The organism is Tateyamaria sp. syn59 (assembly GCF_007995245.1).
Lineage (GTDB): Bacteria > Pseudomonadota > Alphaproteobacteria > Rhodobacterales > Rhodobacteraceae > Tateyamaria.
On sequence record NZ_VCBA01000004.1, the window covers coordinates 171,052 to 228,722 of the forward strand.

At 63.8% G+C, this 57,671-nt stretch carries 51 protein-coding genes and 1 riboswitch (2 of these 52 only partly in view); of the genes, 39 read left to right on the plus strand and 12 right to left on the minus strand.

Features of this window, described 5'->3' with window-relative positions:
* The 5 genes from FD715_RS09435 to FD715_RS09455 all read right to left on the minus strand — a co-directional run.
* Positions 1–272, minus strand: the 5' portion of a protein-coding gene (locus FD715_RS09435; RefSeq protein ID WP_147108652.1) for a 5-carboxymethyl-2-hydroxymuconate Delta-isomerase. 121 nt of this gene lie to the left of the window's left edge; 272 of the gene's 393 nt are visible here — the first part of the coding sequence; it begins with the start codon at positions 270–272; its stop codon lies beyond the left edge, outside the window.
* Between the two features lie 22 nt (positions 273–294).
* Entirely contained in the window at positions 295–1,740 is a 1,446-nt protein-coding gene (locus FD715_RS09440) for a cobyric acid synthase (RefSeq protein ID WP_147108655.1), read from the minus strand.
* Positions 1,737–2,210: a metal-dependent hydrolase gene (locus FD715_RS09445; protein WP_147108658.1), complete on the minus strand. Its 474-nt coding sequence runs from the start codon at positions 2,208–2,210 to the stop codon at positions 1,737–1,739. The genes FD715_RS09440 and FD715_RS09445 overlap by 4 nt, the downstream gene beginning before the upstream one ends.
* A gap of 39 nt (positions 2,211–2,249) precedes the next feature.
* Positions 2,250–2,861, minus strand: coding sequence for a cob(I)yrinic acid a,c-diamide adenosyltransferase (gene cobO / locus FD715_RS09450; RefSeq protein ID WP_147108661.1), 612 nt, complete (start codon positions 2,859–2,861; stop codon positions 2,250–2,252).
* Between the two features lie 67 nt (positions 2,862–2,928).
* Entirely contained in the window at positions 2,929–3,537 is a 609-nt protein-coding gene (locus tag FD715_RS09455) for an HAD family hydrolase (protein ID WP_147108664.1), read from the minus strand.
* A gap of 81 nt (positions 3,538–3,618) precedes the next feature.
* A riboswitch (cobalamin riboswitch) is annotated at positions 3,619–3,830 on the plus strand.
* Between the two features lie 85 nt (positions 3,831–3,915).
* Here FD715_RS09455 and FD715_RS09460 point away from each other — a divergent pair.
* Genes FD715_RS09460 through cobJ form a run of 7 tightly spaced genes read left to right on the plus strand, consistent with a single transcriptional unit; the run spans position 3,916 to position 11,839 of the window.
* On the plus strand, positions 3,916–4,290 hold the full coding sequence (locus tag FD715_RS09460; RefSeq protein ID WP_147108667.1) for a DUF1636 domain-containing protein: 375 nt from the start codon (positions 3,916–3,918) through the stop codon (positions 4,288–4,290).
* A gap of 3 nt (positions 4,291–4,293) precedes the next feature.
* Positions 4,294–5,376, plus strand: coding sequence for a cobalamin biosynthesis protein CobW (cobW, locus tag FD715_RS09465; RefSeq protein WP_147108670.1), 1,083 nt, complete (start codon positions 4,294–4,296; stop codon positions 5,374–5,376).
* Between the two features lie 12 nt (positions 5,377–5,388).
* Positions 5,389–8,622, plus strand: coding sequence for a cobaltochelatase subunit CobN (gene cobN / locus FD715_RS09470; RefSeq protein ID WP_147108673.1), 3,234 nt, complete (start codon positions 5,389–5,391; stop codon positions 8,620–8,622).
* Entirely contained in the window at positions 8,619–9,713 is a 1,095-nt protein-coding gene (locus FD715_RS09475) for a cobalamin biosynthesis protein CobG (RefSeq protein WP_223274812.1), read from the plus strand. The genes cobN and FD715_RS09475 overlap by 4 nt, the downstream gene beginning before the upstream one ends.
* Before the next feature lies 1 nt (position 9,714).
* Positions 9,715–10,344, plus strand: coding sequence for a precorrin-8X methylmutase (locus FD715_RS09480; protein ID WP_147108676.1), 630 nt, complete (start codon positions 9,715–9,717; stop codon positions 10,342–10,344).
* Between the two features lie 5 nt (positions 10,345–10,349).
* Positions 10,350–11,090, plus strand: coding sequence for a precorrin-2 C(20)-methyltransferase (gene cobI, locus FD715_RS09485; RefSeq protein ID WP_147108681.1), 741 nt, complete (start codon positions 10,350–10,352; stop codon positions 11,088–11,090).
* Positions 11,087–11,839: a precorrin-3B C(17)-methyltransferase gene (gene cobJ, locus FD715_RS09490; RefSeq protein ID WP_147108684.1), complete on the plus strand. Its 753-nt coding sequence runs from the start codon at positions 11,087–11,089 to the stop codon at positions 11,837–11,839. Before cobI ends, cobJ begins: the two co-directional genes overlap by 4 nt.
* Here cobJ and FD715_RS09495 read toward each other — a convergent pair.
* A complete protein-coding gene (locus FD715_RS09495; protein ID WP_147108687.1) occupies positions 11,812–12,567 on the minus strand; it encodes a cobalt-precorrin-6A reductase in 756 nt (251 codons plus the stop codon). The two genes, cobJ and FD715_RS09495, sit on opposite strands and share 28 nt — an antisense overlap.
* Here FD715_RS09495 and cbiE point away from each other — a divergent pair.
* From cbiE to ureG, 19 genes are all read left to right on the plus strand, one after another.
* Positions 12,566–13,777 (plus strand): precorrin-6y C5,15-methyltransferase (decarboxylating) subunit CbiE, encoded by a 1,212-nt coding sequence (cbiE, locus tag FD715_RS09500; protein WP_147108690.1) that lies wholly within the window; start codon positions 12,566–12,568, stop codon positions 13,775–13,777. The two genes, FD715_RS09495 and cbiE, sit on opposite strands and share 2 nt — an antisense overlap.
* Complete coding sequence (locus FD715_RS09505; protein WP_147108693.1) at positions 13,774–14,130, plus strand: cobalamin biosynthesis protein; 357 nt, start codon at positions 13,774–13,776, stop codon at positions 14,128–14,130. Before cbiE ends, FD715_RS09505 begins: the two co-directional genes overlap by 4 nt.
* The gene (cobM, locus tag FD715_RS09510) at positions 14,127–14,921 is read left to right on the plus strand and encodes a precorrin-4 C(11)-methyltransferase (protein WP_147108696.1); all 795 of its coding nucleotides are present in this window, start codon (positions 14,127–14,129) and stop codon (positions 14,919–14,921) included. The genes FD715_RS09505 and cobM overlap by 4 nt, the downstream gene beginning before the upstream one ends.
* Positions 14,908–16,221: a cobyrinate a,c-diamide synthase gene (locus FD715_RS09515; protein ID WP_147108700.1), complete on the plus strand. Its 1,314-nt coding sequence runs from the start codon at positions 14,908–14,910 to the stop codon at positions 16,219–16,221. The genes cobM and FD715_RS09515 overlap by 14 nt, the downstream gene beginning before the upstream one ends.
* A complete protein-coding gene (gene cobA / locus FD715_RS09520; protein ID WP_147108703.1) occupies positions 16,218–16,937 on the plus strand; it encodes a uroporphyrinogen-III C-methyltransferase in 720 nt (239 codons plus the stop codon). Before FD715_RS09515 ends, cobA begins: the two co-directional genes overlap by 4 nt.
* A gap of 5 nt (positions 16,938–16,942) precedes the next feature.
* On the plus strand, positions 16,943–17,683 hold the full coding sequence (gene cobF / locus FD715_RS09525; protein WP_147108706.1) for a precorrin-6A synthase (deacetylating): 741 nt from the start codon (positions 16,943–16,945) through the stop codon (positions 17,681–17,683).
* A 97-nt stretch (positions 17,684–17,780) separates the two neighbouring features.
* On the plus strand, positions 17,781–18,611 hold the full coding sequence (locus tag FD715_RS09530; RefSeq protein WP_147108709.1) for an urease accessory protein UreD: 831 nt from the start codon (positions 17,781–17,783) through the stop codon (positions 18,609–18,611).
* A 3-nt stretch (positions 18,612–18,614) separates the two neighbouring features.
* Positions 18,615–18,917 carry an urease subunit gamma gene (locus FD715_RS09535; protein ID WP_076628231.1) on the plus strand — a complete coding sequence of 101 codons (303 nt, stop codon included), beginning with the start codon at positions 18,615–18,617 and terminating at the stop codon, positions 18,915–18,917.
* A 28-nt stretch (positions 18,918–18,945) separates the two neighbouring features.
* Positions 18,946–19,110: an LPXTG cell wall anchor domain-containing protein gene (locus tag FD715_RS09540; protein WP_147108712.1), complete on the plus strand. Its 165-nt coding sequence runs from the start codon at positions 18,946–18,948 to the stop codon at positions 19,108–19,110.
* Positions 19,107–19,412 carry an urease subunit beta gene (locus FD715_RS09545; protein WP_039684375.1) on the plus strand — a complete coding sequence of 102 codons (306 nt, stop codon included), beginning with the start codon at positions 19,107–19,109 and terminating at the stop codon, positions 19,410–19,412. The genes FD715_RS09540 and FD715_RS09545 overlap by 4 nt, the downstream gene beginning before the upstream one ends.
* A 30-nt stretch (positions 19,413–19,442) precedes the next feature.
* Complete coding sequence (locus tag FD715_RS09550) at positions 19,443–20,264, plus strand: cyclase family protein (RefSeq protein WP_147108714.1); 822 nt, start codon at positions 19,443–19,445, stop codon at positions 20,262–20,264.
* Positions 20,264–20,659: a carboxymuconolactone decarboxylase family protein gene (locus tag FD715_RS09555; protein WP_147108717.1), complete on the plus strand. Its 396-nt coding sequence runs from the start codon at positions 20,264–20,266 to the stop codon at positions 20,657–20,659. Before FD715_RS09550 ends, FD715_RS09555 begins: the two co-directional genes overlap by 1 nt.
* Entirely contained in the window at positions 20,643–20,993 is a 351-nt protein-coding gene (locus FD715_RS09560) for a lysozyme inhibitor LprI family protein (RefSeq protein WP_223274813.1), read from the plus strand. The genes FD715_RS09555 and FD715_RS09560 overlap by 17 nt, the downstream gene beginning before the upstream one ends.
* 122 nt (positions 20,994–21,115) lie before the next feature.
* Positions 21,116–22,876: an urease subunit alpha gene (ureC, locus tag FD715_RS09565; protein WP_147108723.1), complete on the plus strand. Its 1,761-nt coding sequence runs from the start codon at positions 21,116–21,118 to the stop codon at positions 22,874–22,876.
* 8 nt (positions 22,877–22,884) lie between these two features.
* Positions 22,885–23,481, plus strand: coding sequence for a hypothetical protein (locus tag FD715_RS09570; RefSeq protein ID WP_147108726.1), 597 nt, complete (start codon positions 22,885–22,887; stop codon positions 23,479–23,481).
* 177 nt (positions 23,482–23,658) lie between these two features.
* Positions 23,659–23,829: a hypothetical protein gene (locus FD715_RS22495; RefSeq protein WP_189799450.1), complete on the plus strand. Its 171-nt coding sequence runs from the start codon at positions 23,659–23,661 to the stop codon at positions 23,827–23,829.
* A gap of 16 nt (positions 23,830–23,845) precedes the next feature.
* Positions 23,846–24,301 carry an urease accessory protein UreE gene (gene ureE / locus FD715_RS09575; protein ID WP_147108730.1) on the plus strand — a complete coding sequence of 152 codons (456 nt, stop codon included), beginning with the start codon at positions 23,846–23,848 and terminating at the stop codon, positions 24,299–24,301.
* On the plus strand, positions 24,298–24,927 hold the full coding sequence (locus FD715_RS09580; RefSeq protein ID WP_147108733.1) for an urease accessory protein UreF: 630 nt from the start codon (positions 24,298–24,300) through the stop codon (positions 24,925–24,927). Before ureE ends, FD715_RS09580 begins: the two co-directional genes overlap by 4 nt.
* Positions 24,924–25,550, plus strand: coding sequence for an urease accessory protein UreG (gene ureG / locus FD715_RS09585; protein ID WP_147108735.1), 627 nt, complete (start codon positions 24,924–24,926; stop codon positions 25,548–25,550). The genes FD715_RS09580 and ureG overlap by 4 nt, the downstream gene beginning before the upstream one ends.
* Before the next feature lie 42 nt (positions 25,551–25,592).
* Here ureG and FD715_RS09590 read toward each other — a convergent pair whose 3' ends face one another.
* Both FD715_RS09590 and FD715_RS09595 read right to left on the minus strand, forming a co-directional pair.
* Positions 25,593–27,830: a xanthine dehydrogenase family protein molybdopterin-binding subunit gene (locus FD715_RS09590; RefSeq protein ID WP_147108738.1), complete on the minus strand. Its 2,238-nt coding sequence runs from the start codon at positions 27,828–27,830 to the stop codon at positions 25,593–25,595.
* A gap of 2 nt (positions 27,831–27,832) precedes the next feature.
* Complete coding sequence (locus FD715_RS09595; RefSeq protein ID WP_147108741.1) at positions 27,833–28,291, minus strand: (2Fe-2S)-binding protein; 459 nt, start codon at positions 28,289–28,291, stop codon at positions 27,833–27,835.
* A gap of 80 nt (positions 28,292–28,371) precedes the next feature.
* Here FD715_RS09595 and FD715_RS09600 point away from each other — a divergent pair, with 80 nt between their 5' ends.
* A complete protein-coding gene (locus FD715_RS09600; protein WP_147108744.1) occupies positions 28,372–28,683 on the plus strand; it encodes a hypothetical protein in 312 nt (103 codons plus the stop codon).
* Positions 28,684–28,765: 82 nt separating this feature from the next.
* A complete protein-coding gene (locus FD715_RS09605) occupies positions 28,766–28,972 on the plus strand; it encodes a hypothetical protein (RefSeq protein WP_147108748.1) in 207 nt (68 codons plus the stop codon).
* Between the two features lie 61 nt (positions 28,973–29,033).
* On the opposite strand, the gene FD715_RS09610 is transcribed toward FD715_RS09605, so the two are convergent.
* On the minus strand, positions 29,034–30,146 hold the full coding sequence (locus FD715_RS09610; protein WP_147109317.1) for an S-(hydroxymethyl)glutathione dehydrogenase/class III alcohol dehydrogenase: 1,113 nt from the start codon (positions 30,144–30,146) through the stop codon (positions 29,034–29,036).
* A gap of 454 nt (positions 30,147–30,600) precedes the next feature.
* Here FD715_RS09610 and FD715_RS09615 point away from each other — a divergent pair, with 454 nt between their 5' ends.
* From FD715_RS09615 to FD715_RS09625, 3 genes are read left to right on the plus strand one after another with little or no spacing between them, the layout of a single operon-like run.
* A complete protein-coding gene (locus FD715_RS09615; protein WP_147108751.1) occupies positions 30,601–32,904 on the plus strand; it encodes a FecR domain-containing protein in 2,304 nt (767 codons plus the stop codon).
* Positions 32,905–32,936: 32 nt separating this feature from the next.
* The gene (locus FD715_RS09620; protein WP_147108755.1) at positions 32,937–37,787 is read left to right on the plus strand and encodes a PKD domain-containing protein; all 4,851 of its coding nucleotides are present in this window, start codon (positions 32,937–32,939) and stop codon (positions 37,785–37,787) included.
* A 53-nt stretch (positions 37,788–37,840) separates the two neighbouring features.
* Positions 37,841–39,565 (plus strand): adenylate/guanylate cyclase domain-containing protein, encoded by a 1,725-nt coding sequence (locus FD715_RS09625; protein ID WP_147108758.1) that lies wholly within the window; start codon positions 37,841–37,843, stop codon positions 39,563–39,565.
* Between the two features lie 3 nt (positions 39,566–39,568).
* On the opposite strand, the gene FD715_RS09630 is transcribed toward FD715_RS09625, so the two are convergent.
* A complete protein-coding gene (locus tag FD715_RS09630) occupies positions 39,569–39,949 on the minus strand; it encodes a DUF3307 domain-containing protein (RefSeq protein WP_147108761.1) in 381 nt (126 codons plus the stop codon).
* A 237-nt stretch (positions 39,950–40,186) separates the two neighbouring features.
* On the opposite strand from FD715_RS09630, the gene FD715_RS09635 reads away from it, so the two are divergent.
* The 5 genes from FD715_RS09635 (at position 40,187) to FD715_RS09655 (ending at position 50,638) form a co-directional block, all read left to right on the plus strand.
* A complete protein-coding gene (locus tag FD715_RS09635; protein ID WP_147109320.1) occupies positions 40,187–43,111 on the plus strand; it encodes an ABC transporter transmembrane domain-containing protein in 2,925 nt (974 codons plus the stop codon).
* A 205-nt stretch (positions 43,112–43,316) separates the two neighbouring features.
* The gene (locus FD715_RS09640; protein WP_189799451.1) at positions 43,317–44,999 is read left to right on the plus strand and encodes an autotransporter assembly complex family protein; all 1,683 of its coding nucleotides are present in this window, start codon (positions 43,317–43,319) and stop codon (positions 44,997–44,999) included.
* Positions 45,000–45,025: 26 nt separating this feature from the next.
* Positions 45,026–48,931, plus strand: coding sequence for a translocation/assembly module TamB domain-containing protein (locus tag FD715_RS09645; protein ID WP_189799452.1), 3,906 nt, complete (start codon positions 45,026–45,028; stop codon positions 48,929–48,931).
* A gap of 61 nt (positions 48,932–48,992) precedes the next feature.
* Positions 48,993–49,628, plus strand: coding sequence for a GntR family transcriptional regulator (locus FD715_RS09650; protein ID WP_147108770.1), 636 nt, complete (start codon positions 48,993–48,995; stop codon positions 49,626–49,628).
* Complete coding sequence (locus FD715_RS09655) at positions 49,625–50,638, plus strand: AbrB family transcriptional regulator (protein ID WP_147108773.1); 1,014 nt, start codon at positions 49,625–49,627, stop codon at positions 50,636–50,638. Before FD715_RS09650 ends, FD715_RS09655 begins: the two co-directional genes overlap by 4 nt.
* On the opposite strand, the gene FD715_RS09660 is transcribed toward FD715_RS09655, so the two are convergent.
* Positions 50,635–51,261, minus strand: a complete 627-nt coding sequence (locus tag FD715_RS09660) for a TetR/AcrR family transcriptional regulator (RefSeq protein WP_223274814.1) — start codon at positions 51,259–51,261, stop codon at positions 50,635–50,637. The genes FD715_RS09655 and FD715_RS09660 overlap by 4 nt on opposite strands.
* Positions 51,262–51,342: 81 nt before the next feature.
* Here FD715_RS09660 and FD715_RS09665 point away from each other — a divergent pair, with 81 nt between their 5' ends.
* From FD715_RS09665 to FD715_RS09675, 3 genes are all read left to right on the plus strand, one after another.
* Positions 51,343–52,509, plus strand: a complete 1,167-nt coding sequence (locus FD715_RS09665) for an efflux RND transporter periplasmic adaptor subunit (protein WP_189799453.1) — start codon at positions 51,343–51,345, stop codon at positions 52,507–52,509.
* Positions 52,509–55,652 carry an efflux RND transporter permease subunit gene (locus FD715_RS09670; protein WP_147108781.1) on the plus strand — a complete coding sequence of 1,048 codons (3,144 nt, stop codon included), beginning with the start codon at positions 52,509–52,511 and terminating at the stop codon, positions 55,650–55,652. The genes FD715_RS09665 and FD715_RS09670 overlap by 1 nt, the downstream gene beginning before the upstream one ends.
* Positions 55,653–55,772: 120 nt before the next feature.
* Positions 55,773–57,350 carry an ABC transporter substrate-binding protein gene (locus tag FD715_RS09675; RefSeq protein ID WP_147108783.1) on the plus strand — a complete coding sequence of 526 codons (1,578 nt, stop codon included), beginning with the start codon at positions 55,773–55,775 and terminating at the stop codon, positions 57,348–57,350.
* Between the two features lie 269 nt (positions 57,351–57,619).
* On the opposite strand, the gene FD715_RS09680 is transcribed toward FD715_RS09675, so the two are convergent.
* A protein-coding gene (locus FD715_RS09680; RefSeq protein ID WP_189799454.1) for a substrate-binding domain-containing protein crosses the window boundary here: on the minus strand, positions 57,620–57,671 show its 3' portion. 986 nt of this gene lie beyond the right edge of the window; only the last 52 of its 1,038 coding nucleotides appear in the window; the start codon falls outside the window, past its right edge; the stop codon is at positions 57,620–57,622.

The window sequence follows — 57,671 nt, forward strand, 5'->3', positions numbered from 1 at the left end:
AACACTTTTGCCGCCTCGAAAATCGCCTCCGTGGCGTGCGTCTTTTGGGCCTCGCTCCGTCCCGCACCAAGTCGGATGGTAATGTCGACATAGCTGTGACGCGGATCCCCATCCGCAACCACGCTATGCGTGGCAGCATGTGCCCGAACCCGGATGCCAGCGTGCGGAAAGACCCACGTGGCAGCGGCCGCATCCTTGAGCGCCACGCACAACGCGTGCATGTCGATCATGTCATCAAGGTTGGCGGAGTAGTCGAGGATGATATGCGGCATGGGTCAAGACTGGTGCGCCGCCCTACCGCGCGCAAGACAAAAGCTTGTCCACGTCCAGATGAGTTTCAAGGTGATCCGCCAGTGCATCGAGCGTTGCCTCGACCGTTGCGGTGTAAGACGCATTGCCATGGCTCACCCCAAACCCTGCAAGCCACGCGCGCCGGAACCCGTCATCGCGAAACATGCCGTGCAGGTAGCTGCCTGCCACACGGCCATCGGCGCTGATCGCACCCTCATCCTGCCCCGCAACCTGTGCAAAAGGGCGCGCGCGGTCCGGGCCGTCACTGCGCCCGATATGGATTTCATAGCCCTGAAACCGCTGCCTGCTGAGCGCATGTACCGCCTCAACCGTGGTCAGGCGTTTGTCGTCGGACATGACCGTCTGCACATCCAGCAACCCAATTCCTTCGGTCGCGCCTGCCGGCCCCTCGATCCCATCCGGGTCATCCACAACCTGGCCCAGCATCTGAAACCCACCGCAGATGCCCAGAACATGACCGCCGCGCCGCACATGGGCGCGCACGTCCTCGTCCCAGCCCTGCGCCTTGAGAAATTGCAGATCGCCACGCGTGGACTTGCTGCCGGGAATGATCACCACATCCGTATCGGCCGGCAGCGGCTGACCCGCATGCAGCATGGTCAGGCGCACACCCGGTTCCTGCGCCAGCGGGTCCAGATCGTCGAAATTGGCGATGCGCGACAGCTTGAGGCAGACGATATGCAAGCCATCCGGGCGCGCGGGCGTGGCAATGTCCAGCGCGTCCTCGGCGGGTAGTTTCCACGCGTCAGTGAACCACGGCACGACGCCGAACCCACGCCAGCCGGTGTGCTCTTCGATCAGCGCATAGCCATCGTCGAACAAGCGCGGATCGCCGCGAAAACGGTTGATCAGAAAACCGCGGATCAGGGCCGCGTCGTCAGGATCAATCACCACCTGCGTGCCCACGATCTGCGCGATCACCCCGCCGCGGTCGATGTCACCGGCCAGCACCACGGGGCAGTCTGCTGCGCGGGCAAACCCCATATTTGCAATGTCACCGGGGCGCAGGTTCACCTCTGCCGGGCTGCCCGCCCCTTCGACCAGCACCAGGTCATGGCGCGCCTGCAGGCGGTGAAAACTGTCCAGCACCGGCGCCATCAGGGAAGGTTTCAGGGCTGCGTACTCCCGTGCCTTGACGGTTGTCAGCCGCTTGCCCTGCACCACCACCTGGCTGCCCACGTCAGTCTCTGGCTTCAGCAGCACAGGGTTCATGTCCGTATGCGGCTCCAGCCCGCTGGCCATCGCTTGCAAGGCCTGCGCCCGGCCAATCTCGCCCCCGTCAACGGTCACGGCAGCGTTGTTCGACATGTTTTGCGGCTTGAACGGCGCCACCGCCAGCCCCCGCCGGACCGCCGCCCGGCACAGGCCCGCCACCAGCATCGACTTGCCGACGTTCGACCCGGTGCCCTGGAGCATCAGCGCCGTCATTCCATAGGCTCCAGCTTGCGGCGCGCGACAAAGACGACACCGGTGACCGACCACAACGCAAGCTCGACAAAGATGGTCCAATGCAGAACTGAGGCGATGTACCAATTGTCCGTCGCGCCGGGCACAGCGACCAAAGGTCCGGCGAAGGAAAAAGAGCCCCAGCCCCAGGACACAGGCCCCGTGATCGTATCGAGCGCCATGTGCAAAAGCGCCCCGAGGCCTACGCCGATCAGCACCCGCGCCGTCAGTACGACGCCAAAGAACAGCATGACCGCCCACAGGGTCGGATCATGGGTCAGATAGTTGTGGCTATAGGACGCGGCACCATCCACCGCGAAAGACCACAGCACATCCAGATCCGGCGCGAGGGAGCCAACAATGATCGCCCAGAACATCACCGGATCACGGAAAAAGCCATTGTCGAGCGCAGACGCCAGCAGGTAACCCGCAGGTGCGTGACCAATGATCATGGGCGTCCCCTGGTAAGGCGCACGTGCCGTGCGCCCTTGCTAGAACTCGACACCTTTCTGTGCCTTCACACCCAGATCCTTGAACGGGTGCTTGACCAGCGTCATCTCGGTGACAAGGTCTGCCGCTTCGATCAGTTCCGGCTTCGCATTGCGCCCGGTCAGCACGACATGGCTCATCTCGGGCTTTTTGGTCATCAGGAAGTCGACCACTTCATTGATGTCCAGGTAGTCGTAGCGCAGTGCGATGTTGATTTCATCCAGCAGGACGAACTGGATTTCCGGGTCGAGGATCTGTTCCTTTGCGATCCGCCACCCATTCTCGGCCGCAGCAATGTCACGCTCACGGTCCTGCGTTTCCCAGGTAAACCCCTCTCCCGACACAAAAAACCTGCATTCATCACTGAATTTCTCGCGCAGGAATGTCTTTTCGCCCGTATCCCAGTTCCCCTTGATGAACTGCACGACAGCGCACGGCATCCCATGGGCAATGCAGCGCATGATCATCCCGAACCCGGACGAGGATTTGCCCTTGCCCGGCCCGGTATGGACGATGATCAGACCTTTCTCCTCGGTCTTGGTCTCCATCATCTTGTCGCGGGCCGCCTTGATCTTTTTCATCTTGGCGTTGTGGCGTTCGGTGATGTCGTCCATGGCGTCCTCCGGGGTTTCACTCTTGTTGGTGCCATCATTTTGCGGTGGGTGCCAGAGGTGTCGGCGCTTACATCACCCGATCCAGAAATGCGGTCAGCCCGGCGCGGCTTTGATCAGTGAAATGAAATGCCTCCCAACCCCTCGCCTGCGCCGCATCGACATTGCGCTTGGTGTCGTCGATGAGGATATGGGCCGCGCGTGGCGCAGCGCTCCACGCTTCAATGTGCTCGAAATACGCGGCGTCGGGCTTGGCATGCCCGATCCGGCCAGAGGCAAAGATGCGCTCGACCAATTTTCCAAAGCCCATCTGCTCTTCGATATAGCTCGCCCGCCGTGGCTCGTTGTTCGTTCCAATCACATGGCGCGCATCAGGTCGGTTTAGATGCGCCAACACCTCACCGTCCGGCAAAGCGTCCCTTGCAAACCAATAGGCCATGAATTCATCCGCATCGACCTCGTGCCCCTCAATCTGCAGCCACGCCGCCAACTCCGCCCGCAGGTCCACATGTCCGCGCATGATCCCCGCAAGCCGATCCGGATGGAACAGGTGACCCGCCAATGCGGCAAGCTCAATGCCCCAATCCTCCATCAGCGTATCAGCCCAGACAAACCGGCCATCCACGATGTTGGCGTTCAACACGCCATCAAAATCCCAGACAATGATCTTTAGTGACATGACGCGCTCCGTTTGCGACCAAGATAGAAGGGAAGCCGTCCCGTCACCATCCCGATCACGCTTGACTCTGTTTGCCCCGCCCCGCACTACAGTCGTGTTGGTGCCCGCGGTTCGCTGTGGGTGAAAAGGGAATGCCACGGGTCGCAAGGCCCAAACGCAGCCGCCCCCGCGACCGTGACCGGAAAGGGTGCTCCACGCCACTGGCTCATAAGGCCGGGAAGGCAGGGCAGCCGCAGAGGCGAACGCCTCGGGATCCGCAAGCCGGGAGACCTGCCAGCCAAAGAAGGACGAAACCGGACGGGGTGTGCCGGGTGTCGGGACACCACGGCCATTCGCCGCCCGCCATCTGCCATGCCGTCCCCGCGACTGGGAAATGAGATGGCCGAATTGCCCCCCGTAGAACTCTTGGTCTGCGTCAAATGCCGCCGCGAGCTGGACGTGCCTGAAGACGGCACACGCCCCGGCGAAGCGCTCTATGCCGAGCTAGCAAACCGCACCATGCCGGAGGGAGTGACGCTCAAAGCCGTGGAATGCCTGTCCAACTGCTCCTCCGGCTGCTCCGTCGCAGTGCGCGGCGGCGCAAACCGCTGGACCTACGTCTACGGCAATCTGATGGAAGACCGCGACGCCGACATGGTCGTCGAAGGGGTCTCCAAATACGCCGCCACCTCCGACGGCCTCGTCCCCTGGCGCGAGCGCCCCGAACATTTCCGCAAAAACTGCATCGCCCGCATCCCTCCACAGGAGTTCTGATCTATGGCCAACCTGAACAAGACCCCCGTCACCGTCATCACGGGCTTTCTCGGCTCGGGCAAGACAACCCTCGTGCGTCACCTGATGCAGAACCCGCAGGGCAAACGCCTCGCCATCGTGGTTAACGAGTTCGGCGACGTGGGCGTGGACGGCGACATCCTCAAAAGCTGCGCCATCCCCGACTGCCCGGCCGAAAACATCATGGAACTGGCCAACGGCTGCATCTGCTGCACCGTGGCCGACGACTTCATCCCGACGATCGAGGCGCTCATGGCCCTCGACCCGCAACCCGAGCACATCCTGATCGAAACCTCCGGCCTCGCCCTGCCCAAGCCCCTGCTCAAAGCCTTCGACTGGCCCGACATCCGCAGCCGCATCACCGTGGACGGCGTGATTGCCCTTGCCGATGCCGAAGCGGTTGCCGCAGGCCGCTTCGCCCCCGATGTTGCCGCTGTCGATGCCCAGCGCGAAGCGGATGACAGCCTCGACCATGAAACCCCGCTGTCGGAAGTGTTCGAAGACCAGATCAGCTGCGCCGACATCATCCTGCTGACCAAGCCCGACCTCGCCGGCCCTGATGGCGTCGCCAGAACCAAGGAAATCATCGCCGCCGAGGCCCCCCGCCCCTTGCCCGTCGTCGAAGTGGCCGAGGGCGTCGTGGACCCCCGCATCATACTGGGCCTTGAGGCGGCGGCCGAAGACGACATGGACGCCCGGCCCAGCCATCACGAACATTACCACGACCACGATGGTGACCACCACCATCACGACCATGACCACGACGACTTTGACAGCGTGATCATCGACATCCCCGAAGTGGACGACCCCGCGCAACTTGTCGCCCGGATCGAGACGATGGCGAAGACCCAGAACATTCTGCGCGTCAAAGGCTACGCCGCCGTCACCGGCAAACCCATGCGCCTGCTGGTCCAGGCCGTCGGTGCCCGCGTCCGCCACCAGTTCGACCGCCCTTGGGGCCCGAACGAACAGCGCCAAGGGCGTTTGGTCGTGATTGCCGAACATGACGACGTGAATGCGGCAGCGATCCGCGGCGCATTGACGGATGTTCCGGCAGCCGCCGAGTAGGAACCGCCCCCGATGCACATCGTCTTCCGCGAAAGCCATGGGCTTGAAGAGACCGAGACACCCACCGATCTGGGGCAGACGCCCGCGGATCTGGTGGTGCTGTCCTTCTCCGATAGCGACCTCGGGGCCTTCGCGGCGGCGTATCACAGGGCGGACGGTAAGCTGCCGACACTTCGGCTCGCCAACCTCGTGGGCCTCAAACACCCACTGTCCGTCGACACCTACATTGAACAAACGCTAGAGGGTGCCAAAGGCATCCTGATCCGCCTCATCGGCGGCGTGCCCTACTGGGCCTACGGCCTCCAACAAGTCGAAGCCCTGTGCCGTCAGAAAGGCATCGCCCTCGCCGTCCTGCCCGCCGACGGACGCCCTGACCCAAGGCTGGACGAGGTCTCAACCCTCCCCGTCTCCACCCTCCGCCGCCTTGCCCATCTCTGCGACACCGGCGGTGCTGTTGCGGCGCAAGCTGCCCTTGCCCAAATGGCGCTGGCCTCAGGCCTCTACGCTGGCCCCGTCAAAGGCGCCAAAGCCTTGCCAGCTGTTGGCGCATGGACCCCCGAAGACGGTGTATCTTGCCCCATAATCCAAGTCACCGACGACAAACCGCTCGTCGTCGTCACCTTCTACCGCGCCTACCTCGCTGCCGCCGACCTTTCACCCATCGAGGCCACATTCGCCGCCCTGCGCAAACGCGGCTTCCGCGTCCTCGGCCTCTTTGCCCCCTCGCTCAAGGCCCCAGAACCGGCGGCATGGATGGCCCGCCAGATCGCACACCTGAAGCCGAGCGCCATCGTCAACGCCACCGCATTCTCGGGCATCGGCGCCAACGGCTCCTCCCCGCTCGACGCAGGCGATGTGCCAGTCTTCCAGATAGCCCTTGCCACCTCAACCCGCGACGCATGGGCAGAAGCCGAACGCGGCCTCTCCCCCACTGACCTGGCCATGCACGTGGTCCTGCCGGAAGTGGACGGGCGGCTCTTCGGTGGTGTTGCCTCTTTCAAAGAACCGCAGGCCCGCGACGAGGCCCTGCAATTCGCGCGCTACGCCCACGCCGCAGACCTACAGCGCATCGAGGCCGTGGCTGACCGCGTCAAAGCTTGGACCGACCTCGCCGCCACCCCGGCGCGGGACCGCACCCTCGCGCTCGTGCTCAGCACATACCCCGGCAAAGACTGGAACATGGCGCACGCCGTTGGCCTCGACGCGCTGGCCTCAACCGAGGCCATCCTGTCCGACCTCAAGGACGCGGGCCACGACACCGATGCGACGCCCATCACGCAGGCGCTTGAAACCGAAACGATCCGATGGCCGCTGGCAGACTACCAAACCGCCCTCGCCCGCCTGCCTCAATCCCTGCAAGACGACCTCACCACTGCTTGGGGCAACCCCGAAACGGACACTGACGCGGGCCACTTCCACTTCAAGGCGACCCGCCGGGGCAACGTCCTGATCGCCCTGCAACCTGAAAGGGGAAACCCAAAGCAACGCGACGACGACTACCACGACCTCTCCCGCGTCCCGCGCCATGCCTATGCCGCCTTCTACCTCTGGCTCCAGACCCAAACGCAAGCGTTGGTCCACATCGGAGCGCATGGCACACTCGAATGGCTGCCCGGCAAATCCGTGGCGCTCTCGGACAAATGCTGGCCCGAGGCGCTCATAGGCACCCTGCCCGTCATCTACCCCTTCATCGTCAACGACCCCGGCGAGGCCGCCCAGGCGAAACGCCGCATCGGTGCCGTCACTCTCGGCCACCTGCCCCCACCAATGAAAAACAGTACCACGCCAGACCGCTTCGTCCGGCTTGAAACCCTGCTTGACGAATTCTCAAACGCCGACGGCCTCGACCCCAAACGCCGCGACCGGCTGCAAGAGGACATCCGAGCGGAGGCGCAGGCCATCGGTGTCGAAAACGATCTCGGCCTCGACCGTGCGGCGTGTTCGGCAGAGGCGATCACCCGCATCGACCGCTTCGTCTGCGACATCAAGGAAAGCCAGTTTGGCGACGGCCTGCACATCTGGGGCCAAGGCGCCGACACCGAACGCACCGCCCTGATCGACGCTCTGAATGGCAAGCGGATCCCCGGCGGCCCGTCCGGCTCGCCCCATCGCGGGCGGCGAGACGTGCTGCCCACGGGCCGCAACCTCTACACCACCGATCCGCGTTCCGTGCCAACCCGCACCGCCTATACACAAGGCGTGAAACTGGCCGAAGAACTCGTCCGCCGCCACTTGCAAGAGGAAGGCGACTGGCCACGCGGGTTGATCGTGGACCTCTGGGGCTCTGCCACCATGCGCACCGCAGGCGAGGAATTCGCCATGGCCCTTCACCTGCTCGGCGTCAAACCTGTCTGGGACCAAGGTTCCGAACGGGTCTCGGGCATCGAAGTGCTGCCCATCACCGGCCTCGACCGCCCCCGCATCGACGTCACTCTGCGCGTCTCTGGCCTCTTCCGCGACGTATTCCCGACACTCTCCGCCCTCTTCGGCCAAGCCGTCCGCGCCCTTGCTGCGCGCGACGAAGCCGCGGACTGGAACCCCTACGCAGGCAATGCTGCCACGGCCCGCGTCTATGGCCCCGCCCCCGGCAGCTTCGGCCTCGGCATGGGCGCAGACATCGAAACCTTCACGGAGGAGGCCCGTACCGCCGCAGGCCAAGCCTGGCTCGCCGCCTCCGCCTACGCCCTAGACGGGCCGAATACTGTCAAGGATGAGGCCGGAATCCGCGCCCGCGTCGCCGCCGCCGACAGCTTCGTCCACCTGCAGGACCTCCCCGAAACCGATGTTTTGCTGGCTTCCGACTACGCCGCCCACGAAGCAGGTTTTGCAGCCGCGCAAGCAGTGACAGGCGGCAAAGCCTCTCTCTACCACCTCGACACAACGCAGCCCGGCCGCCCCCGCGCCCGCACGCTGCCCGAAGAAATCGCGCGCGTCGTTCAGGCCCGCGCGACGCAGCCCAACTGGCTCGCAGGCATGATGCGCCACGGCTTCCGCGGCGGGGCCGAGATCGCCGCCACCCTCGACCATATGGCGTCCTTCGCCCACCTGGCTGGTGTCGTCGGCCCACACCTCTTCGACGCCTACCACGACGCAACCCTCGGCGATCCCGAAGTCGCGGCCTTCCTCCAAGACGCCAACCCCGGCGCCTATCAAGCCATGCAAGACCAGTTCGCCGCGCTGGATGCTGCAGGCCTCTGGCACACCCGCCGCAACTCCATCCGCGCCAGCCTGGAGGCGGCGCAATGAGTATCAAAGGGTGGTGCCCCGGCGCCTGGCGCGCCATGATGTCCGGCGACGGTCTGATCATGCGCATCCGCCCCCGTCTGGCGCGCCTGACCCGCGACCAGATCCTCGGCCTCTGCACGCTGTCTCAGTCCCACGGCAACGGCATCATCGATCTCACCAGCCGCGCCAACCTGCAGATGCGCGGGATCAACGAAGACGACCACCAAACCGTCCTCACAGCCCTCCACTCCCTTGACCTGATCGACACCACGCCCGAGCAGGAAGCCAAACGCAACATCGTCACCACCCCGCTCTGGCAGGAAGGAGACCTCACAACGCGCCTCCACGCCGCCATCATCGACACCTTGCCACAGATGCCCACGCTGCCCGCCAAAATGGGCATCGCCATCGACACCGGCCCGCAGCCCACACTGGCTGACACCTCCGCCGACTTCCGCTTCGAACGCAGCGCAACCAGCCTGATCCTGCGCGCCGACGGCGCCCCCAACGGCCAAGCGATCAGCGAAGCCGAAGCGCCCCAAGCCCTCCTCCACCTCGCCCACTGGTTCCTCGACACAAACGGTGCAGCCGCGGGTCGCATGGCCAAACACCTGAAATCGACACCGCTGCCCGACGACTGGCAAGACACGGCGCCCAATCAAGCAGCACAACCGCTGCAACCCGGAGGCACCACCTACGGCGCCCCCTTCGGCAGCATCGACGCCGCCACCCTAGCCGCCCTATTGCAAGACAGCCAAGCCACAGCCCTCCGCGTCACGCCATGGCGCCTCTTCATCCTCGAAAACGCAAAACCCTGCGCGCCACAAGGCTTCATCACCGACGCAAACGATCCGCTGCTGTACACCCACGCCTGCCCCGGCGCACCCGCCTGCGCGTCTGCCACTGTCGACACGCGGCACCTCGCCCGCAAACTGGCCAAACCCGGCCTCCACATCTCCGGCTGTGCGAAGGGCTGCGCCCACCCGCGCCGCGCCGCGACCACGCTCGTGGGCAACGACGGCACGTTCGACCTTGTGGAAAACGGTCATCCATGGGATGCCCCGCGCGCGACCGGCCTCACGGCCACCGACCTCCTGACGCCAGCGAGCTAAAATGCCCTACGAATACGAAACCGATGGCGCGGCCATTTACCTGCAATCCTTCGCGACGATCCGGGCCGAGGCCGACCTCGACCGCTTTGACAAAGACGAAGAACAGGTCGCCGTCCGTATGATCCACGCCGCCGGGCTCGTAGGGCTGGAACAGCACTGCCACTTTTCCTCCGGCTTCGTCCAAGCCGCCCGCACCGCCCTCGAAGCGGGCGCGCCTATCCTTTGCGACGCCCGCATGGTGAGCGAAGGCATCACCCGCCCCCGCCTGCCCGCCAACAACGAGGTGATCTGCACCCTCCACAACGACGGCGTCCGCGAGCTCGCCGCAGAGATGCAAAACACCCGCTCCGCCGCCGCGCTCGAACTTTGGCGACCCCACCTGAAAGGCGCCGTCGTCGCCATCGGCAACGCCCCGACGGCGCTCTTCCACCTCCTGAACATGCTCGAAGACCCCAATTGCCCCCGCCCCGCCGCCATCATCGGCTGCCCCGTGGGCTTCGTCGGCGCGGTGGAATCCAAAGACGCCCTCTGGGCCGACCAACCCGTCCCCTGCTGCATCGTGCAGGGAAGGCTCGGTGGCAGCGCCATCACCGTCGCTGCCGTCAACGCCATCGCAAGCCGCAAAGAATAACTGCGATGCGCAGCCCAGTTACCCCCGGCACCATCCACGGCGTAGGCCTCGGCCCCGGCGCGCAAGACCTGCTGAGCGTCCGCGCCGACCGGCTGGTGCGGAACGCCAAGCACGTCGCCTTCTTCCGCAAGGCAGGCCGCCCCGGTCAAGCACGCCGCATCGTGAACGGCATGCTGGCCGACCACGCCATCGAATTCCCGATGGAGTACCCGGTCACCACCGAAATCCCGCTGACCGACCCGCGCTACAACGAAATCATGTCGGCCTTCTACGCCGACTGCACCGCCCACCTGCGCGGCCTTGCGGAACAAGGCGAAGACATCGTTGTCCTGTGCGAAGGCGACCCGTTCTTCTACGGCTCCTTCATGCACCTCTACACACGGCTTGAGCCACATGTCCCGGTACAAGTCGTCCCCGCCATCACCGGCATGTCGGGCGCATGGACAGCGACGGGTGCGCCCATCACTTGGGGCGACGACATCCTGACGATCCTGATGGGCACGCTCGACGAAGACACGCTCGTGGACCGCATGGAACAAGCCGACGCGCTGGTGGTGATGAAAATCGGGCGCAACATCGACAAGGTGCGCAGCGCCCTGCGCCGGGCAGGCAAGTTCGAAGACGCCTACCTGATCGAATATGCCGCTATGCCGAACCAGAACGTGCAAAAGCTGTGCGAGGCCGGGGGTAAGGTGACCCCCTATTTCTCGATCATCGTGGTCCACGGACAGGGCCGCCGCCCGTGACCGGCTGGGTGCGCATCGCGGGCCTCGGGCCAGGGGATGACGCGCTCATCACGCCCGAAGTGTCGGACGTGCTGGCCGAGGCGACGGACATCGTGGGCTACATTCCTTATCTCGCGCGCATCGCCGAACGCCCCGGCCTGACGCTGCATGCCAGCGACAACCGGGTCGAGATCGACCGCTCGCGCCATGCGCTTGAGATGGCCGCCGAAGGGCGCAAGGTCGTTGTCGTCTCCTCCGGCGACCCCGGCGTTTTTGCCATGGCCGCTGCCGTTTTTGAAGCCGTCGAAGCAGGCCCCGCCCACTGGCGCAATCTCGACATCTCCGTCCTGCCCGGCATCACCGCTATGCTCGCCGCCTCCGCCCGCTGCGGCGCACCTTTGGGCCACGACTTCTGCGCCATCAACCTCAGCGACAACCTCAAACCGTGGAACCTGATCGAAAAGCGCCTGCGCCTCGCCGCCGAGGCCGACTTCGCCATGGCCTTCTACAACCCACGCAGCAAGTCGCGGCCCGAGGGGTTCGTGCGCACGTTGGACGTGCTGAAAGAGGCATGTGGCGACACCCGCCCTGTCATCTTCGCCCGCAACGTCACGCGCCCCGACGAAGAGATCAAAATCGTCCCTCTGCCCGAAACAACACCGGACATGGCCGACATGCGTACCATGGTCCTTGTCGGCTCGTCCCGCACTCGGATCATCACACGTTGCGGCCCGCCGCTGGTCTACACCCCAAGGTCGACGCCGGAATGACGCAGCCAGTCCATCACTTCGTCCACGCTATGCGCCTCGCGCCGCTCCGGCACAGCAGGCCGGTCGATCATGATCACCGGCAGGCCCAGGCTGCGCGCCGCCGCGATCTTGGCATAGGCCCCGGTCCCGCCCGCGTTCTTGGACACCACCAGATCAATCCGGTGCTCCTCCATCAAAGCCCGATCGTCGCCTTCAGTAAACGGCCCGCGCGACACCAGCACATGATGGTCCGGAAAGGGCGGCAGATCCTTCGGCGGATCAACCAGCCGCAAAAGATAGAAATGCTGTGGGTTCGGCGCGAACGCGGCGAGTTGCATCCGCCCCACCGCCAGCATGACCCTCTGAGCAGGCTGTTTCAGTGCCTCAACAGCACCTGCAATATCGGGCACATGGGTCCAGCGGTCACCGTCCCGCTCCGTCCAAGGCGCGCGGGTCAGGGCCATGAGCGGTACATCAGCTTGCGCACAAGCAGCCACCGCGTTGCCACTCATCTGCGCGGCAAAGGGATGGGTCGCGTCGATCACATGACTGATCTTCTCCGCCTTCAGGTACGCGACAAGGCCCGCGATGCCGCCAAAGCCCCCAATCCGCTGCGGCAAGGGCTGCCGCTTGGGCCGCTCCACACGCCCTGCAAAACTGACCGTCCCGGTCAAGCCCTTCTCAGCAGCGGCGTTAGCGAACGCGGTCGCCTCGGTCGTTCCGCCCAGGATCAAAAGATTGGCACGCATGTCTGACCCCTGGCTCACAATCATCGGCATAGGCGAGGACGGAGTTGCCGGTCTGAGCCAGGCAAGTCAAGACGCACTGACGGCGGCAGCCGTCATCATGGCCCCGCAACGCCACCTAGATCTCGTGGTTAACGACGCATTAGCCACAAGTGTCCCCGCGGGGACAGATCTCATCCCCTGGCCCGTCCCCTTCGCCGACGGCATCGCCCTCCTCGCGTCCCTGCGCGGACAAAGGGTCGTTGTTCTCGCCTCAGGAGACCCCTTCTGGTTCGGCGCGGGCTCCGTCATCGCCCGCAGCTTCGGCACCTCCGAATGGACCGCCTTGCCCGGCCCTTCCTGCTTCTCCCTTGCCGCCGCGCGGCTGGGATGGGCACTGGAAAAGACCACCTGTCTTGGCCTGCACGCCGCGCCCATGACCCGCCTGCGCCGCCACCTTACGCCCGGCGCACGACTGATTGTGACGCTACGCGACGGTGAGGCCGTGTCAGAGCTTGCAAGCTACCTCGTCGCGCGGGGCTTCAACGACAGCACGCTGCATGTGATGGAGCACCTCGGCGGGCCACAGGACCGCCTTACGACGTGTCGCGCTGATGCGGTCGCGGGCACGTTTGAGCATCCGGTCTGTGTGGCCATTGAGGTGGCTGGAAACGGCACTGCTCTGAGCGTCGCGACCGGTCAGGCCGACGACACGTTTCAAAGCGACGGGCAGATCACCAAACGCCCTATCCGCGCGATCACCCTGTCAACCCTCGCCCCCAAAGCGCGCGAGCATCTGTGGGATATCGGGGGTGGCTCGGGCTCCATCGCGCTGGAGTGGCTTTTGGCGCATCCAACGATGACGGCAACGACGATCGAGCCACGCGCGGATCGGGCGGCGCGCATCCGGAAGAACGCGGAGGAGCTTGGGGTGGAGCATCGTCTTGACGTTGCCGAGGGCGCGGCACCAAACGCGCTGGATGGATTGCGCGCGCCGGATGCGATCTTTATCGGCGGGGGATTGTCTCAACATGTGTTGGACAAGGTGCTCACTTTAAATGCGCGGCTTGTCGTGAATGCGGTCACTTTGGAGGGTGAGGCGCTGTTGGCTGCAGCACAGGCCGAGCATGGCGGCGAGTTGATGCGCATCGCGCTCAGCCATGTGTCCCCGCTGGGACCGAAGCGCGGTTGGGCATCGGCCTACCCGGTTGTGCAGTGGAGCCTTTCGCGATGATCGTGGCCGGGTTCGGATTTAGCACCAAGGCTACGGCTGCCAGCCTTGCAGATGCTTTGGCGCAGCATGACGTGACGCCGGATGCGGTGGCGACGCTTGAGGCGAAGGCCTCTGCGTTGCAGTCTTTCGCCAGAGCCAAAGGGATTCAGATGATCGCCGTCAGCGATGTGGATGCAAAGGCACAGACGACAGTGACGCAGTCAGGGCGCAGCAGCGCGGAAAAAGGCATGCCCAGCGTGGCGGAGGCCACGGCACTTGCTGCCGCGGGGCCGGGTGCCACGCTCATCGGGCCGCGCACTATCTCAAATGACCGCATGGCGACCTGCGCCATAGCTCAAGGACCAGACACATGACCGTTCACTTCATCGGCGCGGGCCCCGGTGCGCCCGACCTTTTGACCCTGCGGGGACGCGACCTGATCGCGGCCTGCCCCGTCTGCCTTTATGCCGGGTCGCTGGTGCCCGAAGCCATCCTCGACCACTGCCCTGAGGGTGCGAAGATTGTAAACACCGCGTCCATGGATCTTGACGCGATCATGGTGGAGATCGAGGCGGCTCATGCAGCAGGTCAGGACATCGCGCGGCTGCATTCGGGCGACCTGTCGGTCTGGTCGGCCATGGGCGAGCAGTTGCGCCGGATCAAAGCGGCAGGCATTCCGTTCACCGTGACGCCGGGCGTGCCGTCATTCTCGGCAGCGGCAGCGGCACTTGGGGCAGAACTGACGCTGCCGGGCGTTGCGCAGTCGGTGGTGCTGACGCGGACGCCGGGGCGGGCCTCGTCCATGCCGGACGGTGAGACCTTGACCAACTTTGCCGCCACGGGTGCCACGCTGGCCATCCACCTGAGCATCGGCAATCTGGATCAGGTCATTGCGGACTTGACACCTGCGTATGGCACGGACTGCCCCGTGGCGGTTGTCTACCGTGCAAGCTGGCCGGATGAGCAGATCATTCATGCCACCCTGTCGACGCTTAAAGACGCTATGCACGAGGGCATCAGTCGCACGGCGCTGATCCTTGTGGGTCGCGCCATCGGGGCGGAGAGTTTCGACGAAAGCTGCCTTTATTCAACGGATTACGACCGGCGCTATCGACCGCAAAGTGCAGACAGCCCTTGGGCAAGCTGGAGCCATGGCGATGATTAGGGGGCTGATGATCTCTGCGCCAGCGTCTGGAACGGGCAAGACAACTGTGATGCTCGGGCTGTTGCGGGCGCTGCGGGATGATGGGCTGGTGGTGCAGCCGTACAAGTCGGGGCCCGACTATATTGACCCGGCCTTTCACCTCGCTGCCGCAGGGCGGGCGTCGTTCAACCTAGACACCTGGGCGATGGACGGGACGCTCTTGGGTGGCGTTGCCGCGCAGATGGACGGCGCGGATATTTGCGTAGCCGAGGGGTCGATGGGTCTGTTCGACGGGGTTGCCACGCGCGGTCAGTCGGGGTTCGGATCGAGTGCGGAGACGGCGTTGACCATGGGTTGGCCTGTGGTGCTGGTCATCGACGTGGGTGGACAGGCGCAATCGGCAGCAGCCACGGCACTGGGGTTCAAGAGCTACAATCCCGACCTACCCTTTGCCGGAGTTATCCTGAACCGGGTCGCGAGCCCGAGGCATGAGCGGCTGACGCGCTTAGGCATGGAGCGCGCGGGTGTGAAAGTGCTGGGCAGTCTGCCCCGGCGCGGTGATCTGAAGCTGCCCGAGCGCCATTTGGGGCTGATTCAGGCGGTGGAGCACCCTGACCTTGAGGCAGCGATTGCCGGGTATGCGGGGTTCCTGCGCGAGAATGTTGATTTGGACGCGATCAGAATGGCGGCGCAGGCTGGCCCTGCGCCTGACGCGCATCCGCTGCCCAAGCCACCTGCGCAGAAGATCGCGCTGGCCCGTGATGCCGCGTTTTCCTTTACTTATCCGCATCTTCTGGAGGGTTGGCGCTCGGCAGGCGCTGAAATCGCGCCTTTCTCGCCTCTGGCGGATGAGGCACCGGCCGAAGACGCCGACCTCGTCTGGCTGCCCGGCGGCTATCCCGAATTGCATGGCGAGACGCTGGCGGCGGCTTCCACTTTCAAGGCCGGGCTCTGCAAACATGCCGAGACCCGGCCCGTGCATGGCGAATGCGGCGGCTACATGGTGCTGGGTGCGGGGCTGACGGACAAGGACGGCACGCGGCACGAGATGACCGGGCTGTTTGGGCTTGAAACCAGCTTTGAAAAGCGGAAGTTCCATCTGGGCTATCGTCGGGCGGTGCTGGATGCGCCTATGCCGGGGTTTGACGCCGGTGCGGCGCTGCGCGGGCACGAATTTCACTACACGACCATTCTGGATGAGCCGGATGAACCCTTGGCCCAAGTGGCAGATGCCGACGGCAATCCGGTGCCCGAGACCGGATCGCGCAAGGGTCATGTGACCGGCACGTTCTTTCACCTCATCACCGGAGAGGCGGGATGACGGGGTTTGTCAGTTTCGTGGGCTCAGGCCCCGGTGACCCGGAGTTGTTGACGCTGAAGGCCGTGGACCGGTTGAAGCGGGCCGATGCGGTGCTGTTTGACGACCTGAGTGCCGGGCCGATTTTGGCCCATGCACGTAGTGGGGCCGATCTGGTCGGCGTGGGCAAGCGGGCCGGTCGCCCGTCGCCCAAGCAGCATCATGTGAGCCAGTTGCTGGTGGAGTATGCGCAGGAGAACGCCCGCGTTGTGCGTCTGAAGTCGGGTGATGGCGGCACTTTTGGCCGACTGGAGGAAGAGACCGACGCGCTGAAGGCGGCGGGCATTGAATACGAGATCATTCCCGGCGTGCCCTCGGCCTGTGCGGCGGCGGCGGCGGCGGGCATTCCCCTGACGCGGCGCCTTACTGCGCGGCGGGTGCAGTTCATCACGGGCCATGATGTGCGGGGGGCGTTGCCGGAAGATCTGAACATGGCAGCGCTGGCCGATCCGCAGGCGACGACGGTGGTGTTTATGGGGCAGCGGACCTTTCCCGCGTTGGCGGAGATGCTGATGGATGGCGGGTTGCCGGGGGACACCCCGGCGCTGCTCGCTGAAGGGGTGTCAACTGACGCGCAGGCATTGCACCGGATGAGTGTAGCAGACTTGGCCGCACGGCTGCGAGAGGGGGTGAGCGATGCCCCTGCCCTGATCCTCTACGGGGCGCTGGCGGAGGGGTAATTGCCTTGGAGCTTTTTCTGATTGGTATCGGCACGGGCAACCCGGATCACCTGACCGGCGAAGCGCGCCGAGTGATGGCCGAGGCCGATCTGTTTCTGGTGCCGCACAAAGGCGCAGGCAAAGGCGATCTGGCCGATCTGCGCACACAGATCATCTTGGATGTGCGCGATGACGCCACGGTCGCCCTATTTGATATGCCGGTGCGCGACGACAGCCTGCCCTATATCGCGCGCGTGGATGCCTGGCATGACGAGATTGCGCGGATCTGGACCAAGACGATGGCGCAGCATCCCAAGGCCCGCAAAGTTGCGCTGCTCGTGTGGGGAGATCCTTCGCTTTATGACAGCACCTTGCGCATCGCGGCGCGGTTGGAGCCGAAGCCGGAGATACAGGTGGTTGCCGGGATCACCTCGGTTCAGGCGCTGACGGCGGCGCATGCGATCCCGCTCAATACGCTCAACGCGCCCGTGACGATCTCGACCGGGCGGCGCTTGCGGGATCACGGCTGGCCTGAGGGGTGCGAGACGTTGGTGGTGATGCTGGATGGCGATTGTACGTTCCAGAGCCTCGATGGAGCGCGCTTTGACATCTGGTGGGGGGCGTATCTGGGGATGCCTGAGCAGATCCTGGAACACGGGCGCCTCGCGGATGTGTCGGCGCGGATCATTGCACGAAGGGCCAAGGCGCGGGCGGCGCATGGGTGGATCATGGACACCTATCTGCTCCGGCAACTGCCCGAAAAATAGGCGCTTTTTCGGCGAAATTTCAGGCATTTGGCCGAAGGACTAGCCGAAGGCGTTCAAGAATGGTCATATCGGGCGACTTGAGCTGCCGCGAACCTGAATGACTGCCCACCTACCCCTCACTGCTGCAACGCCTGCGCAACCGCGCGCCATCGGCTCTGTTCGGCTGTCGACCAAGCCAGTTGACGGGCGCACCGTGATTGACGGGCTCTACCAACAGGGCGCGGCGAAGGCCGTCTTTCCAAGGGCCGCGCGTGGCATGACAGCCGTGCTGCTGAACACGTCGGGCGGCGTGACGGGCGGCGACCGCTTCGACTACGCCGCTACCGCCGGTGCAGGCACACATCTGACGATGACCACGCAGGCCTGCGAGCGGGCCTATCGCGCACAGCCGGGTGAGGTGGGGCGGGTCGAGACCCGCCTTACTGTGGAAGAGAACGCGACTCTTTGGTGGTTGCCGCAGGAGACGCTGATCTTTGACGGCTGCGCGATGTCGCGCCGCCTGTCCTGCGATCTGGCCCCCTCGGCCCGCGCGTTGATTGTTGAGCCGATGTGTCTGGGCAGGATCGCCATGGGCGAGGACGCCGTGCAGGGGCAATTTTCGGACCGGATCGAGGTCAGGCGCGATGGCGCACCGCTGGTGCTGGATGCTTGGTCACTGTCCGGCGACATGACCGCACAGATGGCGCGCACGGCCATCGGGGGCGGTGCGACAGCCATGGTCAGCCTGACCTATGTCGCGCCGGACGCAGAGGCGCAGCTTGATCCCATCCGCGCCCGTTTGCCCGAGACAGGCGGTGCCAGCCTGTTGACCGACGACACGCTTGTCCTGCGCGCCCTTGCCCCGTCCGGCTATCATCTACGCAAGACGCTTTTGCCCATTCTCGATCACCTCACGGGTGGTCATCTGCCCATCTGCTGGAGACTTTAACCCATGCAACTCACCCCCCGCGAAAAGGATAAGCTGCTGGTCGCCATGGCCGCCGAGGTGGCGCGCAAGCGGCTGGCGCGCGGCGTCAAGCTGAACCACCCCGAGGCCATCGCCCTGATCACCGACGCGGTGGTCGAGGGCGCGCGGGATGGACGCTCCGTCGCCGATATGATGGAGGCGGGCGCGCAGGTCATCACCCGCGACCAGTGCATGGAAGGCGTGCCCGAGATGATCCACGACGTGCAGGTCGAGGCGACCTTTCCCGACGGCACCAAATTGGTGACCGTGCACAATCCAATCCGCTGAGCCGCTGCCAACCCAAGGAGAAATACCCATGAAAGCATTACGTTTCGCCCTCGCCGCCCCGCTGGTCATGGCGACCCCGGCGTTGGCCCACCCCGGACCCCACACGCATCCGCACGGATCAGAGCCGTGGCTCGTTGCTATGGGTCTGGCGCTGATCGCGGTGGCCGCAGTGATCATGTGGCGGCGCAAATGATCCCCGGCGAAATCATACCCGCTGACGGCAGCATTGAACTGAACACTGGCGTTCACGCCATCACGCTGCATGTGGCCAATACCGGCGACCGCCCCGTGCAAGTGGGCAGCCATTATCATTTCGGTGAGGCGAATGCGGCGCTTGAGTTTGATCGCGATGCGGCGCGTGGGATGCGACTGGATATCGCAGCAGGCACTGCGGTGCGTTTTGAACCCGGTCAGGCGCGTGATGTTCAATTGATTCCCATCGGCGGGGCGCGAAAGGTGTATGGATTTAACCAGCAGGTGATGGGCGACCTTTGAGCAGGGCAACCCCAACGGGAGGAGAGACCCATGTGTGATGTATGTGTGATGAACGCGGTCAAGGATCGGATGCTGTCGCGGCGTGATCTGTTCAAGGCGAGCGCTGCTGTCGGAGCGGCGGCAACCGTCGGGATGGCTGCAGCCCCTGCGGCCATGGCGGCGGGACATGGTGGCGTCGTGGACATGAGCCACAAGCTGAGCCCCGACTTCCCCACCTTTTTCGGTGTGCCCGGCATTTCGATGGAGCAGAGTTTCAACTTTGCCGAACATGGCTTCAACTTGATGAACCTTGCCGTGAACGAGCATACGGCCACCCATATTGATGCCCCTTTGCACTTTTCAGCGGATGGCACATCGGTCGACGAAATCCCGGTCAGTGATCTGGTGATCCCGCTGTGCGTCGTGGATATCGCGGCGAAGGCAGCAGAAGATGCTGATGCCCAAGTAACGCCGGATGATCTGAAGGCATGGATCGCAGCCAATGGCGACATTCCCGACAAGGCGTGCATTGCCATGCATTCCGGCTGGGCGGCGAAGTCGGGCGATGCGGCGGCCTATGTTGGGAATGACGCGAACGACGTAAAGCACTTCCCCGGCTTCCACATCGAAGCGACGCAGATGCTGCTGGAGGAGACGACTGCCGTCGCGATGGCGGTGGATACGCTGTCCCTTGATCATGGGCCGTCGCCGGACTTTGCCACCCACTATGCGTGGTTGCCGAGCGGGCGCTACGGCATCGAGAATCTGGCGGGTCTGGATCAGGTCCCTGCTGCCGGAGCGACCCTTGTCGTGGGTGCGCCCAACCATGTCGGCGGCACCGGTGGTCCGGCCCGCATCTTTGCGATGGTCTGATGGCAACCCTGCCGCTCATATCGGACGAGGAGGCCAGCGCCGAGGTGCTGGCCGTTTTCGACGATATTCGTGCGGTGCGGGGGACCGAGTACATCAACAACTTCTGGCGGGCATTGGCGCATGATCCGGCGTTGCTGGCCGCCACATGGGGTCGGTTGAAAGAGGTGATAGGACCGGGGGAACTGGACCCACTGGTCAAGGAGATGCTGTACATCGCTGTGTCCGTGGCAAACGGGTGTGAGTATTGCATTCATTCCCACACCGCAGCGGCGCGGGCCAAGGGGATGTCAGAGGCGCAGTACGGGGAGTTGCTTGGGGTCATTGGCATGGCGATGCAGACCAATGGGTTGGTGACAGCTATGCAAGTTGAGGTGGATGATGCGTTTTTGGCTTAGCGTTGCGTTCTTTTGCGTCGCCGGGATGGCCCAGGCCGCCTGCCCTGGTCAGACACAGATCGAGATCAACCAATGTGCCGCGGCACGTTATGCGCAATCCGATGCGCAACTGAATGCGGTCTGGCCTCAGGTCAAAGGCTATATGGACAGCGTGGGTGCTGGCCCTCTGCTTCTGGATGCGCAGCGCAAATGGCTAGCCTACCGGGATGCGACCTGTTCGGCGGAGATTGCACCCTATGGCGGCGGCAGCATCCAGCCCCTGATCTGGTACGACTGCCTGAACAGGGTCACGTTGACGCGCACGTATGAACTGCAGGAATTGATGCAGCCATGACGCGGCCGAGCTTCTCACAGCCTGGCGCTGTCTTTGCGGTGTGTCCCACACTGGCCGGCACTGCATCAATTGGAAACGCGCTTCCATTGGCCGGACGCGCCCCAAACGAACGGAATTGATCCATGCCCACATCCATCTCCCGCCGCGACTATGCCGCCATGTTTGGCCCCACCGTGGGCGACAAGGTGCGTCTCGCCGACACCGACCTGATCATCGAGGTGGAGCGTGACCTGACCGCCGAAGCTGCAGGCCAAGCGGCCACGGGCGGCAGTGGCGACAACGCCATGCTTTATGGCGAAGAGGTAAAGTTTGGCGGTGGCAAGGTCATCCGCGACGGGATGGGGCAGTCTCAGGTGACGCGGGCCGAGGGTGCCGTTGATACTGTCATCACCAATGCGCTGATCGTGGACTGGACCGGCATCTACAAGGCCGATGTGGGTCTGAAGGACGGGCGCATCGCCGCCGTGGGCAAGGCGGGCAATCCCGACACGCAACCCGGTGTGAACATCATCATCGGGCCGGGGACGGAGGCCATTGCGGGGGAGGGCAAGATCCTGACCGCAGGGGGCTTTGACAGCCATATCCACTTCATCTGCCCGCAACAGATTGACGACGCTCTGCATTCTGGTCTGACAACAATGCTGGGTGGCGGGACCGGACCTGCGCACGGCACGCTGGCCACGACGGTGACCCCAGGGCCTTGGCATCTGGGCCGAATGTTGCAGGCCGCCGATGCGTTTCCGATGAACCTGGCCTTTGCGGGCAAGGGCAACGCCTCGCTGCCTGCCGCCTTGGAGGAGCAGGTGAAGGCAGGCGCCTGTGCAATGAAGCTGCATGAGGATTGGGGCACGACGCCGGGCGCGATTGACTGCTGCCTGTCGGTGGCGGACGACATGGACGTGCAGGTGATGATCCACACCGACACTCTGAATGAGTCCGGGTTTGTAGAGAACACGGTCGCCGCCATGAAGGGCCGCACGATCCACGCCTTCCACACCGAAGGCGCGGGTGGCGGGCACGCACCGGACATCATCAAGATTTGCGGGGAGGAGCATGTGCTCCCCTCCTCCACCAACCCGACGCGGCCCTTTACGGTGAACACGCTCGAAGAACATCTCGATATGCTCATGGTGTGCCACCATTTGGACAAATCGATCCCCGAAGACGTCGCCTTTGCCGAGAGCCGTATCCGGCGCGAGACCATCGCGGCCGAAGACATCCTGCACGACATGGGTGCGTTTTCGATCATCGCGTCCGACAGTCAGGCCATGGGCCGTGTGGGAGAGGTCATCATCCGCACCTGGCAGACCGCCGACAAGATGAAGAAGCAGCGCGGCGCATTGCCCGAGGAGACGGGCGACAACGACAACGCGCGCGTGCGCCGCTACATTGCGAAATACACCATCAACCCAGCAATTGCGCATGGGATCAGCCACGAGATCGGCTCCATCGAAGTGGGCAAGCGGGCGGACCTGTGCCTGTGGAACACAGCGTTTTTCGGGGTGAAGCCCGAGATGGTGCTGCTGGGCGGAACCATCGCCTGCGCGCAGATGGGTGATCCGAATGCGTCCATTCCGACGCCGCAGCCGGTCTATACCCGGCCCATGTTCGGAGCCTATGGCCGGTCGGTCGAACGCTCTGCCGTGACATTCGTGTCGGCAGCAGCACAGGCCGAAGGGGTTGGCGCGGCGCTTGGTCTGGCGAAGGACACAGTGGCTGTGCAGAACACGCGGAACATCGGGAAGAAGGACCTGAAGCTGAACGACGCGACGCCAGAGGTTGAGGTGCATCCCGAGACCTACGAGGTGCGAGCGGATGGGGAGTTACTGACCTGCCAGCCTGCTGAAGTGCTGCCGATGGCGCAGCGGTATTTTCTGTTTTGAAGATGTTCATGGCACGGATCGCTCAACTCGCATGTTTGCTTGCGCTGCCGGGGACAGCGATGGCCTGCCCCACTTCGGCTGATCTGGATACTGGTGTCCGGTTCGAACTCGCCAGTGGCGAGTGGGAGACGTTCCGCCGCATCTCTGACGCAGTCATCGAGGCGACGTTCTACTATGAGCCTGGAGAGGCGACGCAAGTTTCGCTGAGCCAGGGGATCTATATTCTCAGCATAATCGAAGTTGAGAGTAACGCGCTTGTCCCCAGCACGCGCGAAACTTTCACCTATCCTTTACGCCCCGGCGAGATGCCCGATCCTGCCGGTGGAGGTGGTTGGAACGTAGAGGCTACCCTCCTATCGTCGGGTGGGCTCGACCGGGAAATCCAGAGCTACACGTTCGGCACATCACGCAGACAGGGCTATGGCGCGTGCTTTTACGAGATGATCCCGATCACCTATCGCTACCGCCTTGAGGGTGAGGAAGAGACCGGGACGGATGAACTGCATTATCTTCCGGAATTGGGCATCAGCTATCTGGCTGCGTCTCGCGGCAACGACTACGACGACCGCTATGACTATGTTTCGATCAAGGCGTTGGAGCCATGATTGCTTACCTTTTGGTCAACATCCGGCCCTCACATCAGGTGATGCAAAACGCGGACTGGCATACCTGCATCAAGGCATTTGGGTATGCGTGTGCAGAAACCCTGCCATGCGCCTACACGTCTGACCAAAGCAACGGCAAAGCTTAAATTACCAAGGGAGAAACAAAACAGGTGTCCCATGACCCTCTTCCAGCGGATCGCCGCTTTTCTGTCCCGCATCAGCCTGCCGCACGGCGCCCTGGTGCAAACGCAGGCCGTCTATGCCCTCAGCGATGCCGAACTCAAAGCGCGCGGATTGAAACGGCGCGAGGCCGCGCGGCAGATCATGATCAACGGGGATTGGTCGTAAGAACGGGGGCTACCCCATGTTGACCGCCCAACACTACCACGATCACACGCACGGCGACGCAGCCGACCATGTGTCGCTGACCTATGAGGACCGCTTCCTGCGGCGAAAGGTGCTGACCCTAGCCTCTGGAGCGCAACTGCTGGTCGACCTGCCACAGACCACATCTCTGGACCATGGCGGGGCGCTGATCACCACCGACAAGGCTGAGATCCGGATCGAGGCCGCACCCGAACCGCTTCTCGAAGTCACCGGCGACAAGCTGCACCGCATCGCCTGGCACATCGGCAACCGTCACACCCCATGCCAGATCGAGGACTCCCGCCTGCTAATCCAGCGCGATCACGTGATGGCCGACATGCTCGCCAAGATTGGGGCCAGCACGCGCGAGGTTGTCGAGCCATTTACGCCCGAAGGCGGGGCATATGGCCACGGTCGTACCCACGGCCACGATCACTCCCATAGCCACTCATGAGCCATGCGCTGACCCTGATGCAGTGGCTTTCTCCGGCCTTTCCGGTCGGGGCGTTTGCTTATTCGCACGGGCTGGAGCAGGTGATTGCCGATGGTGTTGTTAAGGACGCGGACACGCTACGGGAGTGGCTGCGTGATCTGCTGGAGCATGGTTCGGGGCGTGCAGATGCCGTCTTGCTTGCGGCGAGCTATCGCGCAGACGATCCTGCGGATGTGGACGCAGCAGCCCGCGCCTTTGCCGCCGGAGCCGAGCGGTTGAAGGAGACCGACCTGCAAGGCGCGGCGTTCTGCGACACCGCCCGTGCGGTCTGGGGGATCGAGATTGCTGGTCTGACCTATCCTGTCGCTGTGGGTGCTGCGGCGCGCGCGGTGGACATTCCTCTCGCCGAGACGGTGCCACTCTACCTGCATGCCTTTGCATCAAACCTTGTGTCCATGGCTCAGCGCGCCCTGCCCCTTGGGCAAACCGACGGGCAGACCATTTTGGCTGCCTTGTCCCCCGTCATCGCGGAGACTGCAAAAGACGCCGGGAAAACCCCGCTGGAGGCCCTTTCATCCGCCAGCTTTGCTGCCGATATTGCAGCCATGCGCCACGAAACCCTGCAACCGAGGATTTTTCGCACATGACACAGCTCAATGGCCCGCTTCGCATCGGTATTGGTGGTCCCGTGGGCGCGGGCAAGACGACGCTCACCGCCGCGCTTGCTGCTGCCCTCAAGGACCAGCATTCCATCGGGGTGATCACCAACGACATCTACACGCAGGAGGATGCGGAGGAGTTGATGCGCCGTCAGATCCTGCCGCAAGATCGCATCATCGGCGTCGAGACCGGGGGCTGTCCGCACACGGCCATTCGCGAGGATGCGTCGATCAACCTAGCTGCCGTGGCCGAGATGCGGGAGCGGCACCCGGATGTGGAAGCCATCCTGATCGAGAGCGGAGGCGACAACCTGTCGGCCACATTCTCGCCGGAGCTGGCTGACATCACGCTCTATGTCATCGACACGGCAGCGGGCGAGGAAATCCCGCGCAAGGGCGGCCCGGCCATCACCAAGTCCGACCTGCTGATCATCAACAAGACCGACCTTGCCCCCCATGTGGGCGCGTCGCTTGAGGTGATGGAGCGAGACGCGAAACGGATGCGCGGCGCGCGACCCTTTGTCTTTGCCGCGTTGCGCCACGGCAAGGGCGTGGACGAGATTATCGGGCACATCCGGGCGTTGTCGGGGCTGGGCCTGACACCTGCGTGACCGGGTGAAGGCGGAGGGCACCTCCGCCTTACGATTTGGCTCTCAGACGAAGTCGATATGTTTTGCCATGGGCATTTCGCGCACGCGCTGGCCGGTGGCTGCGAAAATGGCGTTTGACAAAGCAGCGGCGGCAGGTGGCACCATAGGCTCGCCCATACCCCGGACGGTGTCGCCGTTTTCCAGACCGCGGACAAATATCTCGGGCGATTGCGCCAGGCGCATCCCCTCGAAGTCGTAGTAATTGCGCTGGTCCGCCATCCCGTCGGAATAGGTGATTTCGGAGTTCATGGCGTGCCCCAGCGCCCAGTTGATCCCGCCCTGCACCATGTTTTCGAAGTTGATCGGGTCGATGACGCGGCCCACTTCGGCGGCGACCCAGACCTTTTCGATCTTGATGGCGCCATCGACGTTGCTGACCTCGACCACCTCGGCGGTTGGGACCCCGAACGACATGCAGAAGGCGACGCCGCGCCCCTTGTTTGGTCCAAGATCCGTGCCCCAGCCGGACATCTCGGCCGCGGCTTCCAGCGTCTTGCGGGAAGCGTCGTGCCAGCAGAGGCGCAGCCGTTCTTCCATCGGGTCAGCGCCTGCCGCGTGGATCAGTTCATCAAGGAACACGTCGTGAAAGAACCCGTTGGTGGATGCCCCTACCGCTCGCCAGCTCGAAATCGGCGCCAGTTCCGGTGCGCGGTAGCCGGTCACGCGGTAGTTGGGTATCTGCATGGGCTGTTCCCATGCGCCTGCGACGATTTGCAGGTCAGGCCCCGGCGTGGGCATGCCTTGCCGCCCCATCTGGCTTGCGATGACGGAGGGCATGGCGATGCCGAGGTCATAGGCTTCGACCCTGCCATCCTTCACCGCGCCGCGTCCGCGCGCCATGGCAATCTGGCGGGTGTCGTTCTGCAGCGTGTCCTCTTCCCGGCTATAGGTCAGCTTGACCGGCGTTCCCTTGATCTGCATCGCGATCTGGGTCGCCTCGCGCACCACGCGGTCCTCCAGCCGGTGACCGAAGCTACCGCCCATCACCAGCACGTGGACAAAGACCTGATCGGTGTCGAGGCCGGTCAGCTTGGCAACATTGCTTTGCACGAAGCGCGGGATCTGGGTGCCAGTCCAGACATCAGCGCGGTCGTCGCTGACCTGCACCAGCGCCGAAATCGGTTCGAGCGGGGCGTGCGCGAGGTATGGCGCTCGGTATTCGGCCTCGATGACTTCCGCCCCTTCCAATGCAGCGTCCACGTCTCCGTCATCGCGGAACCTGCTGTCCTGCTGGTCCGCGTTGAAGCTGTCGGAGAGAGCCTGCCAATGCTCCGCCTGTTCAGCTGGGTAGGCTGCGGGCGCCCAGTCGATGTCTATGGAGTTCACGGCCTGCATGGCGCGCCATGTGTTGTCGGCGATAACCGCGACCCCGTCGGACAGTTCGACCACATCAATCACTCCGCGCATGTCGCGAGCTGTTGTGGCGTCATAGCTGTTCATCGCGCCGCGCCGCGGGCTGGTGCGGACGGAGGCGTGGACCATGCCCTCGACCTCAAAGTCGATACCGTAGCGCTGGGTGCCGGTAGATTTGGCAAGGATGTCGATGCGCTCCATTTCTTTGCCCACAAGCCGCCAGGTGGACGGGTCGCGCAGGGTCACATTGTTGACCGGATCGAGCGTGGCGGCCGTGGCGGCAAGTTCGGTGTAGGCCAGCGTACCGCCGCCGGGGAGGATGACCGCGCCTTTTGCGGTGGTCAGGTCGGCGACGTTCGCGCCCGTTTCTTGCGCCGCGGCCGCCTTCAGCGTTTCGCGGGCCACGGCACCGGCAAGGCGCAGCTTTTCGAAACTGTCGGGCACTGTGGTCGACCCACCGGTGATCTGGAGGCCCATGAACTTCATCATGGCGTCCATGATCCCACGGGTCGTATCGGCAACGAGGCCGTCATCGGTGGACCGGAAAGGCGCCGCCTCGGCACTCAGCGCGGTGTTGTAGTAGGCCGGGTCCGGCATGCCGGGATCCACGTGCACCTGATCCAGTTCGACATCCAGTTCCTCGGCAATCAGGGCGGCTTGCACGTGATAGGCCCCCTGCCCGCTGTCGGCGCGGGGCGTGATCAAGGTGATGCCGGTGCTGTCGATCTTGACGTAGGGCGTCAGCGCCGCCTCACCTTCCGCCAGACCAGCGAGCAGCGGGTTCGCGACGGGGCGCTTGTAGGCGTAGTAGCCAAAGGCCACGCCACCGACGACTGCGGCAGAGCCAACAAGGAAACTGCGGCGGGCGATTTTTCCGATGCGGCTCATCCTCAGACCTCCTGCAGCTTGGTGGCGGCGGTTTTGACGGCCGCGCGGATGCGGGGATAGGTGCCGCAGCGGCAGAGGTTGCCGTTCATCGCATCGTCGATGTCCGCGTCCGTCGGTGCCGGGTTTGTGGCAAGCAGGGCGGCAGCCTGCATGATCTGTCCGGACTGGCAGTAACCGCATTGCGCGACCTGATGTTCGACCCAGGCTGACTGCACCGCGTGCATGGCATCGGGTGTGCCCAACCCTTCGATCGTAGTCACCTCACCCCAGACATCTGCCGCAGCGGTCTGGCAGGACCGCACCGCCTCTCCGTCGATATGAACGGTGCAGGCGCCGCATTGCGCGACACCGCAGCCATACTTGACGCCCTTTATGTTCAGCTCATCCCGCAACACCCACAGCAGCGGCATGTCGTCTTCGACATCCACGTCGTGCTCTGTTCCGTTCACCGTGAGTTTCATCGCGCGCTCCTGAACGACCTCAGTTTGAACATAAAACTAGGGGATGCCGGGCCCTTGGGAAACCTGCAGATCGCGCCAATATGGTTACATATCGCGACGTCAGTCACGTTGAGGATGCAGCGCGCACGGGTTATATGGCACATATGGAGCCGTTTCTGTCCCAGATGTGGGTCCGTTGTCGCGATGTCGCAGCGGCCCTGATCGCCAGCCTGTGGCGCGGGCATGCGACAGATGACGTCGTTGCATTGATCGAGCGAGAGCCGATTGGACGCCAGCGCGGGATCGTTTTCGGCACCCTTACAGCCTTGTTTTTGCTCAGCATCGGGGCCGCGCAGTTCGGTCTTATTGGTATGTGCCTGTTCTGGATTGGTGTAATCCTGTTGATCCGCTGATCACGCATACAATTGTATGCAATTGATTTAATTGCAAAAAATCTGAAAAACTTTGATCCAGCCGAGCCGCTGCCCGTACACCATGTATCTGATCACAAACACACAGGAAGGAAAGACCATGGGTATTGGCCTCGGAATTCTGACGTTTGGGACTTTGGGCTTTGTCGTCGCGTTCGCCTACATCAGCGCGCGTGTGACCGAGAAGCGGCGTTTGGAAGGTGGCCCGAAATCGTCGCTATCGGCGGACGGGATCGCGGAACGGCTGGCAAAGGCGTCCGCCACGCGCTGAGCCTTACACAACTTCACGAAAAGACACCGCGTAACCGTTCGGCTGCGCGGTGTTTTTATGCTTAGAATTCGACGACAGCCCGGATCGACTTGCCTTCGTGCATCAGGTCAAAGCCGTGGTTGATCTCGTCCAACGTCAGCTTGTGCGTGATCATCGGATCAATCTCGATCTTGCCGTCCATGTACCAGTCGACGATTTTCGGCACGTCCGTGCGCCCCTTTGCGCCACCAAATGCCGTGCCGCGCCAGACGCGACCTGTGACCAGTTGGAACGGCCGGGTCGAGATCTCCGCACCGGCAGGTGCCACGCCGATGATGATGCTTTCGCCCCATCCCTTATGAGCAGCTTCCAGCGCTGTGCGCATCACGTCCACGTTGCCGGTGGCGTCGAAGGTATAGTCGGCGCCGCCCTTGGTCAGTTCCACCAGGTGCGCCACCATGTCCCCGTCGACCTTGGACGGGTTGACGAAATCGGTCATGCCGAAATGCTCACCCATCGCAACCTTGTCGTCGTTCAGATCGACGCCCACGATCTGATCCGCACCCGCCATCTTGAGGCCCTGGATCACGTTCAGACCGATGCCGCCCAGACCGAAGACAATACAGCGCGAGCCGATCTCAACCTTGGCCGTATTGATCACCGCACCGATGCCGGTCGTGACCCCGCAGCCGATGTAGCAAATCTTGTCAAAGGGGGCGTCCTTGCGGACCTTCGCGAGCGCAATCTCAGGCACGACGGTATGGTTGGCGAAGGTCGAGCAGCCCATGTAGTGGTGGATCGGCGTGCCATCGAGCATCGAGAACCGGGTGGAGCCGTCGGGCAACAGCCCCTGCCCCTGTGTCGCGCGCACCTTCTGACAGAGGTTTGTCTTGGGGTTCAGGCAGTATTCGCATTCGCGGCATTCGGGCGTGTAAAGCGGGATGACATGATCGCCGACCTCAAGCGTCGTCACCCCCTCGCCCACTTCGATGACGACGCCCGCGCCTTCGTGGCCCAAGATCGCTGGAAAGATCCCTTCGGGGTCCGCGCCGGAGCGGGTGAATTCGTCGGTGTGGCACAGGCCGGTCGCCTTGATCTCGACCAGCACCTCGCCCTTGCGCGGGCCTTCGAGGTTCACCTCCATGATCTCAAGCGGTTTGCCGGCTTCTACGGCAACTGCGGCGCGGGTCTTCATCATGGTTCGTCCTCTCAATGAGTATTTTGATCATGTGAGCCAGCGGAGGCGCGATCTGTCAATGCAGAGATTTGAATGGCGGGCGGCAGCCTGGAACAGGCGGGCGCAGAAACCACCGCTGCCGTCGCCTTTTTGAAAGCGGTGCGCAACTGACCCGCTGAACCCGACGTAACCGGATGTTTTGACTGGAAACGCCGGGCAATCCGACCTGCTGGGCTATACCGCTTCGACGCATTCGCCGCAGCAAGCAGTGCGATTGCAGTGCCATGTCAAACACTGACAACGCGGTGTGATGACTTGGGCACAGCCAACGTTATGCCACCAAAGGTAGAATTTTTACCTTGCCTTAGCGTCAACCTGCCGGAACACTGGTACCATTCGGAAAGAACGTATTGATGCCACCCAACCTGGGGGATGTGTATTGGGTGTCTTTGGACCTTGTTTTTCGGCGCAGATGCGCCTGTTTTTCGGTGTGTGTCTGACGGTTGTTGCCACATTTGCCTCTGCGCAAGACCGCTCCGACCTGGATGCGCCGCTGGAAACCATCGTGTTCACGGCAAGCGACACGCTGCGGGGCATCGTCGCCGAACACATGAACGATCCCGATCTCTGGCCCTATATCCTCGAACTCAACGCCATTTCCTCTCCGGCGGCGGTGGTGCCGGGCACGGAACTGGAGATGCCGGTCAAACAGGTACGCGCCGCCGATGCAGCGCTGGCCGAAAGCCTAGCCGCTATCCAGCAGGCGAATGCCGAGGGCGCGCAGGTCTTTGCCCCAACCGAAATCGGCGCCGCCATCGAAAACCGCGAGACGGCGGTTGCCCGACGCGATGTGGGCGCGTGGGGCGAGGTGGTCGACTTTTCCGACATTGCGACCGCACTGGCCGTGGAGGCGCTGGAAATCTCGATCGCACAGCGCGACCGGTCGACCGCGGCGATCGTGTCCGATGTCCAGGGCAACGTCGAAGGCCGTGCACCGCAGGAGCCGCGCTGGAGCGGGCGGGGGTTGAACGACATTCTGGTCGAGTCTGAACGTGTGCGCACGCTGTCCGGCAGCACCACGCAGGTGACATTTCGCGACCTCAGCCGCCTGCGCCTCAATGCAAATTCCAACGCCACCATCCAGCGCATGCGGTCCGACCCGCTGACCGGGAACGAGGTCACCAAGGTCAGTCTGGCGGAGGGCGATTTTTATGCTCTGTTGAGCCAACTGTCGGAACGTTCGGCGTTCGAGGTTGACGTACCGGGCACTGTGACAACCACAAGCTCGTCCGACTTCTGGATCAAGAATGACGTGAGCGGTGCGCGGTTCGTGAATTACGACATACCCGGCCTTCGGGTTTCGGACGGGGATCAGATGATCGAGGTCGGACAGAACGAGGGTCTGGTGCTGACCGCAAGCGGGATCGAACGGGCCGAGGTTCTGGAAGCGGTGCGTCTGGCAGAGCCTGCGCGCGATGCCGTCCTCTATGACGGTTTCGCTCCGCTGCGATGGGCGCCTTTTGACGGTGCCGAAGCCTATTGGGTCGAAGTGGCGCTTGATCCGGGGTTCAACCAGATGCAGGTGTCGGAATGGGGCGTGCGCGACACCGCATTTACCACGGCAGCGATGCCGCCCCGCAGGTATCATTGGCGCGTGGCGGCGCTTGACCGGCTGGGCCTGCCCGGACAGTGGAGCCTGTCCAACTCATTTACACTGCGCAATGACAACGTGCCGCCCTTTCTGACACTGCTTGCCCCGTCGGATGGGGGCATAGTCGCGCGCGCGCAGATCGAACTTTTTGGTGCATCGGAACCCGCAGCGCAAGTCACCCTGAATGAACAACCCTTGGACCTTGCCGCAGACGGCAGCTTCATCGCCACCCTGTCACTATCCCCCGGCACGAACGTGCTGTCACTGCGCGCCGTTGATCCGGCAGGGAACGAGAGTGTGACAGCCACCACCGTGATCTACCGGCCAGCGGCGCAGGTTCAAATCACCCTGTCACCGGACATGCCGCGCGTTGGCACGGCACTGGCCACAGCGTCTTCAGACCTGGTTGTCTTTGCCGCCTCCACTGCCGAAGCCGGCGCGGAATTGATCGTGGAAAGCGGCGAAACAGCGGTCTTGCGCACCAGTGTCGGCACAGGCGGAGCCATCAGTTTTTCCGTACCCGCATCGGACAGACAGACGGGGTATAGCATGGCCGTTCTTGGCCCCAATGGCGGGGTCGAAGGGCGCACAGACTTTCAGGTGATCCGCGACACGCAAGCGCCGGATCTTGCCTTTGACATGCCCCTGCCCCGCGCCACAGACCTCGATACGATCACATTGCGGGGGACAACGGATGACGCGACATCGCTGAGCGTCAACAATGCACCAACGGAACTGGTGGATGGCGCGTTTCGGATTGATCTGACGCTAGTACCGGGCCTGAACATCTTTGACGTCGTCGCACAGGACGCTGTCGGCAATATCAGCGCCGAACGCGTGCAGACACTGTTCGACGTCGACCCGCCCGAGGTGACATCCGTCGATCTGCGCCGTCCCGCGGGCGAGGACGGGCCAATTGAGCTGATCGTGGTCGCGACCGATGCAAGCGGACTGCGCCAGGCGGCTCCTTATCTGCTTCAGGTCGGGGACATGGAACGCGAAGGGTTCATGCGCTGCGATGCCACGACCGGAACCTGCCGGGCCTCTTTGCCGCCCGAACCGGGGACATTGCGCCTGCTTGAAGTGGTGATTGAGGACTACGTCGGAAACACCGCGTTTCGCTGAGCGATACGGCCGGGTGTAGGGAGAACAAAACGATGTTGCACAGCTTGCGCCTTGGCCTTCTTGCCCTCACCGCAGCCTTGCTTGGCCTGCCGCCAGCCACAGAGGCGCAGACCGTATCCGAAGGCTTGATCGTGGTCTACGGGGTCAATGCGCCAACGCGCGAGGGCGATACCGACCGGCGCGAAGAGATCTTTTTCTCTGTTCCGGCCAAGACGGAGGGCCGGATTTACGTGCGGGTCTTTGACCCCGAGACCTTCGGAACCGATGACTTCACCTATGGCGGGCCAGCCGATGCGGTGACGACCTTTCGGGTGTCGGGTGGCAACGGGGCCTTCGGAGATGCGGTGCGGCCCATGATGGTCGAAGACGGCTCTCGGCCGGACCGCGCCCCGCCCAGCTTTCCCCATGTCGGTCCCGGTCAGGTGCTGATTGAGGCCGTCTATGACAATGACCGCGCGACCGACGGACGGTGGGTGACACTCGGGGCAGTGCGCGCACGGCAGGGCGAACAGATCGGTGATCGCGCCTTTTTCCGGCTGGACGTGGAAGGCACGCGGGGCAATGACGGCAACGGTTTTTCCGTCAACGTCAGCCGCGCACGGGATCGAGACCGGCCACCCGAAGGGTTGGAGGTTTTTGCTTATCAGCCCACAATCCGCTGGACGACGGCAGGCACACCAACGCGGGTCCGGTTTCAGAGCACCGAGGGCCCCTACACCGTGCAGAGTTTCGATGCTGCCAGTGCCGACATGACCATCGTTGCGGACTATGCTGACCTACCGGTGCAGGTGTCCGGGCAGGATGCCTGGGCTGTGGATCAGGTGAACACCCTCGACCAGACGCTCGCACTAAGCCTGATCGGCGGGTTCGAGACGCCGAATGATGTCACCGTGGCCGTCTTTGACGGCGCTGGACAACCCGTGCCCTTGTACATGCCGCCCCGCCGCACGTTGTCACCGGCGCGCCCGATCGCCATCGGCAACGCCCGTCCGCTCGCCAACTGCACCTCCGTCGCCTTTGACGCGAGCGGGACGCTGGGCCGAGCGCCGCTGTCCTATTCCTGGGAGTTCGGCGACGGGACTGTGTCCGAAGAACCGGTGATCGCACACACCTACCAAAAACCCGGGCGCTACAATGCCGTGCTGCGGGTTCTGGAACCGGGCGACCGGGCTGGGGCCGGGGCGGAAGTCATCGTACCTGTCCACGTCCGTTCTGCGCCCGTTGCGCAACCGGGCGATGCGATTGTTGCGGCGCCGGGCGAGGAGATCACCTTCGATGGCACCGGCTCGATCCCCTCAGACAGCCCGATCTCGCGTTACCTATGGACCTTTGGCGATGGCACCGGTGCAGACGGGCCAACCGCGCAAAAGGTCTACGCGCAGCCGGGACAGTACCGGGTCGCGTTGCGTGTCGAAGATGACAGCCAGCACCCGTGCGATTTCGGGGGCGCAACGCGCGCGGTGACCGTAAACTTCGCCCCTGTGGCCGAGGCGGGCACCGACCGGACCGCCGAGGTTGGAGAAACCATCCTGTTCGGGGGGCAAGCCAGTTATGACGTTGATGGCACGATTTCATCCTACCGATGGGATATGGGCGACGGCACTGCGCTGACTGGCACGACTGTCCGCCATGAATACGCGGCGCCGGGCCGCTACACCGTGGCGCTGACCGTGACGGACGACAGCGGTGTCGCCAACGCCTCTGCCACAGATACGTTGGTGGTCGAGGTGAATGCGCCGCCTGTGCCGGACATCCGCCTTCCGGACCGACCTCTGTCCGTCAGCGAAGCGGCGCAGCTGGACGGCAGCGGCAGTTCGGATGCAGATGGCGCGATCCTCTCGTATCTCTGGGATTTCGGCGATGGCGCCACGGGTGAAGGCGAAACGGTCAGCTATGCGTGGACGGCCCCCGGCATCTACACGATTGCCCTGACCGTGACCGACGACAGTGGCACCGGGTCGGCGACCCAGCGCACCGAGGCTACTATCGTCGTGGATGCCGCCCCGATTGCGGAGGCAGGTCCGGACCAGTTCGTGACCGTATCGGACGTGCAATTCGACGGCACTGGGTCGACCGACGCGGATGGCACAGTGGCACAATACACTTGGGACTTCGGCGATGGCGCGACCGCCAAAGGGCCGCGCCCCACCCATGCCTATGCGCGGCCCGGTGTGTATGAGGTGGCTCTGGTCGTCCGCGATGACAGCGGCGCACCGCTCAACACCCACCGCGACACGATGCGCGTCATCGTGAATGCGGCACCAATTGCCGATGCGGGCCCACCTCTTGTGGTGGCACCGGGAGAAGATTTCGTGCTGAGCGCCGGTGCCTCCGTCGATCCGGACGGATCGATCGCGCGCTATACCTGGCAACTGCCGGACGGCACGACGGCCACGCAAGAGCGTGTCGGCCATCGGATCGACATCCCCGGCACCTACCGCATCGGTCTGCGGGTCGAGGACAATTTCGCAGGCAGCGCCGCAGCCGACGATGCCGAGGTGTTTGTGACGGTCAACACAGCGCCCGTGGCGCAGGCAGGCGCCGACCGGCTGGTCGCTCCGGGCGATCCGGTGCGGCTGGACGCGCGCGCCAGCTTTGATCCCGACGGTGCGATTGCCCAGTATGAATGGACGTTCGACGATGGATTTGCGGACCAGAACCTGGCCCGGTTCGAACGCAGCTACAACACGCCGGGCACGTGGACCGCCCAACTGGTGGTGACAGACAACGCGGGTGTCGCAAATTCGACGGCATCCGACAGGATGACGGTTCGGGTCAACGCCCCACCTGTGGCCGAGGCCGGACCGGATATCGAAACCGATGCCCTGCACGTCGCCTTTGACGGCGCGGGGTCGGCGGACGCGGATGGCGACGCGCTGATCTACACATGGGATTTCGGGGACGGCTCACCCCCGCGGACGGGCCAAAAAATCACACATGTCTATCCCCGTCCGGGCACATTTCCGGTAACCCTGCGGGTTGACGACGGCACGGGGCTGTCCAACGCCACCGCCATCGACGCGACCACCGTTGTGGTAAATGCGCGGCCCATGGCCGAGGCCGGTGGCAACCGCGCCGTCTGCTCAGGCCAGACCATCCTGTTCGATGCTTCAAACAGCATCGACCCCGACGGGGGCCTGCTGCTCTACCAATGGGACTTCGGCGACGGAACGACATCGGATCTGGTCAACCCGACCAAGATTTACGAAACGCCGGGCGCCTACCCGGTCACGCTGAGCGTACGCAACGGCAAGGGCACCGAATGGGGGCGCGACATGGACCGCGTCGCGGTCCTGGTAAGTGAAGGGCCGATTGCCCATGCGGGCGACGATCTGACCGTCTATGCCAATCAACCCGTCCGGTTTGACGGTTCACGCTCAACCGACCGGGACGGTGCGGTCAACGCCTTCACATGGACCATGGGCGACGGCGGCACGGCGAGCGGCGAGCGCCCGGAGTATGTATTCAGGACGCCCGGCAGCTACACGGTCACACTTACGATCCAAGGCGACGCGATCGGCGATTGCTCCCCCCTCGATACGGACACGGCCCGCGTCACTGTGCTGCCGGCACCATCGCAAACCATCGAAGCCAATGACCGGGCGGCGGCCGGTTTGCCGGCGTTGTTTGCGGCCAAGATGCAGGGGATGGACAGCGCAGAGGTGACAAACCACACATGGACCTTTTCCGACGGCACCGTCGCGTCGGGCGCACAGGTGACCCATGTCTTTGCAGAGGCGGGCGATTACACCGTAACACTGCGTACAGATCTGACCGGTGCCGCATCCGGTCTGGAACAGCTGAAAACCCGGCGACAGATCACGGTGAACGCCGCCCCGCGCGTCGTGATCGATGCGCCGGAAACGGTTGCCGCGGGACAGGCCGTCGTGTTTGACGCCACCGCCTCGACCGACAGCGACGGCGCGCTCACAGGATTTGCCTGGGATTTCGGGGACGGCACGACCGCGATGGGCGTTGTTGCGGCGCACGTTTTCAAGGCACCCGGCGACTATACCGTGGCCTTGACCGTGACCGATGATGCGGGCGTGGGCAATTCAGACATCACCGGGACGCGGCATATAACGGTTAACCCGCCGCCCGCCGCTGGGTTGGCTGTTGCGGGTCAGATGTGCCCAGCGACAGCGCGGGACTGGAGCGTCGACACACCACCGGGCACGAGCGTCGCGTGGACCTTTGGCGACGGCACGACGGCAGAGGGCGCGCGCACGACACATGGCTTTGCCGAACCAGGCCTTTACCCGGTCAGCGTTGCGCTGGACGATGGGCGCGGCTTGCGCAACAGCAGCTGGCGGGAAGAGGTGTATGTCCGCGTGAACGCCGCGCCAACGGCTGTTGCAGGCCCGGATCAGGTGGTAAATCCCGGAGATACCGTGTCCTTGAGCGCAGCCCTGTCGGCAGACATCGACGGCACGCTGATGGCATATACCTGGAGCTTCAGCGATGGCGTCACCCTCGAAGGCGTCGATGTGGCGCGTCAGTTCGACCTAAATGGGCCGGTCGCGGTGACCCTGACCGTGCGCGATGACAGTGGTGTACCCTGCAACACGAGCCAAGACACCCTGACTGTTCTGGTCAACACCGCGCCCCGGATCGACGCCGGTCCCGACCGAACCACGCCTGTCGGCGCGGCGCATGACGTGCTGATCTTTGATGCCTCCGCGGCGTCGGATGCGGATGGGCACAGCGTGACGGTGGACTGGGACTTTGGCGATGGAACAACGGCAACCGGGGCCGTTGTGCGTCACGCCTATGGAGCGCCCGGCACCTATACGGTGACGGCGACGGCCCGCGATAGCACCGGCTTGCCAAGCGGCGTGAGTATCGACACGGCAACCGTGATCGCAACGGGGCGCGACGGGTGATGATCCGAACTGTTTCATACCCAGACGCCAGCGAGTGAGGTGATTTGCGCACCATGTGGTTTCCCCTGCGTCTCAAGTTTTTCCTGATCGCTACTGTGCTGGTCGTGGCGCCCCTCGCCATCGTGGGTCACAACCTCACGCAGCTGACACGGGACGGATTGAAATCCGCAGCGAACGAAGATCTGACAACGGTGGCGGCACAGCTTCAGGCCCAGTTCGACACCACCTATCAGGGGCGGTGGTTGTCGCCGCTGATGGTCATCCGCAACGGGATCGACAGTCCTGAACTGGACGTGCCGCAAAAGGTGTCACTTTTGACCCTGGGCCTGCAGGAATTGCCGGATGTCCTGTCGTTGCAACTGGCGGTCGCGGGATCCAACCTGCCCATCATAGCAACGGATCAGCCCTTTTCACAAAAGCTGGAAGCGCTGGGTATAGACCCGGTGCAGGCCCTGACCGTGTCGACCGAGACGATCGAGACGATCGAGGACACGGGGCAATTCGGTCGTCCCCTGATCTCGCAGATGGTCGAGACCGGGGACTGGCTGGCCACCCTTGCCCTGCCTCTGAACACACCCATCGCCGGGCGACAGGTCACACTGGCCGCCCGCATCGAGTTGTCGAGCCTTGCCCAACTGGTGGAGCGACACCCCTTTGCCCGACGCGGTGAGATCACAGTGGTTGATCAGACAGGGCGCACCGTCCTGATGGACGAACAAACCGACCTGACCGAACGGGACATTGTAAAATCCGCCTTGCCCTTGATCGTTGCGGGTGCGCGCGCCAATGCGCTGCAAAGCTACACCCGTCCGGACGCAACGCCTGTGCTCGGGGCCTATGCATTTCCCGACTGGTTCCCCTGGGCCGTTGTGACCGAATTGACCGAGGACAACGCCTATGCCGTGGCAAATGCCATCACGCGTCAAATCCTGATCATCGGCGCGCTTGGGTTTGGTCTGGCCAGCCTCGGGGCGCTGATCTTTGCCCGTCGTCTGACGCGGCCCATCCTCGACATCGGTGAGGCGGTTGAAAGGGTGCGCGGCGGCGACTTTTCTGCACGCGTTGCACATGTGACCGCCCATGACGAGATCGGTCACTTGTCGCGCCGCGTGAACACGATGATCGTAGAGCTGGGCCAGCGCCCGCAGCCAATGAAATCCGTGAGCCAAGGCACTGTTTCTGCAACCCAAAACGCAGATGACGAGCTGTCTCGCGGCGGTCAACGCAAGCGCGTCTCAGTGGTTTTCACCGACATCCGCGGCTACACCGCCTTTTCCGAACGCGTCGCTCCCGAGGTCGTGATCGAGGCACTGAACGAGTGTTTCGAGGCGCAGACCAGGATCATTGATGCCCATGATGGCGATGTCGACAAGTTCATCGGCGACACGCTGGTCGCGGTGTTCGAAGGTGACACGATGGAGCAGCGTGCCGTCTCGTGTGCCGTCGAAGTGATCCAGGCGATGCAGGGCCTGCTCCAGAAATTTCCCGACTACAATCTGCATGTCGGGATCGGCGTGGCCTCTGGCGAGGTAGTCGTGGGTGCCATGGGGGCCAGGGACCGGATGGATTACACGGTGCTGGGATCGACGGTGACGCTCGCCGCCCGGCTGTGCGACATGGCAGAACCGGGTCAGGTGCTGCTCGACCAAGCCACACGCAGCGCAAGCGAGGGGCTGGACACTGTCCGGTTCGAGACGCGCGAGGCGATCCCGCTAAAGGATTACGACGATCCAGTTCCAATCTTCGGAGCAAGCCGACTCCGCACAGCGGCAGAGTAAGGGCTAGGGCAGCACGGCCCAGACCATGACCAGGTATGTCCATTGGTGCACCGCCTGATCCAACCCGAATGCGCGCCAGAACCCACCCTGGCTTGGGTCATGGCCGGTATGTTCAGACCACCAGCCTTTGCCCCAGTCGATGTGGAAATGCGCGATCCACTCGGCGATGGCCACCACGAAACCCAGCCAAACGGGCACGCCAACCAACACCATTGCCACAAGCGATCCCACAGCGTGTAGGCCCGCATGCTGCAACCGGCCAAAGTGCATATACACCGCCCGGTTCGCCAACATGCGCGGGGTTTGCAGGTAGAAGTCGGCGAACAGATGCTTGACCTGCAGCAAAAACAGCAGGACCAGGGCAAATGTGACGGGGTCGGTCAACTTGTACCTCTCGCATTCCTTCCACCCTCACCCTAGGACGGGCCGCGCCATGCCGCAATCGTCCAGTCAGCGCAGATGACGGGCCATTGATTTCCGGCGCGGGGCGTTGATAGGCTAGCACAGGGCGTCTTGCCTGCCCTTTTCAGTACGCGGACCGGCACCATAGAACGCTCCCTCTTTCGATTTATCTGGATCTATTCAAGGCGCGATCAACTGATCCTGCTCGCGGTCACGCTGATGCTGTTTCCGCTGCTCTATCTGACGCTCGAATTGCCCAAGCGGATCATCAACGACGCGATCGGCTCGGGCACGCCAACAGTATCAGCCTATGGGTTCGAATTTGACCAGATCACCTATCTGATGATCCTGTGCGGCGGTTTTTTGTTGGCCGTGCTGTGCCATGGCCTCCTGAAAATGCGGATCAACACGATGAAGGGCGTGCTGGCTGAGCGGCTGTTGCGCCGCTTTCGCTATACGCTGATCGCCCGCATCCTGCGCTTTCCGCAGCCCTATTTCGAACGCACCAGCCAGGGCGAGTTGGTCAGCATGGTCACTGCCGAGAGCGAACCCATGGGCGGACTGATGGGCGATGCGATCGCTCAACCGGTGCTGCAGGCTGGTCAGATGCTGACAATCCTCGGCTTTCTCTTTTTCCAGTCGGTGGCATTTGGTCTTGCAGCCATCGCGCTGATCCCGCTGCAGGCCTGGCTGATCCCCAAGCTGCAGCGTCAGATCAACTTGCTGAACAAGAGCCGGGTGATCCAGGTCCGCGCACTGGCAGCCGAGATCGGCGAAGGCGCTGCAGGTGCGGGCACCCTGCGCGTCAACGGCGGCTGGCGCTATCGTATGGCGATGATCGGCAACCGGCTTGGCAACCTCTTTGCCATCCGGTTCGAGATCTACCAGAAAAAGTTCTTTATGAAGTTTCTCAACAACTTCATCACGCAACTGACCCCGTTCTTCTTCTTCTCTATCGGCGGCTACCTCGTGATCCAGGGCGATGTGACCATCGGCGCTTTGGTGGCCGCCCTTGCCGCCTACAAAGACCTGTCGAGCCCGTGGAAAGAGTTGTTGGCCTATTACAACCAAGTCGCCGACATGTCCCTGCGGTGGGAGACGATCACCGAACGCTTCGCCCCTGCGGGTATGATCGACGACGACCTGTTCTACGGCCCCGCCCCCGAAACGCCGCGCCTGTCAGGCGACATCGTGCTCGATCAGGTCACAGTGCGCGATGGCGACGGAAACGCCGTGCTCGAAGACATCTCTCTGACTGTCCCCGCGGGGACAAGCATCGGGATTACCGCCCCCAATGACGAAGACCGCCGCGCATTGGCCGAGGTGCTAACGCGCGAGACGCTGCCAACAAGCGGGTCGGTGACGATTGCGGGGCACGACATCCGCCGTCTGCACCAGACCGTGATTGCCAAGCGGATCGGCCACGCCACCTCGCGCCCGATCATGTTTCAGGGCAGCTATGGGCAAAACGTGATGATGCCCATGCGCCTTGCCCCGACCGAAGCCGCCGCCGAAAGCGATTTCAGCCGCGAGGCGCTGCGCGCAGGCAACAGCGCTGACATGCTGGACGCCAAGTGGCTCGACCCCAGCATCGCAGGCGTGCCTGACAAGGACGCGTTGCGCGCGTGGTGGTATGCGCTGATTGATGGCAGCGGCTGCGGTGACGCGCTGACACGGCGCACCATGGACCAGACCTTTGACGCTGAGCGCAACGCAAAACTCGCCAGCGCGCTTGTCGATTTGCGGCCCAAGGTTGCCGCTGCGGTCGCCAAGGCCGGACTGGATCGCTACGTCCACAGCTTTGATCCAAACCGCTACAACCCCGCTCTGCCCATTGCGGAAAACCTCCTCTACGCGACGCGGAAAACGATCATCACACCTGATGTGATAGAACAAAAGATCGACTTCCTGCGCCTGCTGCACGACCTGTCGCTGGCTTCGAACCTCGAAGTGCTGTCTCGCAACATCCTTGAAATGCTCCGCCAGACCTTTGGCCCGAACGGCACGGACCATCCCCTGTTTCGCCGTGTCGGTCTTGAGGCAGAGATCTACAACGCCGCCCTGGAACTGGCAGAACGCAAGCCACAAGGCTCCGACATCACCGACAAGGAACTGGCGCTGCTGCTGAGCATCCCGACCAATGTCACAGCCGAACAGGTCGCGGCCGCCTTCCCCGAGGAAGTGCGCCAGCGCGTGCTGGACATGCGGATGGAACACGGGGCTCGGTTGCGCGCGCAGATGGACGACATCTTTGTCCCCATCGAGGCGGGCAAACATGTCCATGGGCTGTCCGTCCTTGAAAATGCGCTGTTCGGCAAGCTGGCCGACAGTGCGGGGGCGCGGGCGGATGATCTGCGCGGTATCGTGGTGGATGTGTTGACCGAGGCGGGGGTGAACCACCTGGTCCTCGAACTGGTCTTTGACGTGCCGATTGCGCTGGGTGGGGCCAACCTGCCTGCGCTTTTTGCCGAACCGCTGTCGATCAGCCGCGCAACGATCAAACGACCCGATATCCTGATCCTGGATGAGCCGATGGCGAGCTACGGCGAAGACATCCGCACAGCCCTGATCGAAAAATTGCGCGAGCTTTTGCCCGAGGCGACACTGATTTTCCTCGGCACGTCATTCGAGGATGAACAGGCCTTCGACACCCATCTCGAGGTAGTCCAGGGCCGCCTGCAGGGGGCCGAGGGCGAACGCGCAGATCTGGGCAGCGATGCCAGCGCCGATCTTGCGCGCAAGGTCGAGGCGCTGCGCCAAGCGCCTATGTTTGCCGGGCTCAAGCGGCGCCAATTGCGCCTCCTGGCCTTTGGTGCGCGGTGGTACAGCGCACAGCCGGGCGAATACGTCTTTCACAAGAACGATGACCCGACAGATGGCGCCTATATGGTGACCGAGGGCGAGGCGGACCTTCTGCTGCCACAGGACAGCGCCGAGGACACGCTGATCGCAACGGTGGGCCCCGGCGCACTTGTGGGCGAGTTGGGTCTGATCCGCAGCGAAACCCGCGCGCTCGACATGCGCGCCAAGGGCCAGCTGACCTGCTTGCGCATCGGCGAAGAGGAGTTCATGGCCGTGGTCGAGAATGACGCAGCCACGGCCTTCAGGTTGCTGCAGGTGGTGGCAGGCTACGTCAAAACCTGATCACGATCCTGCCCACGGCCCAATCTGCGCTGGAACCTTCGGCCCAAGTTTGGCATTCACGATATCAGAAAGACCCGCGTGCTGCGCGCGGTGGAGTGCTGCGATGTATCGGACTGTCTGCCATGTTTTGGCAGTGATCGGCGCCACGTGTGGCGCGCCAGGGGCCTTGCTTGCCCTGACTGTAGACGTTCGCGCCCCCGGTGACTTGGCAGATGAGGTCCGCGCCGCCTCCCTCACCGCAAGCCTGCAGGACGAAGAGACGGCGCCACGTGCGATTGACGTCATTAGCGCGGCTCAGGCAGACTACACGCGTCTGATCGGGCTGCTCTATGACAAGGGCTATTTCGGCCCAACCATTTCAATCACAGTGGACGGGCGCGAGGCAGCCAGCCTGTCACCTGTCGCCGCGCCGGGTGCGGTCAACAGCGTTGTTGTGACCATCGATCCGGGCAAGGTTTTTACCTTCGGCACCGTCACGGTCAGACCAACCGCCGAGGGCACAGAGCCAGTCATCCAGGTCGCACCGGGCGAGACCGCAAATGTCAGCGCGCTGCGCACCGCGACCGAAGCCGGGATCGAAGGCTGGCGCCAACAGGGTCACGCCAAGGCCGCTGTATCGGGCCAGCAAATCATCGCAAACCACCCGGCTGGCCAGCTGAATGCCGACATCCGGCTGGATCCCGGCCCGCGCCTGCGCCTGGGCCGCCTTAACATCGAAGGCCAAAGCAATGTCCGCGAAAAGCGCCTGCGCGAGATTGCGGGCTGGCCCAGCGGCGAAGTCTTTGATCCCGACACGCTGGATCTGGTAGAAAAACGGTTTCGCCGCACCGGCACCTTTGCCAGCGCCAGCCTGACCGAAGCCGAGGCCGCCAACCCCGACGGCACGCTCGACGTCACTGCGCAGATCACCGACCAACTGCCGCGCCGCTACAGGTTTGGCGCGGAATACGGCACGACGGATGGTGCGAGCATCAGCGCACTCTGGCTGCATCGCAACATCTTTGGCGGAGCCGAACGCCTGCAGATCGACGGCGAAATCTCGGGGGTCGGTGGCGACACCGAAGGCGTGGATTTTCGTCTGGGCGCGCAACTCTCGCGTCCTGCCACATGGCGCACCGATCTTGAGGCCGTGCTGCTGGCGGAGATCGAACAGCGCGACGATCCGAACCTGTTTTCCCGCACCGCACGGCTCGAATTCAGCACCGTCTATTTCGCCAGCGAGGATCGCGAATACAGCTACGGCATCGGTCTGCAGCGGGCAGAGACGCGCGATGACCTAGGCGAGCGGGACTACACGATCCTGACATTTCCCTTCAGCGCCAAATTCGACCGCCGCGACAATGAACTCAACGCGACATCCGGATACTACGCCGAGGCATCGCTGCGCCCGTTCATCAACATCGACGGCACCAGCGACGGGATCGTCACGACGCTGGACCTGCGCACCTACCGCAAACTCGGCGACCGCGTTGTTCTAGCCGCCCGCGGTTTGCTCGGCTCCGTGGCGGGCCCGTCCATAGAAGAGGCGCCCGCAGACTTCCTCTTCTTCTCTGGCGGCAGCGGCACCGTGCGCGGACAGGACTACCAATCGCTGGGGGTCGAGCTGAGCCCCGGCGTGACCATCGGCGGGCGGTCATTCGTCGGGCTATCCGGTGAGGTGCGGGTCAAGACAGGCGACCGGTTCTCGGTCGTGGGCTTCTATGACGCGGGCTATATCGGCTCCGAAAGCTTTTTTGACGGCGAGGGCGAGTGGCACACAGGCTTTGGCGCTGGGGTCCGTTATGACACGGGCATTGGCCCAATCCGATTTGACGTCGCCCTGCCCGGCTTTGGCCCTGGCGACAGTTCAGGGGTCGAGATCTATATCGGCATCGGGCAGGCCTTCTGATGCGTCGGATCGCCTGCATAGCCCTGATGTTGCTCTGGCCGCTGGCCGCACTCGCGCAAGATGACGAAGATCGCGGCTTCCTCGTCGGTCTGCTGGAAAGCAGTCTGGGCGGTGAAGGACGCACCGTGCGCATCGACGGCTTTGCCGGAGCGCTGAGCAGTCGCGCCACCATTGACCGCATCACCATCGCCGACAGCGAAGGCATCTGGCTGACGCTCGAAGACGTGGCGATGCAATGGAACCGCGCTGCCCTCTTCCGCGCCACGATAGACATCGAGGAGCTGCGCGCCGCCCGCATCGACTTGCCCCGCCTGCCGGTGGCACAGGGCGATGATCTGCCGACACCAGAGGCAACGCCTTTTTCCCTGCCAGACCTGCCGGCCGCGATCCGCATCGCCCAGCTTGATCTGGGGGCCGTTTCGCTGGGCGCACCAATCCTGGGCGAAGCAGCCATACTGTCTGTGTCAGGCGCCGCGGAGCTTGCGGGAGGCGCAGGCAACGCCACCATCAACGCGACACGCACCGATGGACCAAGGGCCAACTTCGATATCTCCGCAGCCTATGCCAACGACACCCGCGACCTGACCCTCGACTTTGGGCTAAGCGAGGCGGCGGAGGGGCTGATTTCGGGCCTCCTGAACCTGCCCGACCGGCCCAGCGTCGATCTGGCGGTCGACGGGGCAGGTGCGCTCAGCGACTTCAACGCAACTCTCGATCTGCGCACCAACGACACGCCGCGCCTGGCTGGCACACTGGCCCTGCAAAGCGAAGCGGGCGGACCAATGGCGTTTGATACCGCGCTCGACGGCGACATATCGGCGCTTGTCCTGCCGGAATACCGGGACTTCTTCGGCACCGATGTCGGGCTGGAGGCACGCGGCAGCACCGACGCGGATGGCGCACTTGCGCTCGACACCTTTGCGCTGGACGCGCGCTCCCTCCAACTTGCGGGTGAGGCGCGGCTGAACAGCGATGGCTGGCCCACACTTCTGGATATCGATGGCGCGCTTCGCGATCCAACCGGCACCCCTGTGACGATCCCCGGCACAGATGGCGCGCGCGTTCTGCAGGCCGTGCTCGACATCGCGTTTGACGCCGGGCAAGGCGACGACCTGCAGGCCCGCATCACGGCCACCGGGCTGGATCAGGGCGACAACGCGGTCGACGATGTTGCGCTGACCTTCGACGGCACACTCAGCGGTGCGGTGGGTGCCATCGGCGCGCTGAACGGTCGACTGGATCTGATCGTCGACGGGCTTGACCTGTCAGACCCCGCATTGGCAAGTGCCGTCGGCGACGGCGTGCGCGGCGGGCTCACAATCGCCTACGCCGATGAGGCGCCCCTGCAACTGAGCGACCTTTCCCTCACAGGCGCGGCCTGGACACTGGGCGGGACGATCGAAATGGACGGCTTCGATGACGGGTTCGAGACCGCATTTGATACCACGCTCGCCGCGCAGGATCTGTCGGCCTTTGCCGCACTTGCCGGCCTAGATCTTTCCGGCGCGGGTGACCTATCTGCGACCGGCACGGCGGCACTTGGTGGCTTTTTCGATGTGGACGTGACCGGGCAAACCCGTGACCTCGGGCTCGGCATCGCGCAAGCCGACGCGCTGCTCAGCGGGCAGACCGATCTGGTGCTGACGGCGCGGCGCGATACCACCGGCACATTCGTAGACCGCCTGGCACTTGAGAACGCAGCACTCGATCTGACAGCATCGGCCGATCTGCAGACCGGCGCGTCGGTCGCCCAATTCAACGCGTCCCTCGCGGATGTGGGCCTGATCACGGATGCGGTCGAAGGACCCATCACAGTCGATGGTACGGCCACGCAAACCGGGGACATCTGGGATATATCGGGCGGTCTGACCGGACCACTCGACACCTCTGCTACCGGCACGGCGCGTATCGCTAGCAACGAGGCTGACATCTCGCTCGACGCTGTTGTCGGCGATCTTGAGCGCCTCGTGCCGCAAATCACCGAACCCGTGCGCCTGAACGCGACGGCGGCACAGCGCGATGGCGCATGGCAGTTCGGCACTGACATCGACGGCCCGGCGGACGCGCAAGCCGCCGTCACCGGCCTTTTCGACGGCACCCGGCTTTCTGCGCGCTATGACGTATCCGCACCGAACCTGTCGGCCTTTGCACCGGGCGTTCCCGGAGGTGCGGCGCTGAACGGCGATGTGCGTCAGACGGCGGACGGGTGGGCGTTTGATACGGCACTGAACGGCCCCTATGACAGCACCGGCACCCTGTCCGGCACGTTCGAAGGCGTGCTTGTCACCGATTTCGATCTGTCGGTCCCCAACGTTGCCGCCCTTGCACCTGGCGTGCGCGGTGCACTGAACCTCGATGGCACGTTGGCGCAAACGGCAAGCGGCTGGGAGGTGGTCACGGACGTGGCAGGCCCCTACAGCAGCACGGGGAACGTGTCGGCATCGCTGATCGATGGTGTTGCTGCCGCGCGCTACGCGCTCAGCCTGCCGAACGTGGCACCGCTGGTGCCCGGCCTGAACGGCGGCGCGTCGGTGGACGGAAGCCTGCAACAAGTCGGCGAGGCCTACGACGTCGACGCGCAAATTGCAGGACCGTCGGGCACGACAGCAACCGCGGCCGGGCGGGTCCAACCCGACGGCACGTTGAACCTGAGCACCCAAGGGCAGCTGCAACTGGGCCTCATCAACCCGTTCATTGCACCGCGCACGGTCATCGGTTCCGCGCAGTTCGATCTGGCTGTAAACGGACCGCCTGCGCTCAGTTCGGTTTCGGGGCAGATCACGACCTCAGGCGCGCGCGCCGCCACGCCAAACCTGCCAGTGTCCATCTCGGACCTGTCGGGCGCGGTGCGTCTGTCGGGCGGACAAGCGGCACTTGACCTCAATGCCGCCATTGCCGAAGGCGGGGCGATCAGCGTCTCCGGCCCCATCACGCTCAACGGCGGCTACCCGGCACAATTGGCCATTGCGCTGAATTCAGTCGTTCTGAAGGATCCGACGCTCTATTCCACAACTGTTGATGGTCAGGTCAACCTGAGCGGTGCATTGACCGGCGGTGCGGCCATTTCGGGCGACTTGAATTTGGGTGAAACGAATGTGCAGGTGCCATCGAGCGGCATCGCCAGCTTTGGCACCATTCCGGACATAACCCATATCGGTGCCACCCGCCCCGTCATGCGCACGCGGGCGCGGGCCGGACTGGTACAGGACGACACTGAGACCGGCGGCACGGGTGCAGCCTACCCGCTTGACCTCACGATCAACGCGCCCAACCGCATCTTTATCCGCGGCCGTGGCCTTGATGCCGAGCTTGGGGGGCGATTGCGCCTGTCGGGCACCACGGCTGACATCATCTCCACCGGGCAGTTCGACCTGATCCGCGGGCGGCTCAGCATCCTCGCCCAGCGGTTCACGCTGGATGAAGGTCGCGTGACACTGCAGGGCCGGTTTGAGCCGATCCTGCTGTTTGTGGTCGAAACCGACACCTCAACCGGCACGGCCCGCATCATCGTTGACGGGCCCGCCGACGACCCCGATGTCCGGTTCGAAGCCACCCCCGAAGCGCCCGAAGACCAGGTACTGGCCCAGATCATATTCGGCCGCGACATCAGCCAGCTGTCGGCCTTCCAGGCACTGCAACTGGCCAGCGCGGTGGCCAGCCTTGCGGGTGCGGGCGGCGAAGGGATCGTGTCGCAACTGCGTGGCTCCTTCGGTCTTGATGACCTCGACGTGGCCTCGGACGAGGACGGAAACACCGCTGTCCGGGCCGGGCGCTACCTGTCCGAAAACGTCTACACCGATGTCACGGTCGGCGGTGCGGACGGGCCGGAGGTGTCGCTCAACATCGACCTGACGCCAAACATCACCGCGCGCGGCTCGGTCGGAGGCGACGGCAACACCGGGATCGGCATCTTCATCGAACGCGACTACTAGGGCGGGCTGTTCATCCTGCGCCTGATGTTGTATCCACCGGGATACAAGAGAAAGGCCCAGCATGACAGACCGAGACATGTCGCAAGGCGAAGCCGCCTACGCCCAGCTTTTGCAGGCCATCCGCACCGGCGACTTCGCCCCCGGCGACCGCTTGCGCGAAACGGACGTGGCCGACAGGCTGAACCTGTCCCGCACCCCCGTGCGCGAGGCGTTACGGCGGCTCGAGGCGGACGGCATCGTCGAACACCGTCCCAGGCTGGGCGCCGTGATCCGACAGCTGAGCCACGCCGAACTGGTCGAACTCTACGAGATGCGGATCGTGCTGGAGCGGACCGCCGCCGAGATGGCCGCCAAACACGCCGCCGCGGCCGAGGTGGACGCCCTGCGCGACCTCAATGCCGCCATTGCCAGCAGCGCTCCGTCCGAAGCTGCGGCGTTGAACCAGGACTTTCACCGGGGCATCTACCTCGCCACGCGCAACAGGTTCCTTGTGGACGCGGCGCGCGCATTGAACAACGCGCTGATGCTGATGGGGCCGACGACGCTCGCCGACCAAGAGCGGATCAATGTCGTCACGGCACAGCATGACGACATCCTCACAGCCATTGCCGCAGGCAACGCTGCCACCGCCGGAGAGGCGGCAGAGGCGCATCTGCAAACCTCGCTTCGCTACAGGTTGCGGGCGCTGGCGCGGTGATCCGGATTACCCTGACCTTCGCCATCGCGGGGATCGGCGTTGCGCTCTTTCAGGTGACCGGCCTACCGCTGCCCTGGCTGCTGGGTCCGATCTTTGCCTGCCTGATCAGCGCGCTGCTGGGCGTGCGGATGCAAGGCATCCGGCTGCTCAACGAAGGGATGCGCACGGTGTTGGGCGTGGCGGTCGGCGCGACGTTCACGCCCGTCGTGCTGGCGTCCATGCTGGGCATGTGGCCGACCTTGATGCTGATCCCAGTGATGACGGTGGTCATCGGCCTGATCGGTGTGCCCTATTTCCGCAGTCTCTGGGGTTTTGATTTCGCTACCAGTTATTACAGCGCGATGCCGGGTGGTCTGCAGGACATGTTGGTCTTCGGCGAAGAGGCTGGGGGCAATCCGCGCAGCCTGTCGCTGATCCACGCCACACGGGTGATGGTCATCGTCGTCGCTCTGCCGTTCATCTTGCAAGGCGTGTGGGGTGCAGACCTCAGCAACCCGCCCGGCGCGCCCGCGACCTCACTGGGCCTCGACCAGCTCGCACTGATGGTTGCGGCAGCACTGATCGGCTGGCGCGGGGCCAAAGCCATCGGCATGTTCGGCGCCTCCATCCTCGGACCGCTCATAGTCGCCGCCGCGCTGGCGCTGACCGGACTGCTGCAACATCGCCCCCCCGCGGAAGCCATCTGGGCGGCACAGTTCTTTATCGGCATGACCGTGGGCGTCAAATACACCGGCATCACTGTGGCGGAAATCCGACGCGACCTCGCCGCCGGGCTCGGGTTCTGCGTCATCCTGATCATCCTGACCGTCATCTTTGTCGAAGGGGTCTATACCGCAGGACTCGCACCTGGGATGGAGGCGCTGTTGGCCTTCGCACCCGGTGGACAGGCGGAACTGACCGTTCTGGCGCTGATCGTCGGCGCTGACGTCGCTTTTGTCATCGCGCACCACGTCTTGCGCATCTTCGTCGTGATCCTCGGTGCACCGCTCTTTGCGCGGCTCTTCCGCTAGTCGCGCAAGACCCGGCGCGAGATGTCGGCCATCAGCATCATTTCCTGCTCTGCCGTCAGGTCCACATCGTGCTTGCCGTCGATTTCCAGAAACGCATGGCCGTGCACGAACATGTGCAGCATCAGGCTGCGCCGGTCGATCTCAGCCTGCGGCGTCCCGTCTTGCATGATCTGCGCAACCTCACGTTTGACGATGTCAAAACAGGCCTCGCCCTCCGCCTGCAGTTCTTCATCATCAATGTGGCTTTTGGTCAGGCCAAACATCAAGCGGAACACGCCGGGCTCGGTCCGGGCGAAATTTGCGTAGCACAGGCCAAGCGCCGTTACAGGCGCATACAGGTCCCCGGTGGCCGCTTTTGCGGCTTCGTCCATCTGGTCGCGCATACGACCGATTCCCGCCATCGCGACCTCGCGCACGATCTCGGCCCGATCCCCAAAGTGCTTGTACGGGGCCGCAGAACTGACACCGGCACGGCGCGCGGCCTCGGAAATCGAAAATCCGTCGGCACCCTTCTCCTCGACCAAAATGCGCACAGTTTCAATAAGATGCGCACGCAGATCACCATGGTGATACTGGCTGCGTGGGATATTTTCCTTGGCCTGCTCCAACTTTTTTTGCCTCACTGCCTTGCCAAAGTAAGTGGCTATTACATATGTCTCATTACACAAGTAAGCACCCCTTACTTCCTGTCAAGGAGCGTCACAATGACTAACGACCGCGCCAAGGATACACCGAAGCCGCCCCTTTGGAAGCGCGCCTTGCGCAGGGCCGCCACCCTGACCGTCACGGCATCGGTCATGGCCATCGCCGCAGGCGCCGTCTGGATCGGCAGCGCGACACTGGCCACCCGCGCCGCCGCCGTTGACGCACCACCGCCCGCCCCCATCACCACCGTGGCCGCGATGCGTGTGGCCCCCACAAACGCCATGACCGTCACCCGTGCCTTCCACGGACAGGTCGAAGCCGCGCAGACCGTATCTCTGGGGTTCGAGCAGGGCGGTCGCCTCAACGTCCTCGACGTGGACGAGGGCGACCGTGTTGCAGCGGGGCAAGTCCTCGCCCGGCTCGACACCCGCATCCTGACCGCAGAACGCGCCCGCCTGACAGCCTCGCGCGAGGCGCTTGAAGCGCAGGCAGAACTGTCGCGCCGCACCACCGACCGGCAAAAGGAGCTGCGCAATCGCGGCTTCGCTTCAGACCAGGCCGTAGACAACACCGCACTGAACCTCGCCGCCCTCCAGGCCCAGATCGCCGAGGTGGACGCCGCCATCACGCAGGTGGACGTACAACTCAGCCAGACCGAACTGCTGGCCCCCTTTGACGGTGTCGTCGGCGCCCGCCACGTGGACCCCGGCGCCATCCTGTCCGTGGGCGCACCTGTCCTCGACATTCGCGAGGACACCGCCCCCCTCTTCCGCGTCGGCATCGACCCGAAACTGGCCGCCACCGTTCGCGAAAATACCGCCACCATCACATTGGACGGTACCGCCTACAACGCTCGCTTCGTCGGCTTCCGCGCCGACCTCGATGCCCAGACCCGCACCCGCACGGCGCTGTTCGAGGTCGACACAACCGATCCGGTCTACCTCTCCTCCGGCACATTGACCCTGCAGGGGCAGCTGGATCAAACCGGATACGCCGTGCCGTTGCGCGCGCTCCGGAACGGCGTGCGCGGGCTCTGGACCGTGATGGTACTGACACCGGAGGAGGGCGAGTTCTTTACCGCCCAGGCCGCCGCCGTCGAAGTGCTGCAGGTCGAGGGCGACACCGCCTTCGTCCGCGGCACGCTGCAAGGTGATGCAATGATCGTCCCCGACGGCACGCACCGCCTTGTCCCCGGTGACCGCATCCGCGTGACCGGAGCGAAGTGATGGAAACCCTCACCTTCCGACAGCCCCGCATCGTGGCCCTCGCGCTGCTGGTCATCATCGCTGCAGGCCTGTCGTCTCTCTTGGCCATCGGACGACAGGAAGATCCCACAATCACCAACCTCTTCGGCACTGTCACCACGGTCGTCCCCGGCGCCGATCCTGCACGGGTCGAGGCGCTCGTCACCCAACCCATCGAAGACATCCTGCGGGAAGTCTCCGAAGTCGACGTGATCGAAAGCACGTCCTCCACCGGCATATCCATCGTGTCGGTCGAACTGGGCGTGACAGTCCCAGACACCCGCATCGAACAGGTCTGGGCCGAGATCCGCGACGACCTGGCGGAGCTTTCCCCCACCCTGCCCGCTGACGCGTTTGAGCCGGAATTCGACACCGAAGGTGGCAGCGCCTTCGCAGCCATCGCGGCCTTTTCCGCCGATCCCGGCGTCCCCACAACAATCCTGGGCCGTTACGCGCGCGATCTGGCCCAGGACCTCCGCAACATCCCCGGCACCGAACTTGTCGAGTTGTTCGGCGCGCCCGAGGATGAGGTGCTGGTTACGCTTGACCCCGTGGCCACCGCCGCCCTCGGCCTGACGGCAAGCGATATCTCCCAAGCCATTGCCCAGGCCGATGCCAAAGGCCCTGCAGGACGGGTGCGTCCTGCAGGGTCAGACCTGCTGATCTCCGTCGCGGGCGAGGTGCAGGCGCTTGACCGGCTGGGCGAGATCGTCGTGCGCCGCTCGGACACGGGTGCCGTCACATACCTGAGCCAGGTTGCAGAGATCACCCGCGGCCCGCGCCTGCCGGAAACGGAGCTGTCGATCTACAACGGCAAGCCCGCCGTGCTGCTGGGCGCGAAGCTGGAAAGTGGCCTGCAAGTGGACAAATGGGCCGCCTTCGTGCGCGAAGAAATCGACACCTATCAAGTCAATATCCCCGTCGGCGTGTCGCTCGACCTGACATTTGACCAGTCCGGCTACACCGCCGAACGCCTGCAAGAGGTGGGCCTGAACATGGCCATCGGCGTCGGCCTGGTGGTGGGCGTCCTCCTCCTCACCCTTGGTCTGCGGTCCGCGATGATCGTGGCGCTGATCCTGCCCGTGGTCACACTCGCCACGCTGTTCACCATGAATTTTATCGGCCTCGCCATCCACCAGATGAGCGTCACGGGCCTGATCGTGGCTCTCGGCCTGCTGGTCGACGCAGGCATCGTGATGACAGACGAAGTGGGCCAACGGCTGCAACAGGGAATGAGCCGGATCAAGGCGGCAGGCCAATCCGTCAAGCGACTGTTCGCCCCCCTGATGGCCTCAACCATCACGACCGCCTTGTCCTTTACCCCACTCATCCTCTTGCCCGGACCTGCAGGCGATTTCGTCGGCTCCATCGCCATCGCCGTGGTGATCATGCTGGGCTGGTCCTTCGTCGTGGCGATCACACTCACGCCTGCCATCGCAGGTCACCTGCTGCCCGCCGACGGCACGCGCGGCGGGATCAAGGGGGGCGCCCTGGGTCGCGCCTTTGCGGCCTCGCTCCGCTGGTCTGTAAACAACCCCATCCGCTCCATCGCGCTCGCGCTGGTCCTGCCCGTCACCGGTTTTCTGTCCATGCCAACACTCACGGCACAATTCTTCCCCGGCGTGGACCGAGACCAGTTCTATATCGAGGTGGACCTCGCCCCCGGCGCAGGCATCGCCGACACACAGGACGTGGTGGCCCGCCTCAACGACCGGCTCACCTCGGACGACCGGATCGAGCAGGTGATGTGGGTGGTGGGCCGCTCTGCCCCCGCCTTCTACTACAACATCGTCGGCGCACGCGAAAACGCACCGGGCCACGCGCAGGCCCTGCTGACAACACAGTCGGCTGAGGCAACCGAAGAGGTGTTGCGCGACCTTCAGGCAACCCTGTCCCTGACAGCGCCCGAGGCCACGATCCTTGTGCGTGGCCTCGTCCAGGGCCCGCCCGTCAACGCCCCGGTTGAAATCCGGTTGGTCGGCAAGGACCTCGCCGACCTACGCGAAACAGGCGACGAAGTGCGGCGCATCATGTCCGGCGTCGACTCTGTGCTCGTCACGCGTGGCACCATCGGCAGCGGCGCCCCCAAAGCGGTCGTGACCGTGAACGAAGCCCAAGCACAACTCCTCGGCCTCGACCTCGGCCAGATTGCGGGCCAATTGCAGGCGGGGCTGGAAGGCGTCACCGGCGGCTCGATGGTCGAAGGGGACGAGGAACTGCCCATCCGCGTCCGTTTGGGCGACGCCACGCGCGGGTCGATGCAGGCCATCCGCGACCTGCCCATCCTGCGGCCTGACGCGGCGCAACTGTCTGCTCAAGGGCGCTGGCCTGCCCTGCCACTCTCTGCCGTCTCCACTATCGAGTTGGAACCCGCCGCCAGCAGCATAACCCGCCGCAACGGCGAACGGGTGAACACTGTACAGGCCTTCATACTGCGCGACGTGCTACCCGAAGAAGCGCTGGTCGAGGTGCAAGCCGCCCTCGAAGCCAATGGTTTTGCAGTGCCTGCAGACATGCGCCTCGAACTCGGCGGAGACAGCGACGCGCGGGCAGACACGCTCAGCGACCTTCTGGCCTCGCTCGGCCTGATCATCACGCTTTCGATTGCCGCCATTGCGCTCACCTTCAACAGCTTCCGCCTGACAGCCGTGGTGCTGGTCGTCTCAGGCCTCTCCGCCGGCCTCAGCCTGCTCGCGCTGGCCATCTTCCAATACCCGTTCGGGATCAACGCGATCATCGGCGTCATCGGGTCCATCGGCGTGTCGATCAACGCCGCCATCATCATTCTGACCGGCTTGCAAGAGGACGATCTCGCCGCCAGCGGCGACAAAGACGCCATGGTCGACGTGGTCATGGGCTCCAGCCGTCACATCGTCTCAACCACGATCACCACCTTCGGGGGCTTCCTGCCCCTGATCCTCGCCGGTGGTGGGTTCTGGCCCCCCTTCGCAATGTCGGTGGCGGGCGGTGTGCTGCTATCGACGGTGGTCAGCTTCTACTTCACGCCCCCCATGTTCGCGCTGATCCACCGCGCACGCCGCGCGCCCCGGCCCCAGGAGCAGAACACCAACGACAAGGATGCCCCCTTCGTCCTGCATCCGCCGTTCAGTCAAGCGGCCGAGTAACGGGCGCACAAAAAATCGGACGGTTCCGCTGCTGCAGGGCCGTCCCATCTCCTACCTGCTTGCCAATTCTGCCCGAGTGCCCAACACTCGGAACGAGAAAACAAACACGGGGAGATTTCCATGAAAGTCACATCAATCCTGTCAACAGCCCTGCTGCTGTCGAGCACGGCGATGGTCAGCGCAGAAACGCTGAAATGGGCGCGCGCCGGCGACGCCCTTACCCTCGACCCCCACGCCCAGAACGAGGGTCCGACACACACGATTCGGCACCAGATGTACGAACCGCTCATCATCCGCGACGTCACGGGCGCGTTTGAACCCGCACTCGCCACCGAATGGGCACCCAAGACCGATGACCCGACCGTCTGGGTCTTCAAACTGCGCGAAGGCGTGACCTTCCACGGCGGCGAAGCGTTCACCGCAGAAGACGTCGTCTTCAGCTTCGAACGCGCCAAACAGCCCAACTCGGACATGAAAGAGCTGATCGGCTCGATCACCGAAGTGCGCGCTGTCGACGACTTCACCATCGAAATGGTCACCGATGGCCCGAACCCCATCCTGCCCTCGAACCTCACCAACCTGTTCATCATGGACAAGGGCTGGACCGAGGCGAACAACACGGTGAACGTGCAGGATTTTGAAGGCGGCGAGATCACCTACGCCACCACCAATGCGAACGGTACGGGCCCGTATATCCTGCAAAGCCGCGAGCCCGACGTCAAAACGGTGATGACCAAGAACGAAAGCTACTGGGGCATCGACCAGTTCCCGCTTGAAATCACAGAAATCGTCTACACCCCGATCCAGAACGCCGCCACGCGTGTCGCCGCGCTCCTGTCAGGTGAAGTGAACTTCCTTCAAGACATGCCGGTTCAGGACCTCCAGCGCGTTGACGGCGCCGATGGCCTCACGGTCAAGCAGGCCCCGCAGAACCGCGTGATCTTCTTCGGTATGAACCAGGGCGCTGACGACATCGAAGCCGACAACGTCGATGGCGCGAACCCGCTCGCCGACGTGCGCGTGCGCCAGGCGATGTCCAAGGCCATCAACCGCGACGCCATCAAGCAGGTCGTGATGCGCGGCCAGTCCGAACCCGCAGGCATGATCGCGCCCCCGTTCGTGAACGGCTGGACCGCCGAGATGGACGCTGAATCCGCTACCGACCTTGACGCCGCCAAGGCGCTGCTGGCCGAGGCGGGCTACGAAGACGGCTTCTCCATCCGCCTCGACTGCCCGAACGACCGCTACATCAACGATGAAGCGATCTGCCAGGCGGCCGTGGGCATGCTGGGCCAGATCGGCATTACCGTGAACCTCGATGCCAAGCCCAAGGCACAGCACTTCCCGCTGATCACGGACGGCAAGACCGACTTCTACATGCTGGGCTGGGGTGTGCCGACCTACGATTCCGAATACGTGTTCAACTTCCTCGTCCACGGGCGGGAATCGGACATCGGCACCTGGAACGGCACCGGCTTCGACAACGATGATCTGGACGCCAAGATCAAATCGCTGGCCTCCAACACCGATCTGGAAGCGCGCAACGCCGACATCGCCGACATCTGGCGCGTGGTGCAGGACGAAGCGCTCTACATCCCGATCCACCACCAGGTGCTGAACTGGGGCATGGCCGATGGCATGGGGATCGAGGTCGATCCCGAGGATCAGCCCAAGGTGAAGTACTTCTCCGTCAACTGAGCGTTGGCACCGAAAATCAAAGGCGGCGCAAACGGTGCCGCCTTTTCTTTTGGGTCGCTTGGCGCGACAACGCTGCCGTCTCAGACTTCGCTGCCAATGTCCGGTCCTGCTTCGTAGCCGCCACAAAACCACTGTGCACGTCGTGTTTTCCAGACACCGCGCGCGCCGCATGAAAAGCAAGTCGTCCAGTCCACGCTGTTTCGGCTCTGCAGATTACAACTATTCTTTGGAGTGAGCGTCATCGGAGGTTCGGACTGCGAAGCGATGCTTCAGTCAGAGGCTAGGGACATTTCCTCTCCAAAGCCAAACGTTGATGCATCG

Coding starts and splice junctions, on each gene's coding strand:
- FD715_RS09505 (WP_147108693.1), top strand. CDS start 13,774: ATGATCGTGGCCGGGTTCGGATTTAGCACCAAGGCTACGGCTGCCAGC.
- cbiE (WP_147108690.1), top strand. CDS start 12,566: ATGTCTGACCCCTGGCTCACAATCATCGGCATAGGCGAGGACGGAGTT.
- FD715_RS09620 (WP_147108755.1), top strand. CDS start 32,937: ATGTTGCACAGCTTGCGCCTTGGCCTTCTTGCCCTCACCGCAGCCTTG.
- FD715_RS09610 (WP_147109317.1), bottom strand. CDS start 30,146: ATGAAGACCCGCGCCGCAGTTGCCGTAGAAGCCGGCAAACCGCTTGAG.
- FD715_RS09495 (WP_147108687.1), bottom strand. CDS start 12,567: ATGCGTGCCAATCTTTTGATCCTGGGCGGAACGACCGAGGCGACCGCG.
- cobI (WP_147108681.1), top strand. CDS start 10,350: ATGCGCAGCCCAGTTACCCCCGGCACCATCCACGGCGTAGGCCTCGGC.
- FD715_RS09515 (WP_147108700.1), top strand. CDS start 14,908: ATGGCGATGATTAGGGGGCTGATGATCTCTGCGCCAGCGTCTGGAACG.
- FD715_RS09545 (WP_039684375.1), top strand. CDS start 19,107: ATGATCCCCGGCGAAATCATACCCGCTGACGGCAGCATTGAACTGAAC.
- FD715_RS09645 (WP_189799452.1), top strand. CDS start 45,026: ATGTTGCTCTGGCCGCTGGCCGCACTCGCGCAAGATGACGAAGATCGC.
- FD715_RS09590 (WP_147108738.1), bottom strand. CDS start 27,830: ATGAGCCGCATCGGAAAAATCGCCCGCCGCAGTTTCCTTGTTGGCTCT.
- ureG (WP_147108735.1), top strand. CDS start 24,924: ATGACACAGCTCAATGGCCCGCTTCGCATCGGTATTGGTGGTCCCGTG.
- FD715_RS09475 (WP_223274812.1), top strand. CDS start 8,619: ATGAGTATCAAAGGGTGGTGCCCCGGCGCCTGGCGCGCCATGATGTCC.
- FD715_RS09605 (WP_147108748.1), top strand. CDS start 28,766: ATGTATCTGATCACAAACACACAGGAAGGAAAGACCATGGGTATTGGC.
- FD715_RS09665 (WP_189799453.1), top strand. CDS start 51,343: ATGACTAACGACCGCGCCAAGGATACACCGAAGCCGCCCCTTTGGAAG.
- FD715_RS09455 (WP_147108664.1), bottom strand. CDS start 3,537: ATGTCACTAAAGATCATTGTCTGGGATTTTGATGGCGTGTTGAACGCC.
- FD715_RS09615 (WP_147108751.1), top strand. CDS start 30,601: ATGCGCCTGTTTTTCGGTGTGTGTCTGACGGTTGTTGCCACATTTGCC.
- cobA (WP_147108703.1), top strand. CDS start 16,218: ATGACGGGGTTTGTCAGTTTCGTGGGCTCAGGCCCCGGTGACCCGGAG.
- FD715_RS09595 (WP_147108741.1), bottom strand. CDS start 28,291: ATGAAACTCACGGTGAACGGAACAGAGCACGACGTGGATGTCGAAGAC.
- FD715_RS09600 (WP_147108744.1), top strand. CDS start 28,372: ATGGTTACATATCGCGACGTCAGTCACGTTGAGGATGCAGCGCGCACG.
- FD715_RS09580 (WP_147108733.1), top strand. CDS start 24,298: ATGAGCCATGCGCTGACCCTGATGCAGTGGCTTTCTCCGGCCTTTCCG.
- cobW (WP_147108670.1), top strand. CDS start 4,294: ATGGCCAACCTGAACAAGACCCCCGTCACCGTCATCACGGGCTTTCTC.
- ureC (WP_147108723.1), top strand. CDS start 21,116: ATGCCCACATCCATCTCCCGCCGCGACTATGCCGCCATGTTTGGCCCC.
- FD715_RS09480 (WP_147108676.1), top strand. CDS start 9,715: ATGCCCTACGAATACGAAACCGATGGCGCGGCCATTTACCTGCAATCC.
- FD715_RS09635 (WP_147109320.1), top strand. CDS start 40,187: ATGCTGTTTCCGCTGCTCTATCTGACGCTCGAATTGCCCAAGCGGATC.
- FD715_RS09445 (WP_147108658.1), bottom strand. CDS start 2,210: ATGATCATTGGTCACGCACCTGCGGGTTACCTGCTGGCGTCTGCGCTC.
- FD715_RS22495 (WP_189799450.1), top strand. CDS start 23,659: ATGACCCTCTTCCAGCGGATCGCCGCTTTTCTGTCCCGCATCAGCCTG.
- FD715_RS09530 (WP_147108709.1), top strand. CDS start 17,781: ATGACTGCCCACCTACCCCTCACTGCTGCAACGCCTGCGCAACCGCGC.
- FD715_RS09555 (WP_147108717.1), top strand. CDS start 20,264: ATGGCAACCCTGCCGCTCATATCGGACGAGGAGGCCAGCGCCGAGGTG.
- FD715_RS09675 (WP_147108783.1), top strand. CDS start 55,773: ATGAAAGTCACATCAATCCTGTCAACAGCCCTGCTGCTGTCGAGCACG.
- FD715_RS09650 (WP_147108770.1), top strand. CDS start 48,993: ATGACAGACCGAGACATGTCGCAAGGCGAAGCCGCCTACGCCCAGCTT.
- FD715_RS09670 (WP_147108781.1), top strand. CDS start 52,509: ATGGAAACCCTCACCTTCCGACAGCCCCGCATCGTGGCCCTCGCGCTG.
- cobN (WP_147108673.1), top strand. CDS start 5,389: ATGCACATCGTCTTCCGCGAAAGCCATGGGCTTGAAGAGACCGAGACA.
- cobM (WP_147108696.1), top strand. CDS start 14,127: ATGACCGTTCACTTCATCGGCGCGGGCCCCGGTGCGCCCGACCTTTTG.
- FD715_RS09440 (WP_147108655.1), bottom strand. CDS start 1,740: ATGACGGCGCTGATGCTCCAGGGCACCGGGTCGAACGTCGGCAAGTCG.
- FD715_RS09535 (WP_076628231.1), top strand. CDS start 18,615: ATGCAACTCACCCCCCGCGAAAAGGATAAGCTGCTGGTCGCCATGGCC.
- cobO (WP_147108661.1), bottom strand. CDS start 2,861: ATGGACGACATCACCGAACGCCACAACGCCAAGATGAAAAAGATCAAG.
- ureE (WP_147108730.1), top strand. CDS start 23,846: ATGTTGACCGCCCAACACTACCACGATCACACGCACGGCGACGCAGCC.
- FD715_RS09550 (WP_147108714.1), top strand. CDS start 19,443: ATGTGTGATGTATGTGTGATGAACGCGGTCAAGGATCGGATGCTGTCG.
- FD715_RS09540 (WP_147108712.1), top strand. CDS start 18,946: ATGAAAGCATTACGTTTCGCCCTCGCCGCCCCGCTGGTCATGGCGACC.
- FD715_RS09560 (WP_223274813.1), top strand. CDS start 20,643: ATGCGTTTTTGGCTTAGCGTTGCGTTCTTTTGCGTCGCCGGGATGGCC.
- FD715_RS09625 (WP_147108758.1), top strand. CDS start 37,841: ATGTGGTTTCCCCTGCGTCTCAAGTTTTTCCTGATCGCTACTGTGCTG.
- FD715_RS09460 (WP_147108667.1), top strand. CDS start 3,916: ATGGCCGAATTGCCCCCCGTAGAACTCTTGGTCTGCGTCAAATGCCGC.
- FD715_RS09570 (WP_147108726.1), top strand. CDS start 22,885: ATGGCACGGATCGCTCAACTCGCATGTTTGCTTGCGCTGCCGGGGACA.